At 69.3% G+C, this 57,671-nt stretch carries 52 protein-coding genes (1 of these 52 running past the window's edge); 40 read left to right on the top strand and 12 right to left on the bottom strand.

Annotation, left to right across the window (positions count from 1 at the left end; genetic code table 11):
- Nucleotides 1-130: 130 nt before the first annotated feature.
- Together GONAM_RS17625 and GONAM_RS17630 are read right to left on the bottom strand one after the other, a co-directional pair.
- Nucleotides 131-1,078 (bottom strand): NADP-dependent oxidoreductase, encoded by a 948-nt coding sequence (locus GONAM_RS17625; RefSeq protein WP_006868116.1) that lies wholly within the window; start codon nucleotides 1,076-1,078, stop codon nucleotides 131-133.
- Nucleotides 1,079-1,193: 115 nt separating this feature from the next.
- Nucleotides 1,194-3,002 carry an AMP-dependent synthetase/ligase gene (locus GONAM_RS17630; protein WP_006868117.1) on the bottom strand — a complete coding sequence of 603 codons (1,809 nt, stop codon included), beginning with the start codon at nucleotides 3,000-3,002 and terminating at the stop codon, nucleotides 1,194-1,196.
- A 107-nt stretch (nucleotides 3,003-3,109) separates the two neighbouring features.
- On the opposite strand from GONAM_RS17630, the gene GONAM_RS17635 reads away from it, so the two are divergent.
- The 6 genes from GONAM_RS17635 (at nucleotide 3,110) to GONAM_RS17660 (ending at nucleotide 7,614) form a co-directional block, all read left to right on the top strand.
- Nucleotides 3,110-3,553 (top strand): hypothetical protein, encoded by a 444-nt coding sequence (locus GONAM_RS17635; protein WP_006868118.1) that lies wholly within the window; start codon nucleotides 3,110-3,112, stop codon nucleotides 3,551-3,553.
- On the top strand, nucleotides 3,553-3,990 hold the full coding sequence (locus tag GONAM_RS17640; RefSeq protein WP_006868119.1) for an SRPBCC family protein: 438 nt from the start codon (nucleotides 3,553-3,555) through the stop codon (nucleotides 3,988-3,990). Before GONAM_RS17635 ends, GONAM_RS17640 begins: the two co-directional genes overlap by 1 nt.
- 20 nt (nucleotides 3,991-4,010) lie before the next feature.
- Nucleotides 4,011-5,204 (top strand): ArsA-related P-loop ATPase, encoded by a 1,194-nt coding sequence (locus tag GONAM_RS17645; RefSeq protein ID WP_006868120.1) that lies wholly within the window; start codon nucleotides 4,011-4,013, stop codon nucleotides 5,202-5,204.
- Nucleotides 5,205-5,327: 123 nt separating this feature from the next.
- Nucleotides 5,328-5,762, top strand: a complete 435-nt coding sequence (locus GONAM_RS17650; protein ID WP_006868121.1) for a hypothetical protein — start codon at nucleotides 5,328-5,330, stop codon at nucleotides 5,760-5,762.
- Complete coding sequence (locus GONAM_RS17655) at nucleotides 5,762-6,766, top strand: ROK family protein (RefSeq protein WP_006868122.1); 1,005 nt, start codon at nucleotides 5,762-5,764, stop codon at nucleotides 6,764-6,766. Before GONAM_RS17650 ends, GONAM_RS17655 begins: the two co-directional genes overlap by 1 nt.
- Nucleotides 6,767-6,903: 137 nt before the next feature.
- Nucleotides 6,904-7,614 (top strand): lysophospholipid acyltransferase family protein, encoded by a 711-nt coding sequence (locus GONAM_RS17660; RefSeq protein ID WP_006868123.1) that lies wholly within the window; start codon nucleotides 6,904-6,906, stop codon nucleotides 7,612-7,614.
- Between the two features lie 264 nt (nucleotides 7,615-7,878).
- Here the strand turns inward: GONAM_RS17660 and GONAM_RS17665 are convergent, their stop codons facing one another.
- On the bottom strand, nucleotides 7,879-9,471 hold the full coding sequence (locus tag GONAM_RS17665; protein ID WP_006868124.1) for a glycosyltransferase 87 family protein: 1,593 nt from the start codon (nucleotides 9,469-9,471) through the stop codon (nucleotides 7,879-7,881).
- A 136-nt stretch (nucleotides 9,472-9,607) separates the two neighbouring features.
- Here GONAM_RS17665 and GONAM_RS17670 point away from each other — a divergent pair, with 136 nt between their 5' ends.
- Both GONAM_RS17670 and GONAM_RS17675 read left to right on the top strand, forming a co-directional pair.
- Nucleotides 9,608-10,102, top strand: coding sequence for a polyadenylate-specific 3'-exoribonuclease AS (locus tag GONAM_RS17670; RefSeq protein ID WP_006868125.1), 495 nt, complete (start codon nucleotides 9,608-9,610; stop codon nucleotides 10,100-10,102).
- A gap of 41 nt (nucleotides 10,103-10,143) precedes the next feature.
- On the top strand, nucleotides 10,144-11,541 hold the full coding sequence (locus GONAM_RS17675) for a class II 3-deoxy-7-phosphoheptulonate synthase (protein ID WP_006868126.1): 1,398 nt from the start codon (nucleotides 10,144-10,146) through the stop codon (nucleotides 11,539-11,541).
- Between the two features lie 91 nt (nucleotides 11,542-11,632).
- Here the strand turns inward: GONAM_RS17675 and GONAM_RS17680 are convergent, their stop codons facing one another.
- A complete protein-coding gene (locus tag GONAM_RS17680; protein ID WP_006868127.1) occupies nucleotides 11,633-12,877 on the bottom strand; it encodes a protein kinase domain-containing protein in 1,245 nt (414 codons plus the stop codon).
- A 124-nt stretch (nucleotides 12,878-13,001) separates the two neighbouring features.
- Here GONAM_RS17680 and GONAM_RS17685 point away from each other — a divergent pair, with 124 nt between their 5' ends.
- Nucleotides 13,002-13,367, top strand: coding sequence for an Rv2175c family DNA-binding protein (locus GONAM_RS17685; protein ID WP_005200101.1), 366 nt, complete (start codon nucleotides 13,002-13,004; stop codon nucleotides 13,365-13,367).
- Here the strand turns inward: GONAM_RS17685 and GONAM_RS17690 are convergent.
- Nucleotides 13,336-14,928 (bottom strand): alpha-(1->6)-mannopyranosyltransferase A, encoded by a 1,593-nt coding sequence (locus tag GONAM_RS17690; RefSeq protein ID WP_006868129.1) that lies wholly within the window; start codon nucleotides 14,926-14,928, stop codon nucleotides 13,336-13,338. The genes GONAM_RS17685 and GONAM_RS17690 overlap by 32 nt on opposite strands.
- The gene (locus GONAM_RS17695; RefSeq protein ID WP_006868130.1) at nucleotides 14,925-16,076 is read right to left on the bottom strand and encodes a polyprenyl synthetase family protein; all 1,152 of its coding nucleotides are present in this window, start codon (nucleotides 16,074-16,076) and stop codon (nucleotides 14,925-14,927) included. The genes GONAM_RS17690 and GONAM_RS17695 overlap by 4 nt, the downstream gene beginning before the upstream one ends.
- Before the next feature lie 11 nt (nucleotides 16,077-16,087).
- Here GONAM_RS17695 and GONAM_RS17700 point away from each other — a divergent pair, with 11 nt between their 5' ends.
- Nucleotides 16,088-17,065 (top strand): methylenetetrahydrofolate reductase, encoded by a 978-nt coding sequence (locus GONAM_RS17700; RefSeq protein ID WP_006868131.1) that lies wholly within the window; start codon nucleotides 16,088-16,090, stop codon nucleotides 17,063-17,065.
- 13 nt (nucleotides 17,066-17,078) lie between these two features.
- On the opposite strand, the gene GONAM_RS17705 is transcribed toward GONAM_RS17700, so the two are convergent.
- The 3 genes from GONAM_RS17705 to GONAM_RS17715 are packed head-to-tail and all read right to left on the bottom strand — an operon-like array spanning nucleotide 17,079 to nucleotide 20,344.
- Nucleotides 17,079-17,966: an LppM family (lipo)protein gene (locus GONAM_RS17705; RefSeq protein ID WP_040536853.1), complete on the bottom strand. Its 888-nt coding sequence runs from the start codon at nucleotides 17,964-17,966 to the stop codon at nucleotides 17,079-17,081.
- A 37-nt stretch (nucleotides 17,967-18,003) separates the two neighbouring features.
- Entirely contained in the window at nucleotides 18,004-19,626 is a 1,623-nt protein-coding gene (locus GONAM_RS17710; protein ID WP_006868133.1) for a phytoene desaturase family protein, read from the bottom strand.
- A gap of 49 nt (nucleotides 19,627-19,675) precedes the next feature.
- The gene (locus tag GONAM_RS17715) at nucleotides 19,676-20,344 is read right to left on the bottom strand and encodes a GNAT family N-acetyltransferase (RefSeq protein WP_006868134.1); all 669 of its coding nucleotides are present in this window, start codon (nucleotides 20,342-20,344) and stop codon (nucleotides 19,676-19,678) included.
- Nucleotides 20,345-20,663: 319 nt separating this feature from the next.
- Here GONAM_RS17715 and GONAM_RS17720 point away from each other — a divergent pair, with 319 nt between their 5' ends.
- From GONAM_RS17720 to sigJ, 24 genes are all read left to right on the top strand, one after another.
- Nucleotides 20,664-21,128 carry an SAV_6107 family HEPN domain-containing protein gene (locus GONAM_RS17720; RefSeq protein ID WP_006868135.1) on the top strand — a complete coding sequence of 155 codons (465 nt, stop codon included), beginning with the start codon at nucleotides 20,664-20,666 and terminating at the stop codon, nucleotides 21,126-21,128.
- Between the two features lie 177 nt (nucleotides 21,129-21,305).
- On the top strand, nucleotides 21,306-21,707 hold the full coding sequence (locus tag GONAM_RS17725; protein WP_006868136.1) for an SCO2097 family morphological protein: 402 nt from the start codon (nucleotides 21,306-21,308) through the stop codon (nucleotides 21,705-21,707).
- 464 nt (nucleotides 21,708-22,171) lie between these two features.
- Nucleotides 22,172-22,612 carry a division/cell wall cluster transcriptional repressor MraZ gene (gene mraZ, locus GONAM_RS17730; RefSeq protein WP_006434990.1) on the top strand — a complete coding sequence of 147 codons (441 nt, stop codon included), beginning with the start codon at nucleotides 22,172-22,174 and terminating at the stop codon, nucleotides 22,610-22,612.
- Between the two features lie 243 nt (nucleotides 22,613-22,855).
- Nucleotides 22,856-23,842 carry a 16S rRNA (cytosine(1402)-N(4))-methyltransferase RsmH gene (gene rsmH / locus GONAM_RS17735; RefSeq protein WP_006868137.1) on the top strand — a complete coding sequence of 329 codons (987 nt, stop codon included), beginning with the start codon at nucleotides 22,856-22,858 and terminating at the stop codon, nucleotides 23,840-23,842.
- Nucleotides 23,843-23,844: 2 nt separating this feature from the next.
- Nucleotides 23,845-24,759, top strand: a complete 915-nt coding sequence (gene ftsL / locus GONAM_RS17740) for a cell division protein FtsL (RefSeq protein ID WP_006868138.1) — start codon at nucleotides 23,845-23,847, stop codon at nucleotides 24,757-24,759.
- A gap of 103 nt (nucleotides 24,760-24,862) precedes the next feature.
- Nucleotides 24,863-26,797, top strand: a complete 1,935-nt coding sequence (locus GONAM_RS17745; protein ID WP_006868139.1) for a peptidoglycan D,D-transpeptidase FtsI family protein — start codon at nucleotides 24,863-24,865, stop codon at nucleotides 26,795-26,797.
- A gap of 175 nt (nucleotides 26,798-26,972) precedes the next feature.
- Entirely contained in the window at nucleotides 26,973-28,655 is a 1,683-nt protein-coding gene (locus GONAM_RS17750) for a UDP-N-acetylmuramoyl-L-alanyl-D-glutamate--2,6-diaminopimelate ligase (RefSeq protein ID WP_006868140.1), read from the top strand.
- Nucleotides 28,652-29,176, top strand: coding sequence for a UDP-N-acetylmuramoyl-tripeptide--D-alanyl-D-alanine ligase (locus tag GONAM_RS17755; protein ID WP_006868141.1), 525 nt, complete (start codon nucleotides 28,652-28,654; stop codon nucleotides 29,174-29,176). Before GONAM_RS17750 ends, GONAM_RS17755 begins: the two co-directional genes overlap by 4 nt.
- A 94-nt stretch (nucleotides 29,177-29,270) precedes the next feature.
- On the top strand, nucleotides 29,271-30,368 hold the full coding sequence (gene mraY / locus GONAM_RS17760; RefSeq protein ID WP_006868142.1) for a phospho-N-acetylmuramoyl-pentapeptide-transferase: 1,098 nt from the start codon (nucleotides 29,271-29,273) through the stop codon (nucleotides 30,366-30,368).
- A complete protein-coding gene (gene murD, locus GONAM_RS17765) occupies nucleotides 30,361-31,932 on the top strand; it encodes a UDP-N-acetylmuramoyl-L-alanine--D-glutamate ligase (RefSeq protein ID WP_006868143.1) in 1,572 nt (523 codons plus the stop codon). The genes mraY and murD overlap by 8 nt, the downstream gene beginning before the upstream one ends.
- A 5-nt stretch (nucleotides 31,933-31,937) precedes the next feature.
- Complete coding sequence (gene ftsW, locus GONAM_RS17770) at nucleotides 31,938-33,809, top strand: putative lipid II flippase FtsW (protein WP_006868144.1); 1,872 nt, start codon at nucleotides 31,938-31,940, stop codon at nucleotides 33,807-33,809.
- 73 nt (nucleotides 33,810-33,882) lie between these two features.
- Complete coding sequence (gene murG / locus GONAM_RS17775; protein ID WP_006868145.1) at nucleotides 33,883-35,091, top strand: undecaprenyldiphospho-muramoylpentapeptide beta-N-acetylglucosaminyltransferase; 1,209 nt, start codon at nucleotides 33,883-33,885, stop codon at nucleotides 35,089-35,091.
- 71 nt (nucleotides 35,092-35,162) lie between these two features.
- Nucleotides 35,163-36,773 carry a UDP-N-acetylmuramate--L-alanine ligase gene (gene murC / locus GONAM_RS17780; RefSeq protein ID WP_006868146.1) on the top strand — a complete coding sequence of 537 codons (1,611 nt, stop codon included), beginning with the start codon at nucleotides 35,163-35,165 and terminating at the stop codon, nucleotides 36,771-36,773.
- Complete coding sequence (locus GONAM_RS17785) at nucleotides 36,770-37,471, top strand: cell division protein FtsQ/DivIB (protein ID WP_006868147.1); 702 nt, start codon at nucleotides 36,770-36,772, stop codon at nucleotides 37,469-37,471. Before murC ends, GONAM_RS17785 begins: the two co-directional genes overlap by 4 nt.
- Nucleotides 37,472-37,766: 295 nt before the next feature.
- On the top strand, nucleotides 37,767-38,942 hold the full coding sequence (ftsZ, locus tag GONAM_RS17790) for a cell division protein FtsZ (RefSeq protein WP_006868148.1): 1,176 nt from the start codon (nucleotides 37,767-37,769) through the stop codon (nucleotides 38,940-38,942).
- 5 nt (nucleotides 38,943-38,947) lie between these two features.
- A complete protein-coding gene (pgeF, locus tag GONAM_RS17795) occupies nucleotides 38,948-39,673 on the top strand; it encodes a peptidoglycan editing factor PgeF (protein ID WP_006868149.1) in 726 nt (241 codons plus the stop codon).
- A 26-nt stretch (nucleotides 39,674-39,699) separates the two neighbouring features.
- Nucleotides 39,700-40,464: a YggS family pyridoxal phosphate-dependent enzyme gene (locus GONAM_RS17800; RefSeq protein ID WP_006868150.1), complete on the top strand. Its 765-nt coding sequence runs from the start codon at nucleotides 39,700-39,702 to the stop codon at nucleotides 40,462-40,464.
- Between the two features lie 122 nt (nucleotides 40,465-40,586).
- The gene (locus tag GONAM_RS17805; RefSeq protein ID WP_006868151.1) at nucleotides 40,587-41,300 is read left to right on the top strand and encodes a cell division protein SepF; all 714 of its coding nucleotides are present in this window, start codon (nucleotides 40,587-40,589) and stop codon (nucleotides 41,298-41,300) included.
- 56 nt (nucleotides 41,301-41,356) lie between these two features.
- On the top strand, nucleotides 41,357-41,698 hold the full coding sequence (locus tag GONAM_RS17810) for a YggT family protein (protein WP_006868152.1): 342 nt from the start codon (nucleotides 41,357-41,359) through the stop codon (nucleotides 41,696-41,698).
- A gap of 300 nt (nucleotides 41,699-41,998) precedes the next feature.
- Complete coding sequence (wag31, locus tag GONAM_RS17815) at nucleotides 41,999-42,808, top strand: DivIVA-like cell division protein Wag31 (protein ID WP_006868153.1); 810 nt, start codon at nucleotides 41,999-42,001, stop codon at nucleotides 42,806-42,808.
- Nucleotides 42,809-42,842: 34 nt separating this feature from the next.
- The gene (locus tag GONAM_RS17820; protein WP_006868154.1) at nucleotides 42,843-43,718 is read left to right on the top strand and encodes a hypothetical protein; all 876 of its coding nucleotides are present in this window, start codon (nucleotides 42,843-42,845) and stop codon (nucleotides 43,716-43,718) included.
- Nucleotides 43,719-44,041: 323 nt separating this feature from the next.
- Nucleotides 44,042-47,245 carry an isoleucine--tRNA ligase gene (gene ileS / locus GONAM_RS17825; protein ID WP_006868155.1) on the top strand — a complete coding sequence of 1,068 codons (3,204 nt, stop codon included), beginning with the start codon at nucleotides 44,042-44,044 and terminating at the stop codon, nucleotides 47,243-47,245.
- Between the two features lie 86 nt (nucleotides 47,246-47,331).
- Nucleotides 47,332-48,534, top strand: coding sequence for an NAD(P)/FAD-dependent oxidoreductase (locus tag GONAM_RS17830; protein WP_006868156.1), 1,203 nt, complete (start codon nucleotides 47,332-47,334; stop codon nucleotides 48,532-48,534).
- 29 nt (nucleotides 48,535-48,563) lie between these two features.
- The gene (gene sigJ / locus GONAM_RS17835; RefSeq protein ID WP_006868157.1) at nucleotides 48,564-49,481 is read left to right on the top strand and encodes an RNA polymerase sigma factor SigJ; all 918 of its coding nucleotides are present in this window, start codon (nucleotides 48,564-48,566) and stop codon (nucleotides 49,479-49,481) included.
- Nucleotides 49,482-49,608: 127 nt separating this feature from the next.
- Here the strand turns inward: sigJ and GONAM_RS17840 are convergent, their stop codons facing one another.
- Nucleotides 49,609-50,304 carry a TetR/AcrR family transcriptional regulator gene (locus GONAM_RS17840; protein ID WP_006868158.1) on the bottom strand — a complete coding sequence of 232 codons (696 nt, stop codon included), beginning with the start codon at nucleotides 50,302-50,304 and terminating at the stop codon, nucleotides 49,609-49,611.
- A gap of 119 nt (nucleotides 50,305-50,423) precedes the next feature.
- On the opposite strand from GONAM_RS17840, the gene GONAM_RS17845 reads away from it, so the two are divergent.
- Together GONAM_RS17845 and GONAM_RS17850 are read left to right on the top strand one after the other, a co-directional pair.
- Nucleotides 50,424-50,879, top strand: coding sequence for a nitroreductase/quinone reductase family protein (locus GONAM_RS17845; protein WP_006868159.1), 456 nt, complete (start codon nucleotides 50,424-50,426; stop codon nucleotides 50,877-50,879).
- Nucleotides 50,880-50,918: 39 nt separating this feature from the next.
- Nucleotides 50,919-52,496: a DNA polymerase IV gene (locus tag GONAM_RS17850; RefSeq protein ID WP_040536858.1), complete on the top strand. Its 1,578-nt coding sequence runs from the start codon at nucleotides 50,919-50,921 to the stop codon at nucleotides 52,494-52,496.
- 25 nt (nucleotides 52,497-52,521) lie between these two features.
- On the opposite strand, the gene GONAM_RS17855 is transcribed toward GONAM_RS17850, so the two are convergent.
- On the bottom strand, nucleotides 52,522-53,517 hold the full coding sequence (locus GONAM_RS17855) for an asparaginase (RefSeq protein ID WP_006868161.1): 996 nt from the start codon (nucleotides 53,515-53,517) through the stop codon (nucleotides 52,522-52,524).
- Nucleotides 53,518-53,706: 189 nt separating this feature from the next.
- Here GONAM_RS17855 and GONAM_RS17860 point away from each other — a divergent pair, with 189 nt between their 5' ends.
- Nucleotides 53,707-54,234 carry a WKL family lipoprotein gene (locus GONAM_RS17860; protein ID WP_006868162.1) on the top strand — a complete coding sequence of 176 codons (528 nt, stop codon included), beginning with the start codon at nucleotides 53,707-53,709 and terminating at the stop codon, nucleotides 54,232-54,234.
- A gap of 37 nt (nucleotides 54,235-54,271) precedes the next feature.
- Here GONAM_RS17860 and GONAM_RS17865 read toward each other — a convergent pair whose 3' ends face one another.
- Entirely contained in the window at nucleotides 54,272-55,216 is a 945-nt protein-coding gene (locus GONAM_RS17865) for a hypothetical protein (protein ID WP_040536861.1), read from the bottom strand.
- 40 nt (nucleotides 55,217-55,256) lie between these two features.
- On the opposite strand from GONAM_RS17865, the gene lspA reads away from it, so the two are divergent.
- From lspA to GONAM_RS17880, 3 genes are all read left to right on the top strand, one after another.
- On the top strand, nucleotides 55,257-55,907 hold the full coding sequence (gene lspA / locus GONAM_RS17870; RefSeq protein WP_006868164.1) for a signal peptidase II: 651 nt from the start codon (nucleotides 55,257-55,259) through the stop codon (nucleotides 55,905-55,907).
- Complete coding sequence (locus GONAM_RS17875) at nucleotides 55,900-56,826, top strand: RluA family pseudouridine synthase (RefSeq protein ID WP_006868165.1); 927 nt, start codon at nucleotides 55,900-55,902, stop codon at nucleotides 56,824-56,826. The genes lspA and GONAM_RS17875 overlap by 8 nt, the downstream gene beginning before the upstream one ends.
- 88 nt (nucleotides 56,827-56,914) lie before the next feature.
- Nucleotides 56,915-57,671, top strand: part of the annotated coding region (locus GONAM_RS17880) for a serine/threonine-protein kinase (RefSeq protein WP_006868166.1) (this coding region is incomplete at its 3' end). Its footprint extends 246 nt past the window's final position; 757 of its 1,003 annotated nt are in view.

Genomic DNA, 57,671 nt, shown 5'->3' on the forward strand with positions numbered 1-57,671 from the left:
CTCGCGGTGCTGCGCTGGAGGGTCGTTCCCAGGGGCGCTTTTCGGGCCGGGGCGCAAACCAGGGGCGGATCTCAGGGGCGCTTTTCAGCGGGACCGACGCCCCGGCCCGGCGGCGGGCGGGAGGGGGCGACTACGCCTCGGCCGACACCCGTACGACGATCTTCCCGCGCACGTGCCCGGACTGGCTGCGTTCGTGGGCGGCGGAGGCGTCGGGCAGGTCGAAGACCTCGGCGATCTCCGGCTTGAGGTCGCCGGCGTCGCCGAGTCGGCCCAGTTCGGCGAGGTCCGCGGCGTCGGGACGAACCCACACGTACTCGCCCCCGAACTCGTCACGAGCGCGTGCATCGATGATCGAGGCGACTGTGCCGCCGTCGCGGAGAACGTCCGGCACCGAGTCGATTGCGTCACCGCCGACGTAGTCGAGGACGACGTCGACGCCGTCGGGCGCGAGTTCGCGTACCCGGTCGGCGAGACCGTCGCCGTACGTGGTGGGCTCGGCGCCGAGGCTGCGGAGGTAGTCGTGATTGGACTCGGAAGCAGTTCCGATGACCCGGGCGCCCAGCGACTTCGCGATCTGGACCGCGAACGATCCGACGCCGCCGGCGGCGGCATGGACCAGCACGGTGTGGCCCGACTGCACGCCTGCCCGGCGGATGGTCTGGTACGCCGTCAGTCCGGCGAGCGGCACGGCGGCAGCTTCTTCAAACGACCAGCCGGCCGGCTTGTGGGCGAGTGTCCGGACCGGTGCGACGACCAGATCGGCGAACGTACCGCCGGCGACCTCGCCACCGACGAGGTCCTTACGGACGTAACCGAACACCTCGTCGCCGACCTGGAACTCGGGTGTGTCCAGGCCGACCTGTTCGACGACGCCCGCGACATCCCAACCCGGAACCACCGGGAACACGGTGTCCAGGACCTCGGCGAGGTGACCCTCCCGGATTTTCCAGTCCACCGGGTTGACGCTCGATGCGCGCACTCGGACCAGGACGGAGTCGGGGCCGACCTTGGGGGTGGGGAGGTCGGTGATCTCCAGGACATCAGGGCCGCCGAAGCGGCTGTAGGTGATTGCTCGCATGGTGGCACCAACGGGTGCCCGGACGCATTGATTCCACGACCCGCCCGCCGGTGCCGGGAATCGAACGCCCCGACGTCCCGTCAGACCGACGCCGCCGGGAGGGCGACGCCGCGGTTCACCGCTGGTAGATCGCCTCGATGTCGCCGGAGAACTTCTCGACGACCACGTTGCGCTTGACCTTGAGGGTGGGAGTCATCTCACCGGTCTCCTCGGTGAAGTCCGACGGCAGGATGCGGAACTTCTTGATCCCCTCGGCGCTCGAGACGGTCTTGTTGGCCGAGTCGACGGCCGCCTGGACCTCGGCGAGGAGCTCCGCGTCGTCGATGAGGTCGGCGACGCTGGCATCGGCGGGCTTGCCGTTGCGCTCCTTCCACGCGGGGAAGGCCTCCGGGTCGATGGTGATGAGGGCGGCCACGAACGGCTTCGCATCGCCGACGACCATCGCCTGCGAGATGAGGGCGTTGGCGCGGATGACGTCCTCGAGGCCGGCGGGGGAGACGTTCTTGCCGCCCGCGGTCACGATGAGTTCCTTCTTGCGGCCCGTGATGGTGATGAAGCCGTCGGCGTCGACGGTGCCGAGATCGCCGGTGTGGAACCAGCCGTCGACGATCGCGGAGGCCGTCGCCTCCGAATTCTGCCAGTACTCGGAGAACACGACGCCGCCCTTGAGGAGGATCTCACCGTCCTCGCCGAGCCGGACGGTATTGCCCGACAACGGCTTCCCGACGGTGCCGATCTTCCATGCCGACGGGGTGTTCACGCTGAAGGCAGCCGTCGTCTCGGTGAGGCCGTAGCCCTCGAAGACCGGGATGCCGACGCCGGAGAAGAAGTGGCCCAGGCGCGCGCCGAGGGGGCCGCCGCCGGAGATCGCCATGCCGCACTCGCCGCCCAGGGCGGTGCGCAGCTTCTTGTAGACCAGTGCATCGAACACGGTGTGCTTGGCCTTGAGGACCAGACCGATCTGGCCCTTCTCACGCGCCTCGGAGTAGGAGATCGCGGTCTCGGCGGCGGCGTCGAAGATCTTGCCCTTGCCGCCGTCATGGGCCTTCTGACGAGCCGAGTTGTAGACCTTCTCGAACACGCGCGGCACGGAGAGGATGAGCGACGGCTTGAAGACCGCGAATTCGTCGACGAGGGTCTTGATGTCACTGGTGTGGCCGACCTCGGCGCCGGCCTCGATGGCGACGAGGGTGATCGCGCGGGCGAGGACGTGGGCGAGGGGCAGGAACATCAGGAGACGCTTGTGGTCCCGGTTCATGAGGTCGTCGAGGATGTCGCCGGCGAGGATCGCCTTCATCTCCGAGAGCATGTTCGAGTGGGTGAGGATGCAGCCCTTCGGCCGGCCCGTGGTGCCTGAGGTGTAGATCAGGGTGGCGGGGTCGGCGGCGCCGAGGGTTGCGCGACGCTTGGCCACCTCGTCGTCGTGGACGTCGGCGCCGGCTGCGGTGAGTTCGTCGACGGCGCCCGGCCCGTCGGTGCGGTCGATCTGGAAGACCGTGACCGGCTCGGTGAGCGAGTCGATGGATTCGAAGGCGGCTCGGTGGCCGTCGTCCTCGAGGACGATCGCGACGGCGCCGGAATCGCGGAGGATCCACTCGATCTGACTTGCCGAGGACGAGTCGTAGATCGGCACCGGGATCGCACCGGCCGACCAGATGGCGAAGTCGAAGAGGTTCCACTCGAGGCGGGTGCGCGAGAGAAGTGCGACGCGGTCACCGGGGTTGATGCCGGAGGCGATCAGACCCTTGGCGATCGACGAGATGCGTGCTGCGGCATCGGCGGCAGTGATGGGGGCCCACTCATCGCCCTGCTTCTGGCGGAACACGACGTGCTGAGGTGATCGCTGAGCCAGGTTGAAGATGATGTTCGTGCAGTTCTCGTCATCGGCGATCGAGAACTTCGCTGGCACGCTGTACTCACTCATCGTGGTTACCCTCCAGTAGATGCCGTTCAGCCGATCGTATCCCTGCAGCAAATCGCAACGATCACCCACTGCCGTTCGGGTGCACTACCCTGCGCCGACGCGAGTATGTGAAGCTAGTGGGCGTGACGAGCATCCAGGTGGCCGACGAGGTTTTCGTCGCCGCGGCACCACGTCTGGCCGCTGCCGTGGTCGGCGACCCCGCCAACTGGCGGCGTTGGTGGCCCGACCTTCGTCTGGCGGTCAGTGAAGACCGTGCGGAGCAGGGGGTCCGGTGGCGTGTCGACGGACCGGTGGCCGGGACGATGGAGATCTGGAACGAAGCGGTCCTCGACGGCTTCGTCCTGCACTACTTCCTCCATGCGGAACCGACGCGGGCCCTCCCCGGTGAGCGCGGTGACGACCCCCGTGCCCGTGCGGACGCGCTGGCGGAGGAGAACAAGCGGCGTCGGGTCGCGGGCAAGGACATGTCCTTCGAGGTGAAGCAGATTCTCGAGGCGGGCCGGCACGTGGGCGGTCCGGCCGCCGGTGCCGAGACCGCGGAGGTGGTGTGATGGCCGATCACACCGAACGCGACATCGTCATCGGCGCCGACGCCGAGGACATCCTGGCCGTCATCTCTGATTTCGAGCACTACCCGGACTGGGTCACCGCGGCGCGCGAGGTCGAGGTGCTGCGCACCGACGACGCCGGGCGTGCGCTCGAGGTGCGCTTCGTGCTCGACGCCGGTGTCCTGCAGGACACGTATGTGCTTGCCTACGAGTGGGATCCGGACGGGACCTCGGTCTCGTGGCGGCTCGTCTCCAGCGATCTGCAGAAGGACCAGCGCGGCCGCTACAGCCTGACCCAGCAGGTCCCGGGTTCGACCAAGGTCACCTATGAGCTCATGGTCGACCTGCAGGTACCGATGATCGGACAGCTGAAACGCCGTGCAGAGAAGGCGATCACCGAGGCCGCGCTGCACGACCTGAAGAAGAGGGTCGAAGGCTGATCGATCTCACCCCCATACATGTGGTGCTCGGTCCGGGAGGCTCCGGCGTCTCCGCTGTCGCCGCCGCCGCGGCCTCCCAGCGGCCCAGCGCTCCTCGGGATTCCCGTCGTGCAGTCACCGGGCCGGAGCAGCACACCCTGCTCATCACCGTCGACCGCTGGTCGCCGGTGCACGACTGGGCCCGGGTCTACCGGCAGCCCGGAGAGCCGGTGGCGGTCTCGAAGTTCCTCCACCTGCTGACGCTCGACCGCCTGGATCTGACCGAGCGGACCTGGTCGGCGTTCGTCGACGTCCTCGAGCACACCGCGGGTCGCAGCAAGGCCGTCCTGCCCGGGGTGGGAACCCTCTCCGGCATCGACGCCGCGGAGCTCACCTCGCTCCCGGGTATCGACGACTTCCTGCTGCTGCGTCGTATCCGTGACGAGGCGACGAGCGGGCGGTGGCAACGGATCATCGTCGACTGCTCGGGATGCGGCGACCCGTTGCAGTTCCTGCGCGGGGGATCGGTGCTGAGCCAGGCGCTCAACCGCTTCTGGCCGCGGCACCGACGCCTCGCGACGGCGTCCGAGCGGCCGGTGATGGCCCCGCTGACCGCCGCCGTCGACGCCATCGATCGCGACTGTGCCGATGTCGCCGAGCTGTTTGCCGACGCACACGCGGTGGCCGTTCACCTGGTCCTCGGTGCCGACGACCGTGCCCGCCGCCTCGCGGAGCACTATGTCGCCGGTGCCGACGTCATGGGGCTGCCGCTGGCGTCGGTCCAGGTGAACCGCGGGGTGGGTGCGGAGTCCCCGGAAGAACTCGCCGCACACGTCGAGGGGATGCTCGACGATCCCGGCGGCAACCGCGGTGTGCGAGTGGCCCTGGTGGACCGGTCCGCGGAGACGATCGATCGCATGGCACGGCTGCGCAAGCTCGCGGTCCGGCTGCCCGATCCGCACGGCATCGCGCGCGGTTCGGCCGCGTCGGTCGTGGAGACCGTGGCCGGCACGGAGACCGCCTTCCGGTTGTCGTGGCCGCAGCGCCTCCCCGAACCCGATTCGCTGGCACTCGGACGCAGTGGCGACGACCTGCTGGTGACGATCTCCGGCTTCCGCCACCCGGTGCGCCTACCGTCGGTGTTGCGCCGGTGCACCGTCGTCGACGCGGCGTGGGAGGACGGGCGGCTGATCGTCGGCTTCGTACCCGACCCCGCCGTCTGGCCGCGCCGGTAGTCGGCCTCCCACGGCGCCCGGGGACCGCCACGCGGTACGGTGCTGGGACGCCCGTCCACCTGTGGTGGCGGGAGCCAGCGGCACGAGGCCTCCGGGTACCAGCGGCGAGGGGAGACAACGCGAATGGGCACGGACGAGGGGACGTCACAGGGTGACGGGCCCGGTCGTGACGACCACGGTGCTGCGCAGGGCGATCCGGTCCGGGACCTGCTGCTCGGGCTCGCCAATCAGATCGACGCGCTGGCGGCCCTCTTCGCCGGTGGTCGGCAGGAAGCGACCGCCGCGGCCTCTGGTTACGCCGCCGCGTTCGGCGCCGACGGCCCCGTCGGTGCCGCACTGGCCGGCGCGTCGGGCGAGATCAGTTCGCTGCTGAGCGAGATCGGCGACCTCGTCGCCCGACTCCTCGCAGCGGTCATCGCCGTCCTCGAGGCCATCGCCGAGGCATTGCGGTCCGCCCCCAGCACGGTTTCCGAACCCCGGCACTACGAGCCGATCGCGGTCCGGATCAGCAGTTCCCGACGCCCCGACGCTCACACCGGGTCCGACGAGGAGCAGTGATGGGTGAGCTGACGATCGGGATCGACATCGGCGGCACGAGCGTGCGGGCATCGGTGGTCGACGACCGCGGCACGATGCTCGACACCCTGCGCGCCCAGACCCCGTCGACGGTCGAGGCCCTCGAACACTGCCTGGACCGCCTCGTCGGCGAGCTGACCTCGCGCTGGGATGCCAAGGCCGTCGGCCTCGCGATCGCCGGCTTCCTCACCACCGACCGCAGCATCGTCCGGTTCGCACCTCATCTGCCGTGGCGTGAGGCCCCGGTGGCCGAGGACATGACCCGGCGCGTCGGCATCCCGGTGTTCGCCGAACACGACGCCAACGCCGCTGCGGTCGCGGAGGTCCGGTTCGGTGCCGCCGCCCGCGGGCACAACACGGTGGTGCTGGCCATCGGGACCGGCATCGGCGCGGGCTTTGTCATCGACGGCGAGATCTACCGCGGGAGCTACGGGGTCGCGCCGGAACTCGGACACCTCACGATCGTCCCCGACGGGCGCGCCTGCGCCTGCGGGAAACGTGGCTGCTGGGAACGATATTGCAGCGGAACGGCGTTGGTCGACACCGTGGTCGAGCTGCTGGCCGACGGTGCACCTCTGAACGGCGACTGGGGACGCAGTCAGCTCGCCGCCGACGTGGCCGCCGACCCCGGTTCCCTGACCGGACGCCGGGTCGCCGGTGCGGCCGCCGACGGTGACGCCGTGGCCCTGGCGGCCTTCGCCCGGTTCGCGACATCCCTGGGGCAGGGGCTGGCGATGATCGCCGACATCTTCGACCCCGACCTGATCGTCCTGGCCGGTGGCGTCGGCGCGGCGTCGGGCCTGTTCCTCGACGAGGCCCGCGAACACTACGCCCGGCAGGTCACCGGTGCCGGCCACCGTCAGCTCGCCCGCATCCGCGGCACCCAGCTCGGCGAGACGGCCGGCGTCGTCGGCGCGGCCGAGGTTGCGCGCCAAGGACTACGGGCCGCGGCGAGCCAGACGGCACCGCCGTCGGCCGCCCGCTGACGAATCCGGGGACAGTCGGTACGGTCCGACGCAGGTATGGTCTTGATGTCGGGACCGAGGGGTGAGGGGTTCCGGCAGTGGGGTCCGATGTCGACAGCGACATCGGGTCGAGTTGGTGGCGCGGCGAGGAGAGTCTCATGTGGTACTGGGCGTTCAAGTACATCTTTCTGGGGCCGATCCTCCGTGTCCTGGGGCGCCCGACCATCGAAGGTCATGAGAACATCCCGACCGACGGGCCGGCGATCCTCGCGAGCAACCATCTGGCCGTCATGGACAGCTTCTTCCTGCCCCTGATGGTCCACCGTCGCATCTACTTCCTCGCCAAGAGCGAATACTTCACCGGCACCGGACTCAAGGGTGCGTTTCAACGCTGGTTCTTCACCGCGGTCGGACAGATCCCCATCGACCGGTCGGGCGCTGCCGCCGCCGAGGGCGCCCTCACGGCCGCCCGCCGCCAGCTCGACAACGGCAAGCTGATGGGCATGTACCCGGAGGGCACCCGCTCACCCGACGGCCGCCTGTACAAGGGCAAGACCGGCCTCGCGCGGCTGGCCATGGACACCGGCGTGCCGGTCATCCCGGTCGCCATGATCGACACCCACAAGTTCAACCCGCCCGGGTCGATCCTCCCGCGCCCCACGAAGGTGACCGTTCGCATCGGCAAGCCCCTCGACTTCTCCCGCTACGAGGGTATGGAGGGCAACCGCTACATCGAGCGTGCCGTCACCGACGAGATCATGTACGAGCTCATGCAGCTCTCCGGCCAGCAGTACGTCGACGTCTACGCCGCGAGCCTCAAGAACAAGACTCCCGAGGTCGAGTCGCCGGCCACCGACGCAGCTGCTTGACTCGATTCACGGACGGAACAGGGCCACCTTCTGCTCCCTGAGGTGCGGGGCGATGCCACCTTCTGCTCCCTGAGATCGGGCGATGCCACGTTCTGCTCCCTGAGGTGCGAGCGAAGCGAGCCACGAAGGGTGGCGACGTAGCTCACCAGGCCTTCGTGGCTCGTCGCTTGCGCTCCTCGCACCTCAGGCAGCAGTGGCTGGTCGCTTGCGCTCCTCGCACCTCAGGAAGTAGTGGGGGACCAAAGCCCGGGCGTCGGAGAAGGGCTAGCCCGCTTCGCCGACCCTCGCGTCATCGAGGATGATGCACAGTTCGGGAATCCAGTCGCGATCGGCGGGGACGACGTCGTCGAGGTCGAGTCTCCGTAGGTCGTCGGCTGTGAACCACTGCAGATCGAGATGTTCAAGTGCGGCCGGGGTGCCGGCACGGAGGCGCGCGCGGTAGGCATGCAGGACCAGGCCGTTGGGCAGCGTCACCGGCTTGCCGACGGCGTCGCCGGCCTCGACCTCGGCGCCGAGTTCCTCGCGGATCTCCCGGACGAGGGCTGCGGCATGGGTTTCGCCGGACTCGACCCGGCCGCCGGGGAGTTCCCACTTGCCGGCGAGTTCGACCGGATGCGCGCGCTGGGCGAGCAGTACCCGACCGGCGTCGACGACGGCCGCGGCGACGACGTCCTTCGGGCGGTCGTCGGTCTCTTCTGCCCCGCGTGCGGAACGGGTGGCGATCAGCCAGCCCATCATGACGAAGGTGGCGATCGTCCAGGCCGCGCCGAGCACGGCTTCGACGGCGGCGGGGGGCTCTGGGCCGTATTCGTTGAGGACGCGCAGGATCCACGGGATGCCGAGGCCGGCGACGACGAGCCACATACCGAGGATCGCGCGGGCACCAGGGCGTCGTGCGCCGGCGCCGTGCACCAGCCATATACCCAGCGGGACGACCCAGACCCAGTGGTGGACCCAGGAGATCGGGGAGATCAGGAGACCGAAGAACTGCACGACGAGCAGGACGCCGAGGGCGTCGGAGACCGCGCGCCAGGTGAACACCACCACCACGGTGGCGACGACGACGCCGAGGAACCAGATCCAGCCGGTGCCGACGTCGAAACCGGCGAACCGGGACAGCGTCCCGCGCAGACTCTGGTTGATGACCGCCTCGACGGGACCGATCCGTTCGGCGTCGCCGAAAAGGGTGCCGTAGTAGGTCCGGGTGACCTCCGGGAAGAGCAGCAGGCAGCCGAGGACGGTGAAGACGAAGGCGAACGCCGCCGACAGTGCGCCCCATGGTTTGCGGACGGCGAGGTACCAGAGGCCGGTGATGGCCGGGGTGAGCTTGATGCCGGCCATCAGACCGATGAGCGCGCCGCCCGCGAGTACGCCGCGCTCGTTCGGCGACCCGTCGGCGCGGCGGGCCCAGGAGATCGCCAGCAGGGTGCCCAGCATGAGGAAGACGTTGATCTGGCCGTAGTCCAGGGTCACCCGGACGGGTTCACACCAGATCGCCGGTGCGGTCCACAGCGCGGCGAGCGCATGGACGTCGGTGCTGCGGCCGCACAGCCGGAGCGAGACGACCACGCACGCGTAGAGCGCGGCGAAGGTCGCGAGCTGCCAGCCGATCGCCACGACGTCCCACGGGACCAGCGACAGGGGATAGAGGACCACCGCCGCGAACGGCGGATAGGTGAAGGGGAGCGCGAAGTCGGTCTCACCGGAATAGGTGAACAAATAGAGCGACCCGTCGGCGAGACCCGCCGAACCGTCGCGGTAAACGTGCAGGTCCACGAAGTTCCTGCCGTTCACGGTCAGCGTGTCCCAGACGAGCCGCGCGATGATCGACGCCGCCAGGAAAGCGGTCGCCAGCACAGACCTGGAGCGCACGAATTACCAGGGTAGCCAGCAAAGTACGGCAATGGCCAAACGTGCGTCGCCCCGGCGCGTGGGCGGAACGGGTCGAGGGAGTCCGGCAAGTGCGCAATCGGCGTATGTGAATACTGTCCCCATGCGGTTCTTCTACGACTCGGAGTTCATCGAGGACGGAAACACCATCGAGCTGGTCTCGATCGGGGTCGTCGGCGAGGACGGCCGTGAGTTCTACGCGGTGTCCACCGAGTTCGACCCCGGCCGCGCCGGTGACTGGGTCCGGGCCAACGTGCTGCCCAAGCTTCCTTCGCCGTCGTCGCCGGTCTGGAAGGACCGTCGCCGGATTCGCGAGGACCTCCTCGAGTTCCTCACCGCGGACGGGACCGACATCGAGCTGTGGGCGTGGATCGGCGCCTACGACCACGTCGTCCTGTGCCAGATGTGGGGTCCGATGACCGCGCTGCCCCGACCGATCCCGCGTTTCACCCGCGAACTCCGCCAGCACTGGGAGGCCGCCGGGCGTCCCGCACTCCCGCCGGCACCGTCCGACGCCCATGACGCATTGAGCGACGCGCGGCACAACCTGCGTCGCTGGGAGGCGATCGAGAAGGCCCGTCTCGACTCGCGTGGCTGACCCGGCGTAACTCGCGGGGGAGTCTGCTTTACGCTGGACCAGTGGTGAACTGGACCGTAGACGTTCCTATCGACGAACTCCCCGAACTGCCGCCGCTGCCCGGTGGGCTCCAGGAGCGTTTCGACGACGCGATGAGCCGCCCCGCGCTGCAACAGCCGAGCTGGCCCGCCGAGGAAGCACGCAAGATCCGCACCGTCCTGGAGTCGGTGCCGCCGATCTGTATGCCCGCCGAGGTGCAGTCGCTGTCGGCGCAGCTGGCCGACGTGGCCGAGGGCCGCGCCTTCCTGCTGCAGGGCGGTGACTGCGCGGAGACCTTCGCCGACAACACCGAACCCCACATCAAGGCCAACATCCGCACGCTGCTGCAGATGGCCGTCGTCCTCACCTACGGCGCGAGTATGCCGGTGGTCAAGGTCGCGCGTATTGCCGGCCAGTACGCCAAGCCGCGGTCGTCGAACGTCGACGCCCTCGGTCTGCCGTCGTACCGCGGTGACATGGTCAACGGGTTCCCGGCCGACGAGGCCGTGCGCCAGCACGATCCCTCACGTCTGGTGCGCGCGTACGCGAATGCCGCCGCAGCCATGAACCTGGTCCGGGCACTGACCCAGGCCGAGGCAGACCTGCATCGCGTCCACGACTGGAACCGCGAGTTCGTGCGGACCTCGCCCGCGGGCGCCCGCTACGAGGCCCTGGCCTCCGAGATCGACCGCGGCCTGCGGTTCATGGACGCCTGCGGCGTCACCGACTCAAGCCTCCACTCGGCGTCGATCTTCGCCTCGCACGAGGCACTCGTCCTCGACTACGAGCGCGCCATGCTGCGCCTCGCCGACGCCCCGGACAAGGAGTCGCAGGAGAAGGTCCTCTACGACCTGTCCGCGCACTTCCTGTGGATCGGTGAGCGCACCCGACAGCTCGACGGCGCGCACATCGCCTTCGCCGAACTGATCAACAACCCGATCGGTGTGAAGATCGGCCCGACGACGACGCCCGAGCAGGCCGTCGAATACGTCGAGCGTCTCGACCCGCACAACGTCCCCGGCCGCCTGACCCTCGTCGCTCGCATGGGCAACGGCAAGGTCCGCGAGGTGCTGCCGGCGATCGTCGCCGCCGTCGAGGCGACCGGCCACAAGGTCATCTGGCAGTGCGACCCCATGCACGGCAACACCCACGAGGCGTCGACCGGCTTCAAGACGCGTCACTTCGACCGCATCGTCGACGAGGTGCAGGGCTTCTTCGAGGTCCACCGCGCACTCGGCAGCCACCCCGGTGGCGTGCACGTCGAGCTGACCGGCGAGGACGTCACCGAATGTCTCGGTGGCGCACAGGAGATCTCGGATCTCGACCTCGCCGGCCGCTACGAGACCGCCTGCGACCCGCGCCTCAACACCCAGCAGTCGCTGGAGCTGGCGTTCCTCGTCGCGGAGATGCTGCGCGGCTGACGGTTCGGCCTGGCGGCGAGGTGGTTTCGATACGCCTCGTCGCAGGCTCCTCGGCTACCCGACCAGCGGTGCTCCGCCGTCCGTGTCGAGGTCAGCCGATCGTGAGATAGGTGCTGCCGACCCAGAACCCGGCGGCGCCGAGACCCACCGCGATCAGCAGCACCAGCAGAATCCACACGACCGCGCCCAGGCGCCCGCCCCCGATGAGTTCGGGTTCGAGCGGGTCCTGGTCGTGCGCGTCGACGGCGTCCCGGCGACGCGGAACCGGTCGGTCCTCCCGCCCGCGTGCCGCAGCGCGACCGTCGGCATCGCCGACCCCGGCGACCGGACGGATCGGCGCCGCGGGGGAGTCCGGCGACGACGATCCGGGTTCGTACGGTCCCGGTGCCGACTGGACCCGGGTGTCGTGGCCGATCGGGCCGGCGGCGCGGTAGCGCGACTTCATCTCCCGCTCCCGGGATCGCTTCGGTGCGGGCACCGTGAACGGCGGCAGGTCGAGGTCGTCGGCGACCGCGAGCAGAGCGTGCTGCATCTCGAAGCCGTCGGCGAATCGATCGGCCGGGTTCCGTTCGGTCGCGCGCAGCACGATCTCGTCGAACTCCGCAGGGACACCGGCGATCACGTCGCCCGGCGCGGGGACGTCGTAGGTGAGCCGCTGGTAGGCCAGCGACAGCGGTGAGTCGCCGTGGAAAGGTGTTCGGCCCGTGAGCAATTCGAACATCATCACGCCCATGGAGTAGACGTCGCTGCGGGCGTCGGCGTGGGTGGACTCGACCTGTTCGGGGGAGAGGTAGGCGGCGGTACCGAGGATGACGCTGGCCGAGGTGACCCCTGCTTCGGCGACGGCGCGCACGAGACCGAAGTCGGCGACCTTGACCTCGCCGGCGTCGGAGATCAGCACGTTCTCGGGTTTTACGTCGCGATGGACCAGGCCCGCGGCGTGCGCGGTCCCGAGGCCACCGAGCACGGGTTCGGCGACGGCGACCACCGCGTGCGGCGGCATCGGGCCACGTTCGCGGAGGAGTTCACGCAGGCTTCCGCCGTCGACGAGTTCCATGACCAGGAAGGCGATGCCGTTGTCGATGCCCTGGTCGTAGACCGCGACGAGACCCGGGTGCTTGAGGCCGGCGACCGCACGCGCCTCGAACTCGAAGCGGCGCAGGAACTGCGGGTCGCCTGAGTACCGGGAATCCATCACCTTGACCGCGACCTCGCGCCCGAGCCGGAGGTCGACGCCGAGGTAGACCGCCGACATTCCGCCCCTCGCGATGGGTGCGTCGATGCGGTACCGGTCTTCGAGGACGGTCCCGAGCATCGGGTCGACGGGGGCGTTCACCCCGCTGAATCTACCTGCAGGACCACGCCGTCGGGGTCATCGGCGCGTGTGAGCCGCCCCCGGTGTCGGGCGCGCGGAGAGCGGCGGTTTCATCGTGCCCGGGTGTACCGCTACGCTTCTTTCCGTGGGTTCCATTCCGTTGTCGCCTGACACCCTGTCCGCTGATGTCGAGATGCTGTCGGTCGACGAGGTCGCCGACCGGCTCGCGGTGTCCACCAACCGGGTGCGCACACTCATCCGCGACCACAACCTGCTCGCCGTGTCCCGCGGCGGGCATCCGGTCATCCCGGCGGTGTTCTTCGACGACGAGGGCGTGGTCAAACATTTCTACGGCCTGGTCGGGGTGCTGCTCGACGGCGGTTACACCCGCGACGAGGCGATGAACTGGTTGTTCACCGTGCAGGAGGACCTCGACCTCCACCCGGCCGCGGCGCTGCACACCGACTCCGCGCGCGAGGTCATCCGCCGGGCGCAGGCTCAGGCTTTCTGACCTCGTCCTCGCCGTCCGCCGGTTGATCCGGTGTTTCGGTACGTTCCGAACCCCAGGCCCACCGTCCGAAGCGGCCGAGCCGCAACGGGTCCGGACGTAGCAGCGACCAGGCGGCGAGTCCCGCGAGCAGGAACGCCAGCGTGAGCTCGACGGGCTTGTAGAAGACGATCGCATCATCGGGCTGGAAGACGATGAGCATGAACGTCGACACCCCGACCACGGTCGCGCGCGCCCACGGCGGAAGGGTGAACGCCACCGCGATCGCCAGCGCCCACGTGTAGTACCAGGGGAGGGTGGACGGTTCGAGCAGGAGCACGGCCAGCATCGCCCACGCCATACCGGCAACCGCATCCCTCTCGTCTCGGCGGTGACGCCACCACAGCGCGACCAGCGTGACCGCGAGGACCACCGACCCGATCGCACGCGTGATCTCCAGTACCGGTTGAAGATTCAGTGCGACGAACGGTGCGGCGAGCAGCGTGACGACATGGGCGACGAAGGTCGGGATCGTGAACCAGTTGATGATCACATCGGCCCAGCCCAGACCCGTCAGCCAGCCGAATCCCAGGCCCACCAGCAGGGTCCACAATCCGAACACCGCGACCGAGATGCCGACGATCGCGGCGAAGACGCCGATGACATCGCGGGCGGTCACGGGCCGGCGGGACCGTATGTGGGACAGCCAGATCCACAGCACGAACGGCACTGCTATCCCCGCGGTGATCTTGATCGACACCGCGAGCGCGAGTACCGCGGTACCGGCCACGTGGCGTCCGGTCACGACCAGGACGACACCGGTGGTCAGCACGCCGGCCATGAGGAGTTCGACGTGGGGTCCCGCGACGAGATGGATGAGGACCATCGGATTGAACAGCGCCAGCCACAGCCCCGCCTGGGGCGAGGCGCCGAAATGGCGTGCGAGCCGGGGGATCGCCCACAACGACAGGAAGAGCCCGGGTACGAGGACGAGTCGTACGGCGAGGATACCCGCGACGACGTGGTCGCCGGTGACCTCGGTGACGACGCGCAGCAGACCCATGGTGAACGGCCCGTACGGCGCGGTGGTGGTGGCCCAGACCGTCGCCATGCTGTCGACGAGCGGGCCCGGGTGGTGGGCCGGGCCGTCGGCGTAGGGGTTGAACCCGGCACCGAACACCGCCCCCTGCGCGAGGTAGGCATAGACGTCGCGACTGTAGACCGGCACCGCCACGAGCAGCGGTGCCGCCCAGACGAGCAGCCACCGCTGCAGGGTCCGGACAGACGGGGAGTCCGTGGCGCCCCGGGCGATCCGACGCCCCAGCCGGACCCAGGCGAACACCATGGAGAAGACGCCGAGCCAGAAGAAGATACCGAAGAGGTTCTTGCCGTGACCGTAGGTGATCCAGCTGAGTCCCAGATCGGCGAGTGTCGTGGTGTTGCGGGGCGGGTCGCCGACGCCGAAACTGCCGAGGCAGACCAGGATCGCGCCGACCGCGCCGATGATCAGATCGCCGCGTGCGGTCCGGTCACGGACGTCCGTGCGAGCGGGCGTCGGGGTCGATGCCTTCACGCCGGAGTTCACGCCTCGCGATGAGCGGTCCGGTGGGCGACCGCGGTGAGTTCGCTGCGGATGTCGGCGCCGATGTCGGCGGTGTCGAGTGCACCGAGAGCGGCGCCGAGGAGGTCGTCGATCTGCTTCTCCATCTCGGCGACCGCGCCCACGTCGACGAGAAGTCCTCGCGCGGCGCCCAGTTCGTTCTCGTCGAGCGGGCGTCCGATGTAGTCCCGCAAGCGGTTCCCGAGAGCGGGGTCGGAGTCGTCGGCGCGTCGCAGGGCGGTGGCCAGCAGGGCGGTGCGCTTGCCCGACACCAGGTCGTCACCCGAGGGCTTGCCCGTCCGCTCGGGGTCGCCGAAGACGCCGAGCTGGTCGTCGCGCAGCTGGAAAGCGATACCGAGGTCGTGCCCGATCTTCCGCAGCGTCGCGACCAGATCCTCCGTCGCACCCGCGAGACGTGCGCCGAGTTCGAGCGGGCGGGCCACCGTGTAGGCGGCGGTCTTGAACTCCATCACGCGATAGGCCGCGGCGGCCGAGTCGTCACCGCTCGCCTCGTTGACGATGTCGAGGAACTGGCCGCCGAGCACCTCGGTGCGCATCGCCGCCCACGTCGCGCCGACGGCGGGCGGAAGCGCGCGGTACTCGACGGTGCCGGCCGCAACCCCCGGCCGGTGATCGTGCACGAGGTCGTCGGCCCACGCGAGAGCGAGGTCGCCGGCCAGGATCGCGGCGGCCACCCCGTGGTCGGCGGCGTCGCCGGCCCAGGAGGCGGCGGCGTGCCGCGACTGGAAGACGCGATGCAGCGTCGGGTGCCCGCGCCGGGTGTCGGACTGATCGATGATGTCGTCGTGGATCAGGGCGCACGCCTGTACGAGTTCGAGGGCTGCGCCCACTCGCAGCGCGTCGCGGGCCTCACGACCGACGTTCGATGCCGGATCGGCGTCGGCGCGACACGATTCGGTCATGCCGCACCGCCATCCGGCGAAGGCGAAGACCGGCCGGATGCGCTTTCCGCCCTGCAGGACGAAGTCCCGGACCAGTTCGGCCGCAGTGCCGACCACCGGGGCGATCTCGGCCGCGGCGGGGACCGCGACGTCGAAGAAACTGCGCAATTCGGTCTCGACGGCCGCCGGGACCGCATCGAGCGAGGTCGGCGTGGGGGAGGCGGAGGTCACCCTGCCAGGCTATGCGAATCGCTCTCTACACTGTTCGGGTGACCCCAACCGCTCCGGCACCCTCGATCGTCGAACGCCTGTCCGCCCCGCACCGTGGACCGGTGCCGTTCTCCGTCGAGTTCATGCCCCCGCGCGACGCCGAAGGCGAGGCCCGGCTGTGGCGGGCGGTGCGGATCTTCGAGCGGTTGTCTCCAGCGTTCGTGTCGATGACCTACGGCGCCGGCGGTTCGACGCGCGACCGCACGGTTCGTATCACCGGCGAACTCGCCGCCCAGACCACGCTGCTGCCCGTGGCGCACCTGACCGCGGTCAACCACAGCATCGCCGAGCTGCGTGCACTCGTCGGCGCCTATGCCGATCAGGGCATCGCCAACATCCTCGCGCTGCGCGGCGACCCGCCGGGTGATCCCCTCGGGGAGTGGATCGCCCATCCCGAGGGCGTCGAGTACGCCGAGGAACTGGTCCATCTCATCGACACCCTCGGCGACTTCCACGTCGGCGTGGCGTCGTTCCCGGAGGGTCACCACCGTGCCCCCGACCTCGAGCACGACACCCGCAACCTGGTGAACAAGCTGCGCGCGGGCGCCGAGTACTCGATCACCCAGATGTTCTTCGATGTCGAGGACTACCTCCGCCTCCGTGACCGGGTGCAGGCCGCCGATCCGGAGCAGGGTGCCAAGCCGATCATCCCCGGCATCATGCCGGTGACCTCGCTGGCCAGCATCAAGCGCATGGCCGAGCTGTCGGGTTCGGTGATCCCGCCCACCGTGATCGAGCGGTTCACCAAGGCCGCGGGTGACGGTCCCGAGGAGGATCGTGCCTCGGTTCGCGCCGTCGGTATCGACTTCGCCACCGAGACCGCCGAACGGCTCATCGCCGAGGGCGCACCGTGCCTGCATTTCTGCAGCCTCAACTTCGCCAAGGCGACCTCAGAGGTGCTCGGCCGCCTCGGTGTGGACGTCGACGCCGCGCTGCACGTCCCCGCCTGACGCCGACCGGGTCCTAGCTGTCCTTGGGTGCGGCCGAGGCCTTCGGGTCGGCGGCCGCCGAAAGGCCCTCACCCGACAGGGTCGACGGCGCGGTGTTGGTGGCGACCGGTCGTCCCGGGCGCGGGCCGCGGTACCGCTTCGCATAGGCGAGCCGCGCGATGACAAGCACCGCGATCAGACAAACGATCGCGACGAACCAGGACCAGCTGCCGACCGCTGCGGTCGCGGGATCCGGGTAGGTGGCGTCCGCGGTGAAGTCCGACGGTTCGCCCGGAGCCGGGGTCCAGGTGACCGTCGACTCGCCGACCTGGTCACCGTTGGTCGCCGTCACCGGCCCGCCGAAGGTGACCGTCAGCTGGACGAAGTCGCGACCCGGGATGAGCTCGGACAGGTCGGTGTCACCGCGGAATCGGACCACCTCGCCGCTGCGCTTGGCGGTGAGATCCATCGTCAGCGAGGTCTCACCGTAGGCGTCGGCGATGATGTCACCGAGCTGGCCGAACTGGCCTGCGGTGAGATCGGAGAAACTCGCGCGGCTGCCCACACGGGTGACGGCCTCCTCGGGCTTGTCGCCCCCGGCACCCTTGTCGTCACCGTCGGCGGAGTCCGACTCCTCCTCGGGCGTCTCCTTGTACTCGGTCACCGAGACCTGCCCCATCATCGACTCGGGGAGATCCAGCTGCGGGGCGCCACGGGGATTGTCCGGGGACGTCGCGACGATGACACTGCCCGAATACCGATCGCCCACCGTCGTCGAACGCTCCAGGCAACCGGCCATCAGCGGCGACAGGAGGAGAGCCACGACTGCCACCGCCACCGGCATCAGCCGGCGGGGTCGGGACTGACCGCGGGAGGACTTCGGTGCACCCTGCTCGGGATTCGACAATCGCACGCTGCTCATCGTGCCAGACACTCAGCCGAAGAGACGTCTCCGACGCTCAGCCGAACAGACGTCTCCCACGTAGGGCGGCGTGGGCGGCGATGTAACCGCTCGCGCCCGTCACCCCGCCGCCCGGATGCGTCGACGCCCCTGCCAGGAACAGCCCGTCGGCGCCGGGGACGCGATGGCCCGCCAGATCCGGGGTCGGTCGCCACATGAACATCTGGTCGATCGACATCTCGACATGCATGATGTTGCCGCCGATGAGCCCCAGTTCGGACTCGAGATCCTCGGGGGTCTGGATGTACCGGTGGGCGATGGACTCGGCGAAACCCGGTGCGTGACGGTCGACTTCGTCGCAGACCGCCGCGGCCGCCTGCGCACCCAGGGTCGACCAGTCGCCCCCGGCGTCGCTTGCGAGCCGGTACGGATGCCACTGCGCCCACAGGTTGATCGCGTGCCTGCTCTCCGGGGCGAGGCTGGGGTCGATCGCCGAGAAGCTCATCGCCACCACGGCGGGCCGCGGAGGCAGGGAACCCACCGCGGCGGCGGCGTGCGCGCGGACCAGATGTGCGCGGTCGGTGACCAGCAGACCGAGGGCCGAGTGGACGCCGTGGGCGGGCAGGTCGTCGGGCAGGTCGCGGTAGGCGGGTAGCGCGGTCGTGCCGAGGCGCACCGCCATCCCGATCCCGCTCCCGACGACGATGTCGCGCCGCCAGCGCTCGATGGTCCCGGCGTCGAAACCGCCCGCCGCCAACAGGTCCAGGGTCGCCAGGACATGGCAGGCGTTGATCACCGTGGGCGTGCACCGATGCTCACCGGATTCGGTCTGCACCCGCCAGTGGTCACCGCATCGGGTGATCGAGACCGCCGGGTCCCCGCACACGATCCGGCCGCCGTCGGCGCCGATGCGGTGGACGAGCGCATCGGTCAGCGCACCGCTGCCGCCGATCGCCCGACCGGGCGGGATGAGATGCATCAGCGCGGCGAACCCGACCATCGGCGCGGTGCCGGGCGCGCTCATCGGCGGCCCCGACTGCGCGCCGAACCAGGCGAGCCCGGCCTTCAGCTGTTCGGAGTCGAAGTAGCGGTCGAGGAGCGAGTCGCCGGACGTCATGAGTTCGGCGGTGAGATTCATCATCGCGCCGCTGCGGCGTCCGACCAGGCCGGTGCGTTCGGTGGTGGCCGTCGACCCGAGACCGGCGAACGCCCGCCCGAACTGTCCCATCGACGCGGGTCGATAGAAGGCATCCATGACGGCCCGCGCCCGCGGCGTCCAGGTCTCGACGAACTGCCGATATGCCGCGGCATCCGCTGCGCCGCATGCTCGTTCGATGGAGACGCAGGTCGCGTCGAGATCGGTGCGAAAGACGATCGCCGGCGCCGTGTCGGTCGCCGGCACGAAGGCCCAGGGGTCGCAGTCGACGTAGCGGAGTCCGTGCGAGGCGAGGTCGAGGTCGTCGAGAACGGGGGAGTGCCGGATCATCAGGTGCGCCGAGGAACCGCGATCGATGCGGTACCCGGGGAAACGTTCGACGGTCGACACCGCCCCGCCGGGGATGTCGTCGCGCTCGAAGACCTCCACGTCGCGTCCGGCCTTCGTCAGGTAGGCCGCGGCGATGAGGCCGTTGTGGCCGCCGCCGACGACAACCGCGTCGCGCCGCTCCCCGTGCCCGCTCATGCGTGTTCCGTGTCGTGCGCTGTCGTCGTTGTCTGTGCCACGCCCTCCATCATCCAGATTGTTGGGGACCGGGGTGCGGCGGTTGCAGGTTCAGCGGCAGCGGACGGCCGAGGAACGCGAACGGGCGAGGATCGCCGGTGAAGGTGAAATGCCGGAGCACATCCGAGAAACCCATCCGCCGATACAGCGACCAGGCCCGGTTCTGCTCGGCGGGGATCTCCGGCGTCGATAGCAGCACATGGCGTTCGGGTCGCTCGGCGAGCAGCCGCGCCAACAGCAACTGCCCGATGCCGCGACCCTGTGCGGTGGGGTGGACGTGGAGCTCGGTCAGCTCGAAGTAGTCCCGGGCGATCATCTCGATGTCCGCGGGGGAGCGTCCCGTCTGTCGCAGCCCGAGCCGGAGTTGCTGGTTCCACCACTGACCGGTCGCGCCGGTGTAGCCGTAGGCGATGCCGACCAGGACGTCGTCGGGCCCGGTGCCCACCGGCGGTCCGACCCGGCGCCGGGACGTCGGCATCGACTGCGCCTCGTGCGGGGGCAGGGTGGCGACCGCGCCGATCGCACGCCAGCCCGGCCGGGCGATGTGTTCACGCCACAGCGACGCGCGGTGCACCTCGGTCCCGCGGGGATACCCCATCGCGGTCACATAGACGTCGAGAGCGGGCTCCAGCCACACGCGGGAGTCCTGCCCACTGAGGTTCACCAGACGGATCGTCAACGTCGGATCGCCTCCGGGTCCACCGAGCGGGCCCGCCCCGCCCCGGCCATGCGCTCTCCGACCATCTGGTGTGACTGTCCTCTCGGTACGGCAGACTCCGCGGAATCCGGTCGCGGGAGTCGGTGTTGAAGAAGGATGCGGGCGCGGCCCACGCCTTGAAGAGACGCGCACCGCTAGCTATATTGAACGTGTCGAACGGGTGTTCGATGAATGTGCCTCCGCAAGCTGTTCGCGTTCATCCCGACGACATGACGGTCCGGTGGCGGACGAGGGAAGCGTCTGCCACCGGACACCGTCGCCAGCGAGTGAGGAGGATGCCATGCCCGGACGGCCCACATCCCGCCGGTCCGCCCCCGTCGACCCGGTGATGGTCGGACGTGCGCGCGATCTCCTCCAGCGTGCCCATCTCCTCCTCGACAACGCCGACGGTGTCTCCGACGACGCCGAGCGCTTCCGGCAGTTCTATCTCGTCGCCCTCCGTGCGGCCGGCGCCGCGATCGCCATCGGCGAGCCGGCCGGCCCCGCCCGCCGCAAGACGTCGAACGCCTGGACCCGTATCGGTGTGGTCGCTCCCGACCTCGCTCCGCTGGCCGCGCGCTTCGCCACGCTGTCGCCCATCCGGATGAAGATCGAGTCGGGGATCATCCGAACGCTCGACCCCGACAGTGTCGCCGGCATGCGACTCCTCGTCCTCGACTTCCTCCGGCAGGTCGAGACCTTGGTCATCGCTTACGAGCAAGGCAAATTCGGGACAGAGGACCCCCAAATCGGGCGAACTGCGTGAGGCCGGACACAGTTTCGGTGTTCCGTTGTCGTTCCGGTATGTGCATCCGGGCCCACAACAGCGAGTAATGGTGGTCGCGGCTGATTTCACCTCGTATCATGGGAGAATAAGGCGCAGACGCCTCACCGGTCGCGGTTGACCGTCGTCGGCGTCGCGGATCAGGGAGAAGGAGGGTCGGTGCCACTTTCGGAGCACGAGCAACGCATGCTCGAACAGATCGAGAGCGCTCTGTACGCGGAAGACCCCAAGTTTGCGTCCAGTGTCAAGCGTCGTCGGCTGGGTAAGTCGAGTGGCCGTCGTCGCCTGCAGGCGGTGGCGGTCTTCGTCGTCGGCCTCGTGATGCTCGTCGGCGGTCTCATCGTCAAGATCGACATCGGGGGCTTCCCGATCGTCAGCCTCCTCGGCTTCCTGGTGATGTTCGGTGCCGGCCTCTTCGCCCTCTGGGGTGACGACCTCGCCGACTCCGCGACGGGCGCGCCGCGCGCGGGAGGCAAGAAGCAGTCCGGACCCTCCGGCTCCAAGCGCAAGCTGTCGGAGCGGATGGAAGAACGATTCAACCGTCGGTTCGAGCAGGAGTAGACCTCCGGCCGGCCTGACGGCCACGACTCTTCAGAGAGCCGCGCACCCCATCGGGTTGCGCGGCTCTTTTGTTGTGCGACCCGACTCTGTACCCGTGGTTTCGAGGCGCTGTCGACCGTGTCCCACCGTCACCCATTCCCTGGCCCCCACCTTCCCCCACCGGCGTTCCCCACCTTCCCCCACCTGGGTTCCCCACTTTGCCCCACCTGGTGAGAACTGCTGGTCGCACCGGCATCTGAAGCCTCAAAGGGCTCGTCTGTCACACCATCGAAGGACACAGCGACACGTGTCAGCGCACGAGACACGCAAGAACCGCCAGAAGTTTCACCCGTTTGAACTGGGAATTTGCTGTCAGGTGGAGTCCGTGTGGGCTTCTGGGGTGGAAAGTGGAGGAAAGTGGGGTACTGTGGCAGCACTGGGTGAGGCGATCCGGAGCGCGGAACCCAGGGGCAGGAGGTGTCGACATGTCTGTGCGATTCGTCGGCACCTACACGCCCAAATTGGACGACAAAGGGCGACTCACGTTGCCCGCCAAGTTCCGCGATGCACTGGCAGGAGGGGTAGTGGTCACCAAAGGCCAAGACCACAGCTTGTCGGTGTATCGGACCGAAGAGTTCGATGCGATCGCGGCGAGGATCGTCGAGGCGTCACGTAACGACCCTGACCTGCGTGCGTTTCAGCGGACCTTCTTCGCCGGTTCGGAAGAACAGCGACCGGACGGCCAGGGCAGGATCAGCCTGTCCTCCGACCATCGCGTCTACGCGGGACTGTCCAAGGAGTGCGTGGTGTTCGGCAGCTTCGATCACCTCGAGATCTGGGATTCGGCCGCATGGGACGAGTACCAGTCGCAGCACGAGGAGAACTTCTCGGCAGCCAACTCGGCCGCGTTGAACGCGGTCTTGTAGCCGAGAGGGGACGGGGCGAAGCGGTACTCGGGCTTCGGGTGGCACGAGGCCCCGATCCGGTCCGACCCTGGCGTACTTCCCCAACGCCAGGTACGGAATCGGATCGGGACCTCGCTCCATCCGGGGCGCGGCCCGACGGTGATGCACCGTCCGCCCGCGACATGACACTCCTCCGATCAGTCCTTCGCACCGAAACGCCGACTCTGCCGACCGACATGGCCGACACGCCGATGGGGGCCCTCCGTGGATGACACTGGTGACGACACTCGCCGCTCCGGCGAGTTCGGCCACATCCCCGTCATGGGTCGGCGCATCGTCGAATTGCTCACCCCGGCACTGGAATCAGAAGACCGGCGGGTCTTCCTGGACGCGACGCTGGGTGCCGGTGGACACAGCGAACTCATCCTGAACACCTTCCCCAACGTGCACCTCGTCGGTATCGATCGCGACGCCTCCGCGCTGGACATCGCGCGGCGCCGACTCGAACCGCACGCAGACCGGATCTCGCTGCACCAGGCCACCTTCCATGAGATCGCCGACGTCCTCGACGATGCCGGTGAGGAAGTCATCGACGCCGCCCTGTTCGACCTCGGCGTCTCGTCGATGCAGCTCGACCAGGCCGGCCGCGGTTTCGCCTACTCGGTCGACGCGCCCCTGGACATGCGGATGAACTCCGACGACCCGCTGACCGCGGCGGACGTCCTCAACACCTACAGCCACGGCGAATTGGCCCGTGTGCTCTCCGAATACGGGGAAGAGCGCTTCGCCGGCAAGATCGCCTCGGCGGTCCTGCGCGAGCGCGAGAAGGAACCGTTCACGACGAGTGCGCGCCTCGTCGAACTGCTCTATGCCACCATCCCGGCCGCGACCCGACGGACCGGCGGCCACCCGGCCAAACGCACCTTCCAGGCCCTGCGCATCGAGGTCAACCACGAACTCGACGTCCTGCGTGAGGCATTGCCGACTGCGCTGTCGGTGCTCACCGTCGGCGGCCGAGTCGCGGTGATGAGCTACCAGTCCCTCGAGGACCGGATCGTCAAGCGGGAATTCGCAGCCCGCACGACTTCGACCTCGCCGCCCGGCCTGCCCGTCGAGTTGCCCGGCACCGCCGCGGAGTTCCGCCTCGTGACCCGCGGCGCCGAGCGTCCCGACGACGAAGAACTGACCATCAATCCGCGATCGGCACCGGTGCGAGTCCGGGCGGTCGAACGAGTCGAGAAGAAGGGCTGATCATGACGATCCTGCACGATGCCCCTCGTCGTCCCGGCTCCGGCCGTTCCGACGACAAGCGTTCCGGCGCAGGCCGTTCCGGCTCAGGTCGTTCCGATGCGGGACGGTCCGACACAGATCGGAGCAGCCGTCGGTCACGGCGCGCACGCATCGAGTCCGAGCGCGCGACCCGTTCGCGGGCGGCCCAACGCGCACTGGACCGCCGTCACAAGCGCATGGCCACCGGCGCGGTCGCACCGCGCACAGCCCGCGGCGCGGGTCTGTCGATGTCCGGTGTCTCGCTGCGAGAACGGTTGCAGCACACACCTTTCGTGGTCCCGGTCATCGCCTTGCTGGTGCTGGGTCTCGGTCTGAGCCTCTGGCTGTCCACCAAGTCGGCCCAGGACTCCTACAAGCTCGGTATCGAGCGGACCGAGAACCAGTCGCTCATCGACCAGCGGGATGCGCTCAAGCGGACCTACGAATCCGGCAACTCGGCTCCGGAACTGTCCCGGGAGGCAACCCGTCTCGGCATGATCCCGTCGGACAACCCGGCACGAATGATCGTCGACGACCCGCGCCGGCCCCGCATCGTCGGGAAACCCGCACCGGCATCGGGGAAGCCGATGGCCGACCTCAACCCCGAGCTGAAGCCCGACCCCACCGAGACCATCGACCCGCGCAAGGTGGACGACTCGATCGGCCTCGGCGGCGGCGCGGTCGGCGCACCGAACCCGCCGGCGCAGCAGACCCCGGGTCAGCAGGCCCCGGCCCCGTCGACCCCGGGACAGGCCGGGCCGTCGCCATCGCCGCAACCCGCTCCGGCTCAACCCGATCCGGCTCCCGGGCAGGGGGAGCCTTCGCCGCCGACCGAGTCGGGGTCCGCGCCCGCGCCCTCGAGCCCGATCCCGGCCCCGAATGTCGTGCCCCGGACGTGAGGTGGCCGCGGGTCGTAAGGGTTGTCACAGTGCACCCATCGATCTGCAACCCGCCGACGCCAAATCCCTGTCACGACCTTGAAGCGGTGAACAATTGACGACCATGACACGTGCGACCTTCGAGCGACTCGGCCACGCGCCGTCTCGCCCGGGACGTCGCCCGGGCCAGGGATCCCGCGCGACCGCAGGCGGCCCGGGTGGCCGCGGACCGGGAAAGGGTGGTCCCCGGAACAGCGGGGGACTGCACAGCTTCGGGTTCCGGACCAAGGCGTTCGGGGTCGCCGTGCTGCTCGTGGTCCTCGCGGTCGCGGGGAAGATGATCGTCGTCCACACCATCCAGGCCGGGTCCATCTCCGCCGAGGCCGCCCAGCAGCGCGAGTACACGCAGGTCCTGACGGCCAAGCGTGGTTCCATCCTCGACCGCAACGGTCGCCCGCTGGCCTACACCGACGAGGCCCGGTCACTGACGTTCCTGCCCAAGGCGGTTCGCAAGTCGATCGACGAGGAGCACCGCAAGAACGACGAACTGCCCGGCGTCGACGAGCGTCTCAAGGAGATCGCCAAGGGCGTCTCGATGGCACTCGGCGGCTCGATCAGCGAAGAGGACCTCCTCGCCAAGATCACCGGCGACGAGCCCTTCGTGTACCTCGCACGGGCCGTGAGCCCCGACGTCGCCAAGCGCATCACCGAGGAGTTCCCCGAGGTGGGCGCCGACCCGGAGAGTATCCGGCTCTATCCCGGCGGTTCGCTGGCGGCCAACGTCATCGGTGACGTCAACTACGACGGCAACGGTCTCATCGGCCTCGAGGCCTCCCTCGACGCGATCCTGTCCGGCACCGACGGTTCCCGTACCTACGACCGCGGATCGGACGGCGCGATCATCCCGGGCAGCACCCGCAACGTGCACCCGGCGATCAATGGTTCCACCGTCCGTCTGACCCTGGACTCCGACACCCAGTGGTTCGTCCAGAGCCAGGTCATGAAGGCCAAGCAGGCCTCCGGTGCGAAGGGTGCCTCGGCGGTCGTGCTGGACGCCCGGACCGGCGAGGTGCTGGCGATGGCGAACGACGGCACCTTCAACGCGTCGCTCCCGCTGTCGGATCAGCCGAAGGCCGAACTCGGCAACCCGTCGGTCACCTCCCCGTTCGAGCCCGGCTCGGTCAACAAGCTCGTCGCGGCCGCCGCCGCCATCGAATACGGCCTCACCCGGCCGGACACGGTCCACCAGGTCCCCGGCAGCATCCAGATGTCCGGCGTCACGGTCCGCGACGCCTGGGAGCACGGCGTCGAGCCGTACACGACCACCGGCATCTTCGGTAAGTCGTCGAACGTGGGCACGCTGATGCTCGCCAAGCGCATCGGTGAGGAACGCTTCGCCGACATGCTCAAGCGATTCGGGCTCGGCCAGCGCACGGGCGTCGGTCTCCCGGCCGAGAGTGCCGGCGAGGTCCCCGCACTGAGCCAGTGGTCGGGCGGTTCCTTCGCCAACCTGCCCATCGGACAGGGTCTTTCGATGACGCTCCTGCAGATGACCGCGATGTACCAGGCGATCGCCAACGACGGCCTGCGCATCCCGCCGCGGATTCTCGCCGGCGAGGAGCGCGACGGTAGTACCTCGGAGGGGCGTGCTCGTCCCGAACCGGTCCGCGTCGTCAGCGAGGAGACCGCCCGGACGGTCCGCGACATGTTCCGCTCGGTAGTGCAGGACGATCCGATGGGCGTGCAGATGGGTACCGGCACCAAGGCGGCCGTCAGCGGTTACCAGGTCTCCGGCAAGACCGGTACCGCTCAGCAGGTCGATCCGTCGTGCGGCTGCTACTCGAACTCGCGCTACAACATCACGTTCGCCGGGATCGCCCCGGCCGACGCCCCGCGCTATGTCATCGGGATCATGCTCGACAACCCGCGCCGCAGCTCCGACGGCACCGGGGGACAGTCCGCCGGGCCGCTCTTCTCGACCATCGCGTCGTGGATGCTCCAGCGCGCCCAGGTCCCGCTCTCTCCGCCGACCCCGAGGCTGACCCTCACCGCGAAGTGATTCCGACCCGGTGGTCGGCGCACCGCGTCCCGGACGCCGATCCCGGGGTCGGTATCGTGAGTGCAATTCTGCGCCGAACACGAACCCGGGCCGCGGTGACCAGACCGCGAAGACCCCGACCACCAGCACACCGACCACCAGCACACCGACCGAGAACAACCGAGGAGGCGAACACATGACGTCTCGTGGTTCCTCGCACAAGGGATCGGCCGGCAGACGCAAGGGCAACAAGAAGGTCCCCGGTCGTCCGCGTGAGGTCGCGCCGACGGCCGTGACGGTCCTGTCGACGGCCACGGGCGCCCGGCTCGACCTCGTCGGCGGCGCCGATCGCGACACCAGCGTGCAGGGCGTGACCCTGCGCGCCCAGGACGTGCAGCCCGGCGATCTGTTCGCGGCCCTGCCCGGTGCGGCCACCCACGGCGCGCGGTTCGCCGACCAGGCGGTCGCCGCCGGGGCGACCGCGATCCTGACCGATCCGGCCGGCCGCGCCGAACTGAGCCGCGTCCTGCCGCCGGAGACCGCCGTCGCGGTCCTCATCCACCCCAGCCCGCGGACCGTCCTGGGCAGCGTCAGCGCCCGTGTGTACGGCAACCCGTCGCAGCGGTTGAAGCTGATCGGGATCACCGGCACGTCGGGCAAGACCACCACGTCGTATCTCGTGGAGGCGGCACTGCTCGCCGCCGGGCACGCGGTGGGACTCATCGGAACCGTCGAGACCCGCGTGAACGGCGTCGCGCAGCCGAGCTCGCTGACGACCCCGGAGGCGCCGACCCTGCAGGCGCTGCTGGCGTCGATGCTCGAGGACGGGGTTGACGTCGTCGTCATGGAGGTGTCCAGCCACGCGCTGTCCCTGGGCCGGGTCGACGGTGCGCACTTCGCGATCGGGGCCTTCACCAACCTCTCGCAGGATCATCTGGACTTCCATCACACGATGCGCGCCTACTTCGACGCCAAGGCGCAGCTGTTCGTGCCGTCGTCGCCGAACCACGCGGTACGCGCGGTGGTCTGCGTCGACGACGAGTGGGGTCAGCGGATGGCCGATCTCGCCCGCCGCCCCGGTGAGGCGGCGCATCTGCAGCCGGTGACGGTGTCCACCGGTCCGACGCCCGCCCACTGGCATGCGGGCCCGTCGGACCTCGCCGGCGACGGCACCTCCCACACCCCGATCACCGAACCCGACGGCGACCACGTCCTGGTCATGCCTCTCCCGGGCCGCTACAACGTGGCCAACGGACTGCTGGCCGTCGCGGTGGCCCATGCGGCGGGTGTGCCGATCTCCACCGCGCTCGACGCGGTCGCGTCGGTGAGCGTGCCGGGACGTCTGCAGCGGGTCGACCGCGGTCAGTCGTTCCTCGCCCTGGTCGACTACGCGCACAAACCCGGAGCCGTCGAGGCCGTCCTGGCGACCCTGCGCGGTCAGCTCGGCGAGGGACCGGGCCGCGTGGCCATCGTGGTGGGTGCCGGCGGAGACCGTGACGCGGGTAAGCGGCCGCTGATGGGGGAGGCCGCCGCCCGCGGTGCCGAACTCGTCATCGTCACCGACGACAACCCGAGGTCGGAGGAGCCGGCCGCCATCCGGTCCGAGGTTCTCGCCGGCGCCCGGAGCGTCGATGCCGCCGACCGTCCGGCCGGTGCCGAACCGGTACGCGAGGTCGGGGATCGTGCGGCGGCGATCGCCGAGGCCATCGCCTGGGCACGGCCCGGCGACATCGTGCTGGTCGCGGGCAAGGGTCATGAGGCAGGGCAGGAGATCAACGGCGTGAAGCATCCGTTCGACGACCGCGAGGTCGTCGCACAAGCGCTGGACGAGTTGCCGAACGCGACCACCGGCCCGGTGGGCGCGGAGGGTGATCGATGACCGGACCGTTCGTCACGGTGATCCGCGGGGATGCGCCGGTGACGGTCGACGACGCACGTCTGCTCATCCGCCGACTCGCCGAGCACGCCGGCGCGTTGCGCGGCAGCACCGCGGTGGATCGGCCGCGAACCTGGGCGATCATCGGCGAGGTCGCCAGCCCCGAGGGGACCGCCGAGAACCAGCGCGTCGTCGAACACGATCTCCTCGGACGTCTGGCCGTCCGACTGGCCGTCGACAAGACTCTCTGCGTCGGTGACTCCCGATCGGTTCGCGCCCTGCACCAGGGCGCCGTCATGGAGGGGTCGTGGGGCGACGAGGCGCGCATCGTCGACACGGTCGAGACCGCCGCGGCACTCGTCGACACCGACCCGGACTGGCGGCCCGCCGCTGGTGATGTCATCCTCCTCGCGGCAGCGAGCGCCGACCTCGACTCGGTGGTGAGGGCATGGGGTGCGAGCTGCGGATGGCAGGTCCGCGAGGATACTGACTCCGGTCCCGATGACGAGGGGACCGCATCATGAGGGCACGCGATGAGGCGCGCCTGCCGAGAACACTGAACAGAGTCGGAGAGAAGAGCGTGGCGGGGAACGGACGAGCGAACACGAGGGCAGCACGGTGACCCAGATCCTCCTCGCGGGTGCGATCGCGATCGCGGTGTCGATCCTGCTGACCCCCGTGCTCATCAAGGTGTTCTCCCGACAGGGCTTCGGCCAGGAGATCCGGGTCGAGGGCCCCCAGAGCCATCAGACCAAGCGTGGCACGCCGTCGATGGGCGGCGTCGCGATCCTCGCCGCATTGTGGGCGGGCTACTTCGGTTCGCATCTCGTCGGCCTCTTCACCGATGCCGGCAACGGACCGACCGCGTCGGGCCTGCTCGTGCTGGGCCTCGCGACCGCGCTCGGCATCGTCGGCTTCCTCGACGACATCATCAAGATCCGCAAACACCGCAACCTGGGACTGAACAAGACCGCGAAGTCGATCGGGCAGTTCATCGCCGCGATCCTGTTCGGTGTCCTCGTGCTGCAGTTCCGCAACGACTACGGCCTCAGCCCGGCCAGCACCCACCTCAGCTATGTGCGCGACATCGACGCCATCGGCCTCGGCGCGGTGGTCTTCGTGGTGTTCTGCTGGCTCGTGGTCGCCGCGTGGTCCAACGCGGTGAACTTCACCGACGGACTCGACGGTCTGGCCGCCGGTTCGATGGCGATGGTCCTCGGCTCCTACGTCCTCGTGACCTTCTTCCAGTTCGTCAACGCCTGCGCCGGCGGTGCCAAGCCGCCCAGCGACATCCCGACCGGGTGCTACCAGGTCCGCGACCCCCTCGACCTCGCGATCATCGCGGTGGCCGGCGGCGGCGCCTGCCTCGGCTTCCTGTGGTGGAACGCCGCACCGGCGAAGATCTTCATGGGGGACACCGGCTCGCTGGCACTCGGCGGCATGCTCGCCGGCCTGTCCATCACGACCCGGACCGAACTCCTCGCGGTCGTCATCGGTGCGCTGTTCGTCGCCGAGATCATGTCGGTGGTCATCCAGATCGCCTTCTTCCGGACCACCGGCCGTCGTGTCTTCCGGATGGCGCCGTTCCACCACCACTTCGAACTGGGCGGATGGGCCGAGACGACGGTGATCATCAGATTCTGGCTGCTCACAGCCATAGCCTGTGCGCTCGGCCTGTCGCTCTTCTACGGCGAGTTCCTGACCACCAATGGCTGATCCGCGCGCCGAGAACTCCGCGTCTCCCGACGACCCACTGGGGTTGACCGGCAAGACCGTGGTGATCGGCGGCGCGGGTACCGCCGGGACATCGGCGGCCCGTTACCTGGTCACCAGGGATGTCCGCATCCTGCTCGCCGACGACCGGTTCGCCGCACGTGATGCCGACGCCGCCGACCGGGATACGGCGGTCGCCGCCGTTCCCGGGGTCGCGGACCTGACCGGGCAAGGCGTGGAGGCCGTCGCGATCTCCGATCTGCTCGCCGACCCCTCGTGGACCGCCGACACCGCGGTCGTGATCGTCTCGCCCGGATTCGCACCCACCCACGACCTCGTCTCGCAGGCCGCGGCGGGCGGTGTGCCGGTATGGGGCGAGGTCGAGTTGGCCTGGCGGGTCGACGCCGCGGGTCTGCTCGGGGAGCCGCGCACCTGGCTGGTCGTCACCGGCACCAACGGCAAGACCACCACCACCTCGATGCTCGCCGACATCGTCGAGCGCTCCGGGCGTGCCGGCGCGGCGTGCGGCAACATCGGCCTGCCGGTTCTCGACGCCATGCGCGCGACACCTCGGGTGGACGTCCTGTGCGCCGAGCTGTCGTCGTTCCAGCTGCACTGGGCACCGTCGGTCGCCCCGGCCGCCGGGGTGGTGCTCAACGTCGCCGACGATCATCTCGACTGGCACGGCACCTTCGACGCCTATGCGCTGGCCAAGGCCGGTGCGCTGCGCGGCGACATCTCGATCGTCGGTCTCGACGACGCAGTTGCATCTGGTCTGCCGGGCGCGGGACGCCGGGTCGGCTTCACACTCAACCCGCCGCAGGACGGCCAGCTCGGCGTCGAGGACGGACAACTCATCGACCGTGCCTTCGGTGCGGGTCGCCTGCTGTCGGCCGCCGCCGTGCATCCGGCGGGCCCGTCAGGCGTGGCCGATGCCCTCGCTGCCGCCGCACTCGCCCTCTCGATCGGTGTCGACCGCGACGCCGTCGAGGCCGCGCTCACCGATTTCCGGCCCGCCGCCCATCGCGGCGAGGTCGTGGCGACGCGCGACGGCATCCGCTTCGTCGACGACTCCAAGGCCACCAACCCGCATGCCGCCCAGGCTGCCGTCTCCGCATACGGCCGCGTGGTGCTGATCGCGGGCGGCCTGCTCAAGGGCGCGTCGATGGACGCCATGCTCACCGCGGTCGGCGATCGGCTCGCCGGGGTGGTCGCCATCGGCCGTGATCGTGAGCTGGTCGTCGAAGCGATCGCGCGACACGCCCCAGAAGTCCCAACAGTCACAGTATTCACAGGGGACGATGGCACGGTGAACGTGCATCGCCAGGGTCAGACCGCACCCGTCCTCTCGTCGACCGAAACCTCGGGAACAGACGCCGCCGTTGCCGTGATGGACCGGGCGGTCGCCGAGGCATGGGAGCTCGCCGCGGCGAGCGACCCGAAGCCCGACGCGGTGCTCCTCGCACCCGCCGCGGCATCGCTGGACATGTTCGCCGGCTACAGCCGGCGCGGTGACGCGTTCGCGCGCGCCGCACAGGACATCGCCGGCACCCCCACCTCGCGGTGAGCGGCGTGAGCACCGACAAGACCGCGGTCGACGCCGCGGACGACGAGAGCACCTTCGACGACGAGGACACCCTCGACGACTCGTTCGAAGACGGAACGGACGAGACCTCGGACGCGAGCAGGCGAGCGTCCGTGCGTCGAAAGGCGTCAGAGGGTGCGGCCGCGCTGTCGAAGCCGGCTGCCGAGGTCTCCGCAGCGGCCTCGACCGCGGCGTCGGTGACGGCCTCGTTGCCGGCCATGCTCGTCGAAGGCGTGCGCAACCTCCTGGCGCGGCCGCTGGCCTCCTACCAGCTGGTCCTCACGATGGCGTTCATGCTGACAGCCTTCGGTCTGGTGATGGTGCTGTCGGCGTCGTCGGTCGAGGGGTACTCGCAAGAAGGATCGGCCTACGGACTGTTCACGACGCAGGTCATCTTCGCCGGACTCGGTCTCGTCGTCTTCTACCTGATGCTGCGGGTCCCCGTCCGTCTGCTGCGGCGCTTCGCCGCGCCGTCGATGGCCATCGCCATCCTGCTGCTCGGGCTGGTGCTGATCCCCGGCATCGGCACGCTCAGCCAGGGCGCCCGACGCTGGTTCGTCATCTCCGGTGTGTCGGTGCAGCCCTCGGAGCTGGTCAAGGTGGCGCTGTGTATCTGGGGTGCGCACCTGCTCGCCTCCCGGCGCCGGGACAACGCCTCGATCAAAGAGCTCCTGATCCCGCTGGTCCCGGTCGCGATGCTGGTCTGCGTGCTGATCATCCTCGAGCCGAACCTCTCGACGACGATCACCATCGCCATCATCGTCGGCGCGATGCTCTGGTTCGCCGGGCTGCCGATCAAGGTCTTCTCGGCCTTTGCCGTCTCCGGTGTGGTCCTCGCGGTGATCCTCGCGCTCGTCGAGGGGTACCGCTCACAGCGCGTGATGAGCTTCCTCGGCGGCATCGACGACCCGCAGGGTGCCGGTTACCAGGCCCGGCAGGCGACCTACGCGCTGGCCAACGGCGGCGTCTTCGGTGTGGGCCTCGGCCAGTCGAGCGCCAAGTGGAACTACCTGCCCAACGCGCACAACGACTTCATCTTCGCCATCATCGGCGAGGAACTCGGCCTCCTCGGTGGTCTGCTGGTGGTCTTCCTGTTCGTGCTGTTGGGCTACATCGGCTTCCGCATCGCGCACCGATCCACTGATCCGTTCCTGCGCCTGATGACCGCGACCATCACCGTGCTGATCCTCGCGCAGGCGTTCATCAACATCGGCTACGTCATCGGCCTGCTGCCGGTCACCGGTATCCAGCTGCCACTCATCTCGGCGGGCGGTACATCGACGCTGACCGTGCTCGCGATGCTCGGCCTCCTGGCCAACGCCGCGCGACACGAACCCGAGGCCGTCGCGACCCTCACCACCGGATCGCAGGGCCGTCTGGCCCGGATCCTGCGGCTCCCGACGCCGGTGGCCTACCGGCAGACGCGGGCCGAGACCCTGCGAGATCGGCTCGACCAGCGTCGCTCGGCGCGCGGACGGCCCGCGGGCCGGACAGCCGGACGGGGTGCACCGGGCCGGGCCGGGACGTCCGGGCGGGCAGGAGCGCAGACCGGTCGCGGACGACCGGCCGAGCCGGCTGACAGCCAGGGCCGGTTCACCATGCCGTGGAAACGGGCGAAGACTGCCGAACCGGCACCTGCACGGGGTGCATCCGCACGGCGTCCGGCAGCGACAGGTCGCACCCGACCTGCGCCGTCGGCACGAGCGGGCGTCGACTACCGTGGCGGGTATCCCGGCGCCGGCAGTGCACGTCGCTCGGCGTCACCGGGATGGCGGGCGGGCGCGCATCAGCCGCGGACGCCGAGGTCCGCCGACCCCGGGCGCGATCGGCCGACACACGGCCGCGCGGGACGCCGCTGACGGCTCCCGCGACAGGCGATGCCGCTGCGTGGGACAGACGTGCACAGTGGCTGGAGATGGAGTGACAGAGCCGGTGAGTTCGGGTGCAGCACAATCTGATACGACCGGAGGACCGGGCGGGCGGCCGCTGTCGGTGGTGGTCGCGGGCGGCGGGACCGCCGGACACATCGAACCGGCGCTCGCCGTGGCCGACGCGATCACCCGCATCGACCCGACGGCCCGCGTCACCGCCCTCGGGACCAACCGCGGCCTCGAGGTCGACCTGGTGCCCGAACGCGGATACGACCTGCGGCTGATCCCGCCGGTTCCGCTGCCGCGCAAACCCGGGATGGACCTCGCCAAGACCCCCGGGCGCCTGGTGTCCTCGGTCGCCGCGACTCGCAAGGTGCTCGCCGACGTGGACGCCGACGTCGTCGTCGGCTTCGGCGGGTATGTGTCGGTGCCCGCCTACCTCGCCGCGCAGATGCATCTACGCGGACGCAATCGCATCCCGATCGTCATCCACGAGGCGAACGCCTCGGCGGGCATCGCCAACAAGGTGGGCGCCCGGTTCGCCGACCGTGTCCTGGCCGCCGTCGACGGCTCCGGGCTCGACGCCACCGTCGTCGGCATGCCGGTCCGCGGGGTCCTCACCGAGCTGGACCGTCCGGCCCTGCGCGCCAAGGCGCGCCACTACTTCGGACTCGACGAGGATGCCCCGACCCTGCTCGTCTTCGGTGGTTCCCAAGGCGCGCAACGCATCAACGCCGCGGTTTCGGGTGCCGCCGAAGCCCTCGCGAAGGCGGGCATCGGTGTCCTGCACGCCTACGGGCCCAAGAACTCGATCGACCCGGTGATCATCGAGGGCGCCCCGCCGTATCGCGGCGTCGGCTACCTCAAGCGGATGGACCTCGCCTACGCCGCCGCCGATCTGGTGATGTGCCGGTCCGGCGCGATGACCGTCGCCGAGGTGTCGGCCACCGGTTTGCCCGCCGTCTACGTCCCGCTGCCGCACGGCAACGGCGAACAGCGCCTCAACGCGCTACCGGTCGTCGAGGCCGGCGGCGGACTCATCGTCGAGGACTCGGCGGTCAGCGCGGAGTGGGTGGCACGCGAGGTCCCGGCCCTCCTGCAGGACACCGAACGACTGCAGAAGATGTCCGCGGCGGCCGCGGGCACGGGCCATCGCGACGCCGCCGCGGCCGTCGCCGACGCCGCCCTCGAACTGGCTCGCGGATTCCGCGCGGGCCGGCGACCATCCCGTAAGGCGTTTCGTTCGCGCCGATCGGCCGGCGAACAGTGACAATTGGACGGGACCGGGTCGGAGGGGACAGGGCCGGCGAGACGACCGGACCCGGAGCGGGAGATGACGACATGAGCGAGGGGACGACTGTGGGAACCGGAGGACTGCCGCCGCAGCTCGCCCGCGTGCACATGGTCGGCATCGGCGGCGCCGGCATGTCCGGGCTCGCGCGCATCCTGCTCGCCCGCGGCGGCCAGGTGTCGGGATCGGACGCCAAGAACAGCCGGGGCATCCTCGAACTCCGCACCCGCGGCGCCCGTGTCCAGGTCGGACACGATCCGTCCGCACTCGACCAGATCCCGGGCGGTCCGTCGGTCGTGGTCACCACCCACGCCGCCATCCCCAAGACCAATCCCGAGCTGGTGGCCGCACGCTCGCGGGGGATCCCGATCCTGCTGCGCCCGCGCGTGCTCGCCCAGCTCATGGAGGGTGACCGGACGCTGCTGCTGGCCGGGACGCACGGCAAGACCTCGACCACGTCCATGGCCGTCGTCGCACTCCAGCACGCCGGCAGCGACCCGTCGTTCGCGATCGGCGGCGAGCTCAACGAATCCGGCACCAACGCCCATCACGGCGGCGACCCGGTCTTCGTGGCCGAGGCCGACGAGAGCGACGGTTCGCTGCTCGAGTACACGCCCGATGTCGTGGCCGTCACCAACATCGACGCCGACCACCTCGACTTCTTCGGCTCGATCGAGGCCTACGTCGAGGTGTTCGACAAGTTCACCGAACGCATCCGGACCGGCGGCACACTTGTGGTCTGCCTCGACGATCCCGGATCGGCGGCACTCGCCGGACGTGTCCGCGGCGATCTCGCCGAGCGCGGGGTGGCGGTCCTCGGCTACGGCCGCGGCACTCACGCGGTCCTCGCGCCCGGCGTGCCCAACGTGGCGACCCTGCTGTCGTGGGAACCGCGCGCCGCCGGGGGAGCGGCACGGGTCCGTTTCACCGCGCCGGTGACCGGCCCCGCCGACGAGACCGGCACCGTCGTCGAACGTGAACTCATCCTCCCGCTGCCGGGAGAACACATGGCGCTCAACGCGATCGCCGCGGTCATCGGGGCCGTGCGCGTCAACGCCGCGGCGACCGCCGACGCCGCAGGTGCCCTCGACGGCATCCTCGCGGGGATCGGCGCGTTCGGCGGGGTCCATCGTCGCTTCGAGTTCCGCGGGCGCCGCGGCGGCGTCGAGGTCATCGACGACTACGCCCACCATCCCACCGAGGTGCGCTCGGTGCTGTCCGCGGCGCAGTCCATGATGGCCGCGCGGGTCGGCCCCGACGCGCCACGCGGTCGCGTCATCGCGGTCTTCCAGCCCCACCTGTACTCGCGCACGGTCGAGTTCGCCGACGAGTTCGCCGCCGCCCTCGACCTCGCCGACACCGTGGTCGTCGCCGACGTCTACGGCGCCCGCGAGGCTCCGATCCCCGGTGTCAGCGGCCGGACCATCACCGACAAGTTGACCCGGCCGTCGTTGTTCGCGCCGGATCTGTCGCGGCTGGCCGGTCAGGTCGCCGGCCTGGCCCGACCCGGAGACGTCGTGCTGACCCTGGGCGCGGGCGACATCACCATGCAGGGGCCCGAGATCCTGGCCGCACTCGGCGCGGACACCGCGACCGACGACGCGACGCCCGCGACCGGTGAGGGCCCCGGCGACGGGGGCCTCACAGGACGGGTCTCGTGATCCGCTGGCCGACCCGCCGCCGGTCCCGCCTGATCCTCGGCACCCTGATGGTCGTCGCCGCGGGGGTCGGGCTGGTCCTGATCGCCTACCTCACCCCACTGATGGCCGTGCGCGGCACCGACATCCGGGACAACGGTTCGATCCCGGCCGACGAGATCCTGCGCGTCGCGGCCGTCCCGCAGGGGACACCTCTCCTCCAGGTGGACACCCGCGCCGTCGCGCAGCGCGTCGCCGGCATCCCGTCCGTCGAATCCGCCCGCGTCCAGCGGTCCTACCCGTCGACGCTCACCATCACCGTCGTCGAGCGGGTGCCGGTGGTGATCGTGACGAGCGGGGACGAGGTCCACGTCCTCGACCGGTCCGGGGTGTCCTTCCTCCACTACGTCCGCGCCCAGGGCGTGCCACCGGAGGTGCTCAAGCTCCCCGTCCTCGAGACCCCGAACCCGGGCCCGGCCGATCCCACCACCCGGGAGGCGATCACCGCGGTCGCCGGATTACCGGAATCGCTGGCGCGACAGGTCAAACGGGTGTCGGCGAGCTCGCCGGTCGACATCGAGTTCATCCTCACCGAGAACCGCCGGGTCATCTGGGGTGACAGCGATCGGGGAGCGGAGAAGGCGCGAACCCTCACGTACCTGTTGGGCCGGGACGCCAAGATGTACAACGTCTCGAGCCCCGAGTTCCCGGCCTACAAGTGAGCGCGGCGGCCGCCGGTCGCCCGCACGGGTCGGGAATCGCGTCAGATTCGTTGAAGATGTGAGAAATTCACCGAAATTCGGGAGCGACTTCCCGACACGCCGGGCGCTGTTGTGGATACCGGGGCCCGGGATGCCTAGCGTCATCCCCACAACGAACTACTTGACATAACTCTAAATCTATGGTTCAGGTTTAGGGTTTTGCCAGCAACTCAGCCGCTGAGACCTCAGCACCGGAACACGCTGAGAGATCAGCAACGGAACATCGAGCACGACCCATTACGAGGAAGGCGAGCGCATGACGCCACCGCACAACTACCTGGCCGTCATCAAGGTCGTCGGCATCGGCGGCGGCGGCGTGAATGCCGTCAACCGCATGATCGAGCAGGGGCTCAAGGGAGTCGAGTTCATCGCGATCAACACCGACGCGCAGGCCCTGCTGATGAGCGACGCCGACGTCAAGCTCGACGTCGGTCGCGACTCCACCCGTGGCCTCGGTGCCGGCGCCGACCCCGAGGTCGGTCGCCGCGCCGCCGAGGACGCCCGCGACGAGATCGAGGAACTCCTCAAGGGTGCCGACATGGTCTTCGTGACCGCGGGCGAGGGCGGCGGCACCGGCACCGGTGGTGCACCGGTCGTCGCACAGATCGCCCGCAAGCTCGGCGCTCTCACCGTCGGCGTGGTCACCCGTCCGTTCTCCTTCGAGGGCAAGCGTCGCGGCGGACAGGCCGAAGCGGGCATCACCGCGCTGCGGGAGTCCTGCGACACCCTCATCGTGATCCCCAACGACCGCCTGCTCCAGCTCGGCGACGCGCAGGTGAGCCTCATGGACGCCTTCCGTAGCGCCGACGAGGTCCTCCTCAACGGTGTCCAGGGCATCACCGACCTCATCACCACCCCGGGTCTGATCAACGTCGACTTCGCCGACGTCAAGGGCGTCATGAGCGACGCCGGTAGTGCCCTCATGGGCATCGGTTCGGCCCGCGGTGAGGATCGCGCCAAGAAGGCGGCCGAGTCGGCGATCAACTCGCCGCTGCTCGAGGCGTCGATGGAAGGTGCTCGGGGCGTGCTGATCTCGATCGCCGGCGGCAGCGACCTCGGCCTCTTCGAGATCCACAACGCGGCCACCCAGGTCCAGGAGGCGGCCCACGAGGACGCCAACATCATCTTCGGCACCGTGATCGACGACAACCTCGGCGACGAGGTCCGCGTGACCGTCATCGCCGCCGGTTTCGACGGCGGCACCCCGAAGAAGCGCTCGGACGTGCCCGCCGCGGCCGCCGGCCGTTCGGCCGTCGGTCAGGGGCAGGCCGGCGCGGTGTCGCCGCCGCCGAAGAGCGACCCGCTCTTCGGTGACATCCCCAAGGGGTCGGGTGATCCCTTCGGTGGTGAGCGTGAGCCGGAGCCCCCGCGTCGCAACACCGTGCACCTCGACGACGATGACGTCGACGTGCCGTCCTTCATGAAGCGCTGACCCGCATGCGGGTACGTCGTGTGGTCACCACGCGTGCCGGCGGCGTCTCGGTGGCACCGTATGACTCGTTCAATCTCGGTGACCATGTCGGAGACGACCCGGAGGCGGTGTCCGCCAACAGAAATCGTCTGGCCGAGCAGATCGGGTTGCCTGCTTCGTCGGTCGTCTGGATGGAGCAGATCCACAGCCGCAACGTGACGGTCGTCGACGGTCCGGTCACCGAACCGGTCCCGGCGACCGACGCGCTGGTGACGACCACGCCGGGCCTCGCGCTCGCCGTGCTCTCGGCCGACTGCGTGCCGGTGCTCCTCAGCGACGACGAGGCCGGCGTGATCGCCGGTGTCCATGCCGGTCGTGTCGGGGCGCGCATCGGCATCGTGCGCGAGACGCTCAAGGTCATGGTCGACCTCGGTGCGCGCATCGAGTCGATCGGTGCGTTCCTGGGCCCGGCCGCATCCGGCGAGCAGTACGAGGTGCCCCCGGCGATGCAGGCCGACGTCGAGAAGCATCTGCCCGGGAGCGCGAGCCGCACCAAGAAGGGCACGACGGGCCTCGACCTCCGTGCCGGTCTGCGCCGGCAGCTCCTCGAGGCGGGGGTCGCCGGGGTCGCCGTCGACCCGCGCTGCACGATCTCGGACACGAGTCTCTTCAGCCACCGGCGTGGCGCACCGACCGGCCGCCTGGCATCGGTGATCTGGATGGACGACGAGAGTGCGCCGGACGGGGAGTAGGCCCCCGGCGCTCCACGCGGAGAATGATGGGGGACATGAGCGACTCTCTCGATGACGCACGCACCGCCGAGCTGTCCGAGCGACTCGAAGCCGTACGCGGGCGGCTCGACGCGGCCGTCGCGGCTGCGGGCCGTCCCGCCGGGTCGTGTGCACTGCTGGTCGTCACCAAGTACTTCCCGGCCGACGACGTCCGCCGATTGCTGAACCTGGGCGTCCGTTCGTTCGGGGAATCCCGTGAACCCGAAGCCGGCCGCAAGGTCGCCGAGGTCCTCGCCGGGTGGGCGCCCGAGGATTCCACCGACGTGCCCGTGTTCGACATGATCGGGACCGTCCAGTCGAAGAAGGCCCGTTCCATCGCGCGGTGGGCGCGCGCGGTGCACTCGGTGGACCGTCCGAAGGTGGTCGACGCCCTGGGCCGGGCCGCACGAGCGGCGTTCGACGAGGGGGAGCGGACCGAACGTCTCGGGGTGCTGCTCCAGGTGAGTCTCGACGGGGACCCACAACGCGGCGGCGTCGTCGAGGCGGATCTTCCCGCACTCGCCGATCGGGTGTCGAACGAGGACGCACTGGCGCTGCGCGGGCTCATGGTCATCGCCCCGCTATCCGGCGAGCGGAAGCACTGGATGGCCGAATCCGCCCGTATTCACAACGCTTTTCGCGACCAGTACGCCGACGCCGTCGAACTGTCCGCGGGCATGTCGGGTGATATGGAGGAGGCGGTTGCAGCCGGCTCGACATGCGTGCGTGTCGGAACCGCGATCATGGGCGATCGGCCGCTAGTCTCTCAGTAATCACATTGGTAACAACAGAACCAAGTGACACAGCAAGCGCAGACATCTCAGCAAGCACAGTGACATCAGATGCACCATCCGGCACGGCTGCACACCGGCGTCGCACGACAGAGAGGCCGACTATGACCACGATGCAGAAGTTCAAGGCTTACTTCGGCATGGTGCCGCCCAGCGAGTACGAGGACGACTACCTCGAGGACGGCTCGGCGCTGCGTGCCCCGTCGCGTGAGCGTGCCTACCGTGACGACTACTACGGTGACGGCTCCTACGACCCCGGTTACGAGCCCGCCCTGCGCGACCCGGGCTTCCGCGAGGCCGGCTACCGCGACGAGATGGCCTACGACGACCGTCATTTCGACGGCGGATACGAACTCGCCGGCGACTTCGCCCCCGAGTTCGCCTACGCCGGACCGCGTCCGGCTCCCGAGGCCCCCATGCGGTCCGCTGCACGCCTCGAACCGCTGCAGCGTTCGTCGAGTGCCGCCCTGCGGGCCGCCTCGTCGCGCCCGGCCGCGCCCGAACATCGTGAGCTCGAGCGTGTCTTCGCCGACGGCCCGCTGCAGAAGATCACCACCCTGCGTCCCTCGGACTACAGCGAGGCCCGCACCATCGGTGAGCGTTTCCGCGACGGCAACCCGGTCATCATGGACCTCGTCGACATGACCAACGACGATGCGAAGCGCCTCGTCGACTTCGCTGCGGGCCTGGCCTTCGCACTGCGCGGCTCTTTCGACAAGGTGGCCACCAAGGTCTTCCTGCTGTCGCCGGCCGACGTCGATGTGTCGCCCGAAGACCGCCGCAAGATCGCCGAGACCGGCTTCTACAACCACTCCTGATGCAGGTGGGCACCCTCGGTTCGCACCGTCGGGTGCTCTTCAGGCAATCTTGACGCGTGGCTGCGATTTTGTTGGGTGTCCTCTACTACATCCTGTTGGTCTTCTGGTTGCTTCTCCTCGGCAGGCTCGTCGTCGAGCTGGTGCGGACGTTCGCCCGCGAATGGCGGCCCACCGGGGTGGCGGTCGTGATCATCGAGACGGTCTTCACGCTGACCGATCCGCCGATCAAGGCGTTGCGCCGGATCCTCCCGCCGATCCCGCTCGGCCCGATCCGCCTGGATCTGTCGCTGATGATCGTCATGCTCGTCGTCATCATCGCCATGAACATCGTGAACGGTCTCCGCGCCGACGCGGTCGCCGATTCGCTCGCCACCGCACTGGTTCTCATCCGCTCCTGATCCGCCGACGAGTCACCCACCGGGCCTCTTGCGACCCGGGTACCTTGGGGTACGTCGATGGACTACCGTTGGTTGTCGTCTTCGATGCCCTGCCCGTTCGGAGGAGTTTCGGTCGGGCTCGGCATCAAACAGTGCGACCTACGGTTCGCATGTGACAGGATTGGACGCCAGTTACAGATTTTGACTGGTATGAATAGTTAGTGACAACCTGTATTGGTCGAACGACTCACGTCGCGCGATCCGGGTTGGACGGCACGCCAACTGAACACAAGCTCCACCACAGACACGAGGGGAACCGACATGCGGCTGACTCCAGCTGATGTGCACAACGTCGCGTTCAGCAAACCGCCTATCGGTAAGCGCGGCTACAACGAGGATGAGGTCGATCAGTTCCTCGACTTCGTCGAGGCCGAGCTCGCCCGGCTGATCGAAGAGAACACCGACCTCAAGCAGCGCGTCGAGGAACTCGAGGGTGAGGTCGCCGACGCCCGGTCGGGTGCCGGCGCAGCCCCCGCCGAGGAGCGGACCCAGATGTTCGCCAAGCCGCCGGCCCAGGAGCAGCCCGCTCCGGTCCAGCAGCCCGCGGCGTCGAACGACGACGCCAACGTGCGTGCCGCCCGCGTTCTCGCACTCGCGCAGGACACCGCGGACCGTCTGACCGGCAGTGCCCGCGCCGACGCCGACGCGATGCTGGCCGACGCGCAGACCCGCGCCGACACGATGGTCTCCGAGGCGCAGAGCAAGTCCGACGCCATGCTCGCCGATGCGCGGCAGCGTTCGGAGGCCATCCTGGCCGACGCCCAGACCCGTTCCGAGGCGCAGCTGCGCCAGGCGCAGGAGCGCGCGGACGCGCTGCAGAGCGACGCCGAGCGCAAGCACAGCGAGATCATGGGCACGATCAACCAGCAGCGCGGTGTGCTCGAGGGCCGGATCGAACAGCTCAAGACGTTCGAGCGTGAGTACCGCACCCGGCTGAAGACCTACCTGGAGTCGCAGCTCGAGGAGCTGCAGCAGCGCGGAAGCGCGGCACCGGTCGAGGGTGGCCGTCCCGATCAGTCGTTCTCGAACGATCCGGGCAGCGGCGGTTTCAGCAGCTACTCGCCGAGCTGACCTCCGCACCGGACATGCACCCTAGGCTGGTGATGTGCTGACCTTGGCCCTGGGCGCGACCCTCGTCGGGTTCGTGCTGCTCATCCTCGGTCTCATCACCGGGACCGTGTGGCTGGCCGTCGCCTGCATCGTCATCTGTCTCCTCGGCCTGGCCTTTCTGCTCGTCGACGTGTTCTCGGGACGCAACCGGGACTCCGCTCGATCGCTGGAGGACATGGTCCCCGGAGCCGGACGCGATGAGGCCGACGCCGATCGCGACGACGCCGGTTCACCCGGCGCCCGCGGCGATGACGACGAGTCCCGGACTCGCAGGTACTCGACGTCGACGCAGGACTCCGGCGCCGGTGAGAAGACGGTTGCCTACGAGCAGCCCCCTTTCGAACCCGGTATGGCCGCACCGTCCGGTCCGGCGTCGTCTGGGCCGACGCCGTCTCGGCCCGATGTGCCCGAGAGCCGTCCGGCCCCCGAGCGTCGCGAGGGCAACCTCGAGGACTACCTGCGATCGGTCGGTGAGCCGGTCGGCCAGCCGAACTCCGGTCCGACACCCGTTCCCGGTCAGGGACCGCCCGGTCGGACTGGACCGGGCCAGCCGCCTCGCGCGCCGTACCAGGCGCCGGGTCAGCAGTCGCCCGGCGGCGAGCTGCCCCGTCCCGATGGGCCACGGCCACCGCAGTACGGGAATTCGCAGTACGGGAACCCGCAGGCGGGGCCTCAGCAGCAGTACGGACAACCGCCGTCGGGGCAGCCTCCGGCGTGGCCTCAGGGTCAGGACTCCGCGCGACCCGATCCCGCCCAGTCGGGTGAGCGACCGCAGGGGGAGCAGCCCGAGTCGCCGCAACCGCGGCCCGGCCGGCGTCGTGCGCCGGATTTCGATCCGCTCGACCCGAACTGGCGTCCACCGCTCGACTGATCTCTCGTTCTCGACCACGCACCGCCCGGACGGCGATACCGATTCGCCTGTTCGGGCGGTGCGTCGTTACACTGGTTGACGCGTCGATCCGGCCATCACCGGGGAGCACCCGGAAGAACAGAGCCGCTCGGTGGAAACCGAGCAGCGCTCCCAGTAGAACCGGGCGGGAGTGGCCCGTCACAGCCGCGGGACCGTACGGGGAGACCCGCGCGATCCGATGAGTGGCGCCGGAGTGCCGGCGCAAGCGGGGTGGTACCGCGCAGACCTTCCGGTGTGCGTCCCCGTGCCGAGGAGAGACATCACCAGGCACGAGGAGACGAGCCGTGACCGACACGAACGAGACGGGCGCGAACGCGACCGGACGTGTGTACCCCAAGGTCGACATGACGGGTGGGACGGGCCGCAGCGCGCCCGATTTCCCATCCGTGGAGCAGAACGTCCTGCAGTACTGGGATGCCGACTCGACCTTCGCCGCGTCCATCGCCAACCGTGCCGACGCCGAGGAATTCGTCTTCTACGACGGCCCGCCCTTCGCCAACGGCCTCCCGCACTACGGCCATCTCCTGACCGGCTACGTCAAGGATGTGGTACCCCGGTACCAGACCATGCGCGGCAAGAAGGTCGATCGCCGATTCGGTTGGGACACACACGGTCTGCCCGCCGAACTCGAGGCCGAACGCCAGCTCGGGATCACCGACAAGTCGGAGATCGAGAAGATGGGCATGGAGAAGTTCAACGAGTACTGCCGTGACTCGGTTCTCCGCTACACCGGCGAGTGGCGCGACTACGTGACCCGTCAGGCGCGCTGGGTGGACTTCGACAACGACTACAAGACGCTCGACCTCGACTTCATGGAGTCGGTCATGTGGGCGTTCAAGGCCCTCTACGACAAGGGTCTGATCTACCAGGGCTACCGCGTGCTGCCCTACAGCTGGTACGAGCAGACGCCGCTGTCCAACCAGGAGTCGAAGCTCGACGACGCCTACCGCATGCGCCAGGACCCGGCGGTGACCGTGCGGATGCCGCTCTCGGTGCCAGAGGGGCCGCTCGCCTCGCTCGACGGCGTCAATGCGCTGATCTGGACCACCACGCCCTGGACCCTGCCGTCCAACCTCGCGATCGCGGTCAACCCCGAGGTCACCTACGTGCACGTCAAGGCCGCCGACGGTCAGCAATACCTGCTGGCCGAGGCACTGCTGGGCGCGTACGCCAAGGAGATCGCCGAACCCGAGGTCGTCGGCACCCACCTGGGCAAGGACCTCGAGAACCTCTCCTACACACCGCCGTTCGAATTCTTCGTCGGACATCCGAACTCTCACCGCGTGCTGCTCGGCGACTACGTCACCACCGAGAGCGGCACCGGCGTCGTCCACCTCGCGCCGGCCTTCGGTGAAGAGGACATGGACCTCGCGACCGCCAACGGCATCGAGGTCGTGCAGCCACTCGATCCGGGCGGCCGCTTCACCTCGCAGGTCCCGCCGTACGAGGGGCAGATGGTCTTCGACGCCAACCCGGTCATCATCAAGGACCTCAAGGCGGCCGGCCGTATCCTGCGCCACGAGACCATCGAGCACTCCTACCCGCACTCGTGGCGGTCGGGACAGCCGTTGATCTACATGGCCGTGCCGTCGTGGTTCGTGGCCGTCACCCAGTTCCGCGACCGCATGGTGGAGCTGAACAAGCAGATCACCTGGGTGCCCGAACACATCCGCGACGGCCAGTTCGGCAAGTGGCTGGAGGGTGCGCGCGACTGGAACATCAGCCGCAACCGCTACTGGGGTGCGCCGATCCCGGTATGGATCTCCGACGACCCGGAGTACCCGCGCATCGATGTCTACGGTTCGCTCGACGAACTCGAGCGCGACTTCGGCGTGCGCCCGGACAACCTGCACCGGCCGTTCATCGACGATCTCACCCGCCCGAACCCGGACGACCCGACCGGGCAGTCGACGATGCGTCGCGTGCCCGAAGTTCTCGACTGCTGGTTCGAGTCCGGGTCGATGCCGTACGCCCAGGTGCACTACCCGTTCGAGAACCGCGACTGGTTCGACGGTGGGGACTCGGCCTCGGCAGTGGCGCACAACCCGGGCGACTTCATCGTCGAGTACAACGGTCAGACGCGCGGCTGGTTTTACACCATGCACGTGCTCGCGACCGCGCTCTTCGACCGTCCTGCCTTCAAAACCGTTGCCGCACACGGAATCGTGCTGGGCGATGACGGCCAGAAGATGTCCAAGTCAAAGCGCAACTACCCGGACGTCAACGAGGTCTTCGACCGCGACGGCTCCGACGCGATGCGCTGGTTCCTGATGGCCTCGCCGATCCTGCGCGGCGGCAACCTCGTCGTCACCGAGCGTGGCATCCGCGAGGGTGTCCGTCAGGCGCTGCTGCCGTTGTGGAACGCCTACAGCTTCCTGCAGCTCTACGCAGATCGCCCGGCGACCTGGCGGACCGACTCGCAGAACGTCCTGGACCGCTACATCCTGGCGAAGCTCGCCACCACGCGCGAGGTGATGACCGAGGCGCTCGACACCTACGACATCGCCGGTGCGTGCGATGCGTTCCGTGAGTTCGTCGAGTCGCTGACCAACTGGTACGTGCGCCGCTCGCGTGCACGGTTCTGGGCCGGCCAGGATGAGGACACCGACGCCTTCGACACCCTGTACACCGTGCTCGAGGTGGCGTCGCGGCTCGCGTCGCCGCTGCTGCCGCTGGCGACCGAGGCCATCTGGCGCGGACTCACCGGTGGCCGTTCGGTGCACCTGACCGACTGGCCGACTGCCGACGAGCTCCCGGCCGACGCCGACCTGGTCGCGGCGATGGACGAGGTCCAGGCGGTCTGTTCGGTCGCGTCGAGCGTGCGCAAGGCCAACAAGCTGCGCGTCCGCCTGCCGCTGCCCGGTCTGACCGTGGCCTCGCCGACCGCGGCCGCACTCGAGCCGTACGTCGACCTGGTCAAGGACGAGATGAACGTCAAGTCCGTCTCGCTCGCGACCGACGCCAGCGAGTACGGCCGCTACGAGATCGCGGTCAACGCCCGCGCCGCGGGCCCGCGCCTGGGCAAGGACGTCCAGCGCGCGATCAAGGCCGTGAAGTCCGGCAACTGGTCGGTGGAGACGAACGCCGACGGCGCGGAGGTCGTCGTCGCCGACGGCATCGAACTCCAGCACGGCGAGTACAGCCGCAAGCTGGTGGCGGTCGAACCGGACTCCACCGCCGAGCTGCCCGGTGGCAAGGGTCTCGTCGTGCTCGACACCACGGTGACCCCCGAGCTCGAGGCCGAGGGCTGGGCCAAGGACCGCGTGCGCGAACTGCAGGATGCGCGCCGCAACCTCGACCTGGACGTCTCCGACCGCATCGCGGTGCGCCTCGTCGTACCGGCCGAGCGTCTGGAATGGGCACAGACCCACGCCGACCTCGTCGCCGGCGAGGTCCTCGCCGTGGAGTTCGACGTCACCGCCGAAGGTGCGCCGGGAGCCATCGAGCTCGGCGACGGCGTCACCGCCGACGTCGCAAAGGTCGGCTGACCAGCGATCTCGCGCTGACTGTCACATTTCTGCCGCCGTCGGTGTCTCGAGGATGACCACCTCGAACACCGACGGAAGGCAGATCGATGAGCACCACCGACACCACGCAGGAAATCCAGACAGTCGAGCGGACGCACGTGGTCGTCCTCGGCGCCGGTTACGCGGGGGCGATGGCGGCCAACCGGCTGCGGCGCAACCCCGCCGTCGACGTCACGGTCGTCAACCCGCAACCGTTCTTCGTCCAGCGGATCCGGTTGCACCAGTTCATCGCGCGGACCGGTGAACCGCAGACCTCATTCGACGACGTGCTCGGCGACGGCATCGACGTCGTCGTCGGCACCGCGACGCGGATCGATGCCGATGCGCGGCGGGTACATCTCGGGTCGGGGGAGCACCTCGACTACGACTACCTGATCTACGCCATCGGCAGCCGGCATCATCTCCCGGACATCCCGGGCGCGGCCGACCATGCCCTGTCGGCCTCGGACTGGGCTGCGGCACAGCACCTCCGGGAACGCATCGACGCCCTGGAGCCCGGTGCGCCGGTGGTCGTCGTCGGCGGCGGCCTCACCGGTGTGGAGCTCGCCGGCGAACTCGCCGAACGCGGCTTCGCGGTGACGCTCGCCGGTGGCGGTGTCGTCGCTCCGTCGGTCGGTGAACGCGGCCATCGGGCGACCCTCCGGCAACTCGGTCGACTCGGCGTCGACGTGCTCGAAGACGCTCGGGTCACCGATGTGGCGGCCTCGCGGGTCCTCATCGAGACCGAGGGGCGCGAACAGGTGTTGCCCAGCGCGGCAACGGTCTTCGCCACCGGCTTCCAGGCCCCGGCGCTCGCCGCGGACAGTGGGCTGACGACCGACGGGATCGGCCGTCTGCAGACCGATGACAGCCTCACGAGCGTCGACGACGATCGGATCCTCGGCGCCGGGGACGCGGTTGCGGTCCAGGGCCTCACTCTGCGGATGAGTTGCCAGGCGGCGGAACCCCTCGGGGCACAGGTCGCCGAGGCCGTGCTCGCCCGGATCGCCGGCGACCGGCCGATCCCCGTCGACCAGGCCTTCGTCGCACAGTGCACGAGCATCGGGCGCCACACGGCCACCCTGCAATTCACCCGGCGGGACGACTCGCCCGCGCGGGCGGTGGTGACGGGTCGTCTCGCGGCTCTGGCCAAGGAGGTGGTGTGCCGCGGTACCGTGTGGAACATCCGCCGCGAGGCCGCGCACCCGGGCGCATTCAGCTGGTTGCGCGGTCGCGAGGTGACCGCCGAGCGTGAGCCGGTTCTGCAGTGACCGGTTCGCCGACGAGAGGCAGGGCTCCGGTGAGCAGCAGCGGTTCAGAGACGAGTGGGAACGACCGGCGGGCAGCACGTTTCGCCGAGTTGCGGCCGCTGCTGTTCACCGTCGCCTATGAGATCGTGGGGACCGCGGCCGACGCGGACGACGTGCTCCAGGACAGTTACCTGCGGTGGGCCGAGGTCGACGACACCGAGATCGCCGACACCAAGGCGTATCTCGCGAAGATCGTCACCCGCCAGGCACTCAACGTGCTGAGGTCACGGTCGCGGCGACGCGAGGATTACGTCGGACCGTGGCTGCCCGAACCGATCCTGACAGACGAGCGGGACCTCGCCGACGATGTGGTTCTCGCGGAGTCGGTGTCGACGGCGATGCTGATCGTGCTGGAGTCGCTGAGTCCGGACGAGCGCGCGGTGTTCGTGCTGCGCGAGGTGTTCGGCTTCTCCTACAACGAGGTCGGCGACATGCTCGCCAAGCCGGCGGCCACTGTGCGCCAGATCGGGCACCGCGCCCGGAACCACGTCGAGGCGCGTCGCCCCCGGTTCGACCCGGTGGATTCCGAACGTGCGGTCGCGGTGGTCGACGCGTTCCTCTCGGCCGCGCAGTCCGGCGACGTCGAGGGCCTGTTGACGATGCTCGCACCGGAGGTCGAGTTCACCGCCGACAGCGACGGCAAGGTGACGGCGGTACGCCACCCGATCCACGGTGCGCTGGCCGTGGCCCGGCTGCTGACGGGATTCGCCCGGCTCGGCCGGGACATGGACTACCGACTCGAACCGGCGGTCTACAACAACCAGTCCGGCGTGGCGATCTACATCGACGGCCGGCTCGAGGGCACGTTCACCCTCCACATCGTCGACGGCGTCATCGAGCAGATCTACGCCATGCGCAACCCGGACAAGCTGGCCGGACTGGAGGAACCGCGCACTGTCGCGCGGTGAACTCGCGCTCCCTGAGGTGCGAGGAGCGATAGCCGCCGGGCTGAGTAGCGACGAAGGAGCGTATCGAAGTCGACGAGCCTCGAAGGTCCGGCGACCTGAAATCTTCAGCAGTGCAAGCGGATTGGCATCAGCTCCGGAACAACCCCGACAACGTCAGTTCGATCTGCGACCGGAACAGGTCGGCGGAATGGGTGAAGGTGTCCTTGCCGTATTGGCCGAAGGTCTCCAGGCTGATCGCGCCGACGAGGACCGCCCAGAGGGTCGTCGACGCGGCCATGACGTCGTCCGGGGCGTCGATGCCGAACTCGTCGCGGATGCCGGCCATGTCGCCGACGACCCCGGTTGTGGGAGTGGGTAGGTCGTCGCGCAACAGTTCCTCGGACCAGGCGGCCGCGCACTCCCGCAGGAGCAGTGCCGGGATGCGTGTGCCCGGCACCATCGTCTCCTCGCCCGGCGCGGCATAGCCGGGTACCGGGCTGCCGTAGAGGAGTGCCCACCGGGCCGGGTCGGCGAGTGCCCAGTTCCGGGCGGCCTCCGCAGCGGCGAGCAACCGCTCCCGGCGGTGGCCTTCCTCGACGGCCGCGACCGCTGCGTCGATGGCGTCGCCGACGTCGTTGTACGCCTCCACGAGCAGCATCGTCAGCAGGTCGTCGCGGCTGGGGACGTAGCGGTAGACGGCCGAGGACACCACGCCCATCTCGCGGGCGATCGCGCGCAGTGACAGTCCGGCCGCGCCATGCGTGGCCAGATGCTTGCGCGCCAGTCTGCGGATCTCGTCGGTCATCATCGCGCGGTTCTCCGCGCGGCTTCGTCCGGTTGCCATGGGTCGATCCTTCCATATTTCGAGAGCACTGCTCTTGATTTCTTGTGCGAGTGGGTGCAGACTCGAAAACGAGAGCGGTGCTCTCGATAATCTTCCACCATCACGAAAGGCCCACCACGATGACCGGCACGACCCACTACCGCGCTCCCGAGGGATTCGACAACGTCTTCAACCGCACCGTCCGCTGGCTCGCAGACCACGGTGTCAACCTCGCCGGTGCGCAGAATCTCACCGTCCCGGGCCGTCGGACCGGCAAGCTACAGACCGTCCCGGTCAACGTCCTCCGATTCGACGGCGGGGAGTACCTCGTCTCGCCGCGCGGCAACACCCAGTGGGCCCGGAACGCACGCGCTGCCGACACCGTCGAACTCCGGCGCGGACGCCGTCGGACCGTGGTGGCCCTCACCGAGGTCGACCCCGACCGGCGCCCGCCGATCATTGCCGAGTACCTGCGCAAGTGGGGCTGGGAGGTCGGCCGCTTCCTGCCGGAGGGGCTCGACGCCAAGCCGTCCGACGCCGACCTCGCCGCACATGCCGGATCGATCCCGGTCTTCGCGATCAGGTCCGCCGACTAGCCGATCTCCGCACCGCGTCGGCTCACTAGACTCGGACAGGTGGTGCGCCCGGATTCTGACTCGACGATCGCGGACGGTTCATCCGTACCCGAACGGTGGGTGTCCGGCGGCGCTGGAACGAGCGGGGGATCGGGCCGTGCGCCGGCCGGCGCCGACTCCGAACGCGGCGCACGCTGGGTGATGCACCTCGACATGGATGCCTTCTTCGCCTCGGTCGAACAGCTCACCCGTCCGACGCTGCGCGGTCGTCCGGTGCTCGTGGGCGGTTCGGGCGGTCGGGGAGTGGTGGCAGGGGCCAGCTACGAGGCCCGAGTGTTCGGGGCGAGGTCGGCGATGCCGATGCATCAGGCCCGACGCCTCATCGGCCCCACCGGCGTCGTGGTGCCCCCGCGCGGCGCGGTCTACGGCAAGGTCAGCAAGCGGGTGTTCCGCATTGTGCGCGAAGCAGTTCCGGTGATCGAGACACTGTCCTTCGACGAGGCGTTCGCCGAACCGGCCGAACTCGCCGGGGCGACCGTGGCGCAGGCGCGGGAGTTCGCCGAGGAGGTGCGCGGCCGCATCCGCACCGAGTGCGGACTTGCCGCGTCGGTTGGATTCGGCAGCGGCAAGCAGCTCGCCAAGATCGCCTCGGGGATGGCGAAACCCGATGGCGTGATGGTGATCCCGCCGTCGGGCGAGATCGAGTTCCTGCACGGGCTGCCGGTACGCAAACTGTGGGGCATCGGTCCGGTCTCGGGTGATCGCCTCGCACGACTGGGAATCGACACCATCGGAGACCTCGCGCGGATGTCGACGGTCGAGGTCGCGTCGGTGCTCGGCGCCACCGTCGGACCTGCACTGCATCGGCTCGCCCAGGGCATCGACGACCGGCCCGTCGCCGAACGCGCCTCGGCCAAACAGATCAGCGCCGAATCGACCTTCGCCGAGGACATCGTCGACCTCGACGAACTGCGCAAGGCGATCCGCAAGGCCGCCACCGACGCGCATCGCCGGCTGCTCAAGGACGGGCGCGGCGCGCGCACGGTGGTGCTGAAGCTCAAACGTTCGGACATGTCGATCCTCACCAGGTCGGCGACCACCGCAGCCGCCACCACCGACTTCGACGACCTCGAGCGCACCGCCCAGCGCCTCGCGCTCGATCCGCGCACGGTCGGGGCGATTCGTCTTGTGGGCGTGGGGTTCTCCGGCCTCAGTGCGGTGCAGCAGTACGCGCTGTTCGACGACCTCGACGCCGCGCCGGACGAGACGACCCACCACGACACCGCATCCGCGGGTGGCGAGGCGGGATCGTCGTCGCACGCGGGCGGCATCGTGGAGGTGTCGGAGACGGTGCACGATCCGACCGTCGACACCGAGTCGCCCGAACCCGTGCGCTTCGCCCCGGGCGGTGATCCGCAGAGCCGCACGCCGTTCGCGCCGGGCGCCGACGTGACCCACCCCGAGTTCGGTCACGGCTGGGTGCAGGGGAGCGGGCACGGCGTCGTCACCGTCCGCTTCGAGACGCGCACCACCGGGCCCGGGCGCACCCGCACCTTCGGCGTCGAGGATGCCGACCTACGTCCCGCCGATCCGCTCGACAGTCTCGAATGGGATCTCGGCGCCGACGACGACGATTAGGTGTCTCGGAATCGTCTGTGCGACTTCACTTCCCGGATTCGGAGAAGAACTCGGTGACCGTTTCGCGACTCGCCCTCGCGGTGAGCAGCGCGATCAGTGCCATGCGGGCCTGCGGCGCACGCAGCCACGGCGAGACGATCGCGCCCGCGCGATGCAGATCGACGGCACCGCCACCGCCGCCGTAGGTCGCCGACACCTCGCCGTAGGGCACCCGGCTCGTCACCACGACGGTCACGCCGTGGGCGACGGCGAGCGCGACCTCGGCGGTGATGTCGGGGTGGGTGTTCCCCGAACCCGTCGCGGCCAGCACGATGCCCGCGGCGTTCTGCGCGACCGCGGCCGCGATCAATCCGGGGGACACCCCGGGGTACAACGCGAAGAGGTCGACCCGGGCGGTCCGCCCGAGCGGGATGCCGTCGGTCAGCACCGGACGCGGCAGGTCGGTGCGCACCGAGTCGAAGGCCACCGCGTCCGACGTCGACACCTTGAACAGTCCGCGCGCCGGGAGGACGCGACCGCCGGCGACCACCAGGACGCCGTGACCCCGGTTTCCGGGATCGCGGACCGCGGCCAATGCGGCCGCCAGGTTGATCGGACCGTCCGCATCGGGTCGGTCGGCCGGCAACTGGGCCCCGGTGAACACGACCGGCCGCTCGTCGGTGCAGTACAGATCGGCGAGGAACGCCGTCTCCTCCATCGTGTCGGTGCCGTGGGTGACCACGACCCCGGCGACCTCCGTGTCGTCGAGGGCGTCGGCGATCGCCCGCACCACCGCGAACTGGTCGGCCACGGTCATCGCCGAACTGTCCACCGACATCAGGTCGACGGTGCGGACAGCATGTGTCCCGGTGTTCCCGGCCCCGGCCCCGGCGTCCACGGCTCCGGTGTTCGATGCCGCCGACAGCAGGTCATCGGCGCCGAGCGCGGGAACGGCACCGTCGGTCGTGGTCTGGGCGGCGATGGTGCCGCCGGTGGTGATCAGCACGGTTGTCGGCGAGCCGGGCGGGGGAGAAGCGGACATGGTCGTCAAGCCTCACGGCAGGCAGCCCGGGCGTCAAGCGTCGTCGCCGCGGCGTGGAACCCGGATCATCCGGTTACGTTTGGCATAGTGGTGTGGGTTGTCGCCGGGGCCGCCCCGGCAGACCCCATCGGCGAGTCATGGGAGAGCGCCCCGGCGCACCCACGTCCACAGACATAGTGAGGGAGATCGTTGAAGTATCGGAAGTTTCTTGGCGCGACCATGATCGCGGCCGCATTGATGACCGGTGTCGCAGCCTGCGGTGGCGACGACAGCGACGCACCGCCCGTCCCGACCGCGACCAGCACCGCTGATGCCGGTGCCGCCGGCGGCGACACCGAATCCGAGATCACCAACGGCAGCAAGCCGCCGTCGATCGCCGCTCTCAACGAGCTGGTGGACACCGCCGTCGACCCGAAGATCCCGAGCAAGGACAAGATCGTCCTCGTCGAGGGTTCGGAGAAGGACCCGGCCATCTTCGACCAGCTGGTCAAGGCCCGCGCGGAGAACTCCGACGTCGACTGGGTCCTGGTGAACCCGGTCATCAGCGCCGGCCCGAACAAGGCCCGCGTCAAGGTCCGCATCGAGACTGCCGGCAACCCGCCGACCAACGCCGAGTCGACCATCGTCTTCGACGACGGTCGTTGGAAGCTGTCCCAGGAGACCGTGTGCAACCTGCTCGGCCTGTACCAGGTCAAGAGCCCCATGTGCGCCGCCTAGTCGTACCGACTCGATAGACCGGGAAGCCGGGTTGTCCTCACCGCCAGGTGACGGACAACCCGGTTTTCTGTACCAGGGGGCGGGACGGATCGGCCCCGACGAGCTCGCGCGCACCGGTGTATGTCAGCTGACCACCGACCGGCAGTCCGCGCGAGAGGTCGATCTCGACGCTGCCGCCGCCCTCGGAACTGAATCGGCTGATGGTGAGGGTGTCGCTGCCGCCCGGGATGGCGAAGACCGAGTTCACCGGGGTCTCCTCGGCGGAGAACTGGATGGTGAGACGGTTGCCGTCCCAGGCCGACAACCGGGCGTCGATGGTCTGGGTGACAGTTGCGGCCGCCGAGATGACGCGTTCGGTGCGCCACCGCGCGCCCACCGCGATCGGCTCGGTCGGCAGTGCGATCGAGGTGTTCAACGCCGTCACCAGGGACTGTTCGACGGCGAGGCGCGCTTCCTGCCCCGCCTGCTCGGGAGGGGCGAGACGCAACGCCACCGGCGCGAGTCCGGGGCCGGTGGTCAGTCCGGCCTTTGTGCCCGTCATCGCCGGCAACTGCGCGTTGAGGGATGCGTCCGGAGACGTCACGGTGCCCAGTTCGAGTTCCAGCTCCGATTTCTCGGCGCACGAGAACCGCGCCGTCATCGGGGTCTCGACGGTCTCGGCATCGGACGAACCCGGTGAGGCGACATCGGAGGTCGTCACCAGCGTCACGGTCTGCGCGGACGAGGTGTCGGGAGCGGGAGCGGCCACGCGGCGCTCACCCTCACCCGCGTCGACCAAGGTGACCGTGGCCCCAGCGATCGGCACCGGCGCCGCGCCGGCCGCTCGTGACGGCGATTCGTTCGCGCAACCGGCGACCGTCGCCGAGCTGGCGCCCGCAGCGTCGTCGGACTCTGACGAGCACCCTGCGACCAGCACGGACACCGCCGTGACGACAGCGCACGAGGAGACAACGGACCGGAGGACACGACGATGCGAGGACACGGGTAGCCAGCGTATTCGACGGGTCGTGGACAATGAGGCTGTGGATGACCAACCCCTGACGGATTCCGGCAACGCGGATCCGCACGGCGCCGAATCTCCGGACGCCGACCGCGATCGAGTCCGGTCGGACGACGCGACCCCCGCACGACGCTTCTCCAAGATGACCGCGGCTGTCCTCGGCGTCGCGCTCGTCGTGATCGGGCTGGACCTGCTGACCAAGGTCGTCGCCGTCGCGACGCTCGACCCGCAGCGTCCGATCGAGATCATCGGCGACGTCGTCACCCTGCGGCTCGTGCGCAACAGCGGGGCCGCCTTCTCGCTGGCCTCCGGGTACACGTGGGTGCTGACGATCATCGCGCTGGTCGTCGTGGCCGTCATCATCCGCTACAGCAGCAGGCTGAAGTCCTGGGGCTGGGCGGTCGGCCTGGCACTCGTGCTCGGCGGTGCGATCGGCAACCTGATCGACCGCGTCTTCCGGGCCCCGGAACCCCTGCAGGGCCACGTCGTCGATTTCATCTCGGTCGGCTGGTGGCCGGTCTTCAACATCGCCGACTCGGCGGTCGTCTGCGGGGCGATCCTCCTCGTGGTGCTCTCGGCGCTGGGATTCGACTACGACGGCAGCCGCACCGGGTGGGCCGCCCGCCGGAACAAGCACGACAACAGCGAAGACGGGGGCAGTACCCATGCGTGAATCACGTGTCGTACCGGTACCCGACGGACTCGACGGCATGCGCGTCGACGCCGGTGTCTCCCGAATGCTGGGCCTGTCGCGGACGGTCGTGGCGACCCTCGCCGAGGAGGGTGACGTCATGGTTGACGGCGTCGTCGTCGGCAAGTCGCACAAGCTCGCGGCGGGGACCCTCCTGCACGTCACACTGCCCGAGCCGGACGAGCCGCTGCGGGTCGAGCCGACCCCGGTCGAGGATCTCGAGGTCATCTACCACGACTCCGACATCGTCGTCGTCGACAAGCCGGTCGGCGTGGCCGCGCATCCGTCGCTCGGCTGGAGCGGACCCACCGTCATCGGCGCGCTGGCCGCCGCCGGCTTCCGGATCTCGACCTCCGGTGCTCATGAGCGGCAGGGGATCGTCCACCGGCTCGACGTCGGGACGTCCGGTGTCATGGTCGTCGCCGTGTCCGAACGCGCCTACACGCTGCTGAAGCGGGCGTTCAAGCAGCGGACCGTCCACAAGGGCTACCACGCCCTCGTCCAGGGGCATCTCGATCCGCCGTCGGGCACCATCGACGCGCCGATCGGCCGCCACCGCGGCAACGACTGGAAGTTCGCGGTGACCGCGAACGGCAAGCCGAGCATCACCCATTACGACACCCTCGAGATGTTCGCCGCGGCGTCGTTGATCGACGTCCATCTCGAAACCGGTCGCACACACCAGATCCGCGTCCATTTCTCGGCCTTGCATCACCCGTGCTGCGGTGACCCGACCTACGGTGCCGATCCGGTCCTGGCGAAGAAACTCGGTCTCGAACGGCAGTGGCTGCACGCGCGGACACTGCGTTTCGCGCACCCCGCAGACGGCCGCACGGTCGAGTTCAGTTCGGAGTACCCCGAGGATCTCCAGCACGCCCTCGACGTGCTGCGCGACACCTGACCGACTTGCCGGATCGCGCCGGTGGGGGACGGCATTCGTTCGGTCGTCAACCGGCGACATCACCGTGCAACTCGCCTAGATTGAGAGGGTGTTCGAGCCTGGAACGGTGATCGCCGGGTACCGCGTCGAGCGGCTCCTCGGCAGCGGCGGGATGGGTGCTGTCTTCCTCGCCCGGCACCCCGAGCTCCCCAGGTACGACGCCCTGAAAGTCCTGAAGGACTCGGCGGGCTTGACCGACAACAACTTTCGACGCCGGTTCCTCCGGGAGGCCGAGGTGGCGGCGACGCTGGACCACCCCAACATCGTCACCGTCTTCAATCGTGGCCGGGCGACCGTGCTCGTCGCGTCGAGATCCGGTCAGTCCGACCTGCTCTGGATCGCGATGCAGTACGTGCCGGGCACCGACTGTGCCCGCGAACTGCACGACATCGGACGGTTCACGCCGCCTCGGGTCGCGCACATCGTGTCGCAGGTCGCTCGCGGTATCGACCACGCCAACCGGCGCGGCCTCACCCATCGCGACGTCAAACCCGGAAACATCCTGCTCGCCGAGGTCGACGAGGACTCGCCGGTCGACGAGCAGCGGGTGCTGCTGACCGACTTCGGCGTCGCCAAGATCTCCGACGAGACCGAGGCCCTGACGTCGGTCGGCACCGTGCTCGCGACCCTGTCCTACGCCTCACCCGAACAGCTCATGGGGCGGACGCTCGACGGCCGCAGCGACCAGTACTCCCTGGCGGCGTCCACCTTCCATCTGCTCACCGGCCGGGTGCCGTTCGACGACCGCGACACCGGGGCGGTCATCGGCGCGCATCTCGAGGAGCCGGTGCCGCGGGCGTCCGAAC

This window comes from Gordonia namibiensis NBRC 108229, from assembly GCF_000298235.1.
GTDB classification, from domain to species: Bacteria; Actinomycetota; Actinomycetes; order Mycobacteriales; family Mycobacteriaceae; genus Gordonia; species Gordonia namibiensis.

Excerpts from the sequence above, each read along its gene's own strand:
- GONAM_RS17720 (WP_006868135.1), top strand. The coding sequence starts at position 20,664 with ATGCCCGGACGGCCCACATCCCGCCGGTCCGCCCCCGTCGACCCGGTG.
- GONAM_RS17625 (WP_006868116.1), bottom strand. The coding sequence starts at position 1,078 with ATGCGAGCAATCACCTACAGCCGCTTCGGCGGCCCTGATGTCCTGGAG.
- GONAM_RS17655 (WP_006868122.1), top strand. The coding sequence starts at position 5,762 with ATGGGTGAGCTGACGATCGGGATCGACATCGGCGGCACGAGCGTGCGG.
- GONAM_RS17660 (WP_006868123.1), top strand. The coding sequence starts at position 6,904 with ATGTGGTACTGGGCGTTCAAGTACATCTTTCTGGGGCCGATCCTCCGT.
- ftsZ (WP_006868148.1), top strand. The coding sequence starts at position 37,767 with ATGACGCCACCGCACAACTACCTGGCCGTCATCAAGGTCGTCGGCATC.
- ftsL (WP_006868138.1), top strand. The coding sequence starts at position 23,845 with ATGACGATCCTGCACGATGCCCCTCGTCGTCCCGGCTCCGGCCGTTCC.
- GONAM_RS17800 (WP_006868150.1), top strand. The coding sequence starts at position 39,700 with ATGGGGGACATGAGCGACTCTCTCGATGACGCACGCACCGCCGAGCTG.
- GONAM_RS17750 (WP_006868140.1), top strand. The coding sequence starts at position 26,973 with ATGACGTCTCGTGGTTCCTCGCACAAGGGATCGGCCGGCAGACGCAAG.
- GONAM_RS17650 (WP_006868121.1), top strand. The coding sequence starts at position 5,328 with ATGGGCACGGACGAGGGGACGTCACAGGGTGACGGGCCCGGTCGTGAC.
- GONAM_RS17745 (WP_006868139.1), top strand. The coding sequence starts at position 24,863 with ATGACACGTGCGACCTTCGAGCGACTCGGCCACGCGCCGTCTCGCCCG.
- GONAM_RS17875 (WP_006868165.1), top strand. The coding sequence starts at position 55,900 with ATGCGTGAATCACGTGTCGTACCGGTACCCGACGGACTCGACGGCATG.
- GONAM_RS17640 (WP_006868119.1), top strand. The coding sequence starts at position 3,553 with ATGGCCGATCACACCGAACGCGACATCGTCATCGGCGCCGACGCCGAG.
- murC (WP_006868146.1), top strand. The coding sequence starts at position 35,163 with ATGAGCGAGGGGACGACTGTGGGAACCGGAGGACTGCCGCCGCAGCTC.
- GONAM_RS17855 (WP_006868161.1), bottom strand. The coding sequence starts at position 53,517 with ATGTCCGCTTCTCCCCCGCCCGGCTCGCCGACAACCGTGCTGATCACC.
- wag31 (WP_006868153.1), top strand. The coding sequence starts at position 41,999 with ATGCGGCTGACTCCAGCTGATGTGCACAACGTCGCGTTCAGCAAACCG.
- GONAM_RS17700 (WP_006868131.1), top strand. The coding sequence starts at position 16,088 with ATGCGAATCGCTCTCTACACTGTTCGGGTGACCCCAACCGCTCCGGCA.
- GONAM_RS17630 (WP_006868117.1), bottom strand. The coding sequence starts at position 3,002 with ATGAGTGAGTACAGCGTGCCAGCGAAGTTCTCGATCGCCGATGACGAG.
- murD (WP_006868143.1), top strand. The coding sequence starts at position 30,361 with ATGGCTGATCCGCGCGCCGAGAACTCCGCGTCTCCCGACGACCCACTG.
- GONAM_RS17755 (WP_006868141.1), top strand. The coding sequence starts at position 28,652 with ATGACCGGACCGTTCGTCACGGTGATCCGCGGGGATGCGCCGGTGACG.
- GONAM_RS17840 (WP_006868158.1), bottom strand. The coding sequence starts at position 50,304 with ATGGCAACCGGACGAAGCCGCGCGGAGAACCGCGCGATGATGACCGAC.
- GONAM_RS17705 (WP_040536853.1), bottom strand. The coding sequence starts at position 17,966 with ATGAGCAGCGTGCGATTGTCGAATCCCGAGCAGGGTGCACCGAAGTCC.
- GONAM_RS17710 (WP_006868133.1), bottom strand. The coding sequence starts at position 19,626 with ATGAGCGGGCACGGGGAGCGGCGCGACGCGGTTGTCGTCGGCGGCGGC.
- GONAM_RS17845 (WP_006868159.1), top strand. The coding sequence starts at position 50,424 with ATGACCGGCACGACCCACTACCGCGCTCCCGAGGGATTCGACAACGTC.
- GONAM_RS17670 (WP_006868125.1), top strand. The coding sequence starts at position 9,608 with ATGCGGTTCTTCTACGACTCGGAGTTCATCGAGGACGGAAACACCATC.
- mraZ (WP_006434990.1), top strand. The coding sequence starts at position 22,172 with ATGTCTGTGCGATTCGTCGGCACCTACACGCCCAAATTGGACGACAAA.
- pgeF (WP_006868149.1), top strand. The coding sequence starts at position 38,948 with ATGCGGGTACGTCGTGTGGTCACCACGCGTGCCGGCGGCGTCTCGGTG.
- GONAM_RS17830 (WP_006868156.1), top strand. The coding sequence starts at position 47,332 with ATGAGCACCACCGACACCACGCAGGAAATCCAGACAGTCGAGCGGACG.
- GONAM_RS17805 (WP_006868151.1), top strand. The coding sequence starts at position 40,587 with ATGACCACGATGCAGAAGTTCAAGGCTTACTTCGGCATGGTGCCGCCC.